Origin of the sequence: Nonomuraea deserti (assembly GCF_004348685.1) — a bacterium.
GTDB classification, from domain to species: Bacteria; Actinomycetota; Actinomycetes; order Streptosporangiales; family Streptosporangiaceae; genus Nonomuraea; species Nonomuraea deserti.
This window is the reverse complement of the sequence record NZ_SMKO01000018.1, coordinates 1-55,735: the sequence shown is the minus strand read 5'-3', so window position 1 is coordinate 55,735 and position 55,735 is coordinate 1. Positions and strand designations below refer to the sequence as shown.

The 55,735-nt window shown below is 70.9% G+C and carries 55 protein-coding genes and 3 tRNA genes; 20 read left to right on the top strand and 38 right to left on the bottom strand.

The genetic code is table 11. From position 1 onward, the window contains the following. Positions 1-188: 188 nt before the first annotated feature. The 5 genes from ftsY to E1292_RS10480 form a co-directional block, all read right to left on the bottom strand. Complete coding sequence (gene ftsY, locus E1292_RS10500; RefSeq protein ID WP_132594488.1) at positions 189-1,361, bottom strand: signal recognition particle-docking protein FtsY; 1,173 nt, start codon at positions 1,359-1,361, stop codon at positions 189-191. Positions 1,362-1,413: 52 nt separating this feature from the next. Continuing rightward, positions 1,414-5,253 carry an SMC hinge domain-related protein gene (locus tag E1292_RS10495; RefSeq protein WP_132594486.1) on the bottom strand — a complete coding sequence of 1,280 codons (3,840 nt, stop codon included), beginning with the start codon at positions 5,251-5,253 and terminating at the stop codon, positions 1,414-1,416. Between the two features lie 174 nt (positions 5,254-5,427). Continuing rightward, positions 5,428-5,622, bottom strand: a complete 195-nt coding sequence (locus E1292_RS53585; protein ID WP_090938435.1) for a hypothetical protein — start codon at positions 5,620-5,622, stop codon at positions 5,428-5,430. A 190-nt stretch (positions 5,623-5,812) separates the two neighbouring features. After that, complete coding sequence (locus tag E1292_RS10485; protein WP_132594484.1) at positions 5,813-6,118, bottom strand: acylphosphatase; 306 nt, start codon at positions 6,116-6,118, stop codon at positions 5,813-5,815. Between the two features lie 18 nt (positions 6,119-6,136). Continuing rightward, positions 6,137-7,039: a LysR family transcriptional regulator gene (locus E1292_RS10480; RefSeq protein ID WP_132594482.1), complete on the bottom strand. Its 903-nt coding sequence runs from the start codon at positions 7,037-7,039 to the stop codon at positions 6,137-6,139. Positions 7,040-7,129: 90 nt separating this feature from the next. On the opposite strand from E1292_RS10480, the gene E1292_RS10475 reads away from it, so the two are divergent. Then, entirely contained in the window at positions 7,130-8,542 is a 1,413-nt protein-coding gene (locus E1292_RS10475) for an MFS transporter (protein ID WP_246090038.1), read from the top strand. On the opposite strand, the gene mutM is transcribed toward E1292_RS10475, so the two are convergent. The 8 genes from mutM to E1292_RS10435 form a co-directional block, all read right to left on the bottom strand. Then, the gene (mutM, locus tag E1292_RS10470; RefSeq protein ID WP_132594539.1) at positions 8,451-9,335 is read right to left on the bottom strand and encodes a bifunctional DNA-formamidopyrimidine glycosylase/DNA-(apurinic or apyrimidinic site) lyase; all 885 of its coding nucleotides are present in this window, start codon (positions 9,333-9,335) and stop codon (positions 8,451-8,453) included. The two genes, E1292_RS10475 and mutM, sit on opposite strands and share 92 nt — an antisense overlap. A 65-nt stretch (positions 9,336-9,400) precedes the next feature. Beyond that, positions 9,401-10,120, bottom strand: a complete 720-nt coding sequence (rnc, locus tag E1292_RS10465) for a ribonuclease III (protein ID WP_132503635.1) — start codon at positions 10,118-10,120, stop codon at positions 9,401-9,403. Positions 10,121-10,324: 204 nt separating this feature from the next. Further along, positions 10,325-10,504 (bottom strand): 50S ribosomal protein L32, encoded by a 180-nt coding sequence (gene rpmF, locus E1292_RS10460; RefSeq protein ID WP_033409409.1) that lies wholly within the window; start codon positions 10,502-10,504, stop codon positions 10,325-10,327. 1 nt (position 10,505) lies between these two features. Beyond that, the gene (locus E1292_RS10455) at positions 10,506-11,075 is read right to left on the bottom strand and encodes a YceD family protein (protein ID WP_439331882.1); all 570 of its coding nucleotides are present in this window, start codon (positions 11,073-11,075) and stop codon (positions 10,506-10,508) included. A gap of 101 nt (positions 11,076-11,176) precedes the next feature. Next, positions 11,177-11,653 carry a pantetheine-phosphate adenylyltransferase gene (gene coaD, locus E1292_RS10450; protein ID WP_132503575.1) on the bottom strand — a complete coding sequence of 159 codons (477 nt, stop codon included), beginning with the start codon at positions 11,651-11,653 and terminating at the stop codon, positions 11,177-11,179. Between the two features lie 26 nt (positions 11,654-11,679). Continuing rightward, a complete protein-coding gene (gene rsmD, locus E1292_RS10445; protein ID WP_132594478.1) occupies positions 11,680-12,246 on the bottom strand; it encodes a 16S rRNA (guanine(966)-N(2))-methyltransferase RsmD in 567 nt (188 codons plus the stop codon). 290 nt (positions 12,247-12,536) lie between these two features. Further along, a complete protein-coding gene (gene recG, locus E1292_RS10440) occupies positions 12,537-14,711 on the bottom strand; it encodes an ATP-dependent DNA helicase RecG (RefSeq protein WP_132594475.1) in 2,175 nt (724 codons plus the stop codon). A 269-nt stretch (positions 14,712-14,980) separates the two neighbouring features. Continuing rightward, positions 14,981-16,528, bottom strand: coding sequence for a DAK2 domain-containing protein (locus E1292_RS10435; protein WP_132594473.1), 1,548 nt, complete (start codon positions 16,526-16,528; stop codon positions 14,981-14,983). A 198-nt stretch (positions 16,529-16,726) separates the two neighbouring features. Between E1292_RS10435 and rpmB the strand changes: the two genes are divergently transcribed. Then, positions 16,727-16,912, top strand: coding sequence for a 50S ribosomal protein L28 (gene rpmB, locus E1292_RS10430; protein WP_043618345.1), 186 nt, complete (start codon positions 16,727-16,729; stop codon positions 16,910-16,912). Positions 16,913-17,365: 453 nt separating this feature from the next. Here rpmB and thiD read toward each other — a convergent pair whose 3' ends face one another. The 3 genes from thiD to E1292_RS10415 all read right to left on the bottom strand — a co-directional run bounded on the left by thiD (position 17,366) and on the right by E1292_RS10415 (position 21,071). Beyond that, positions 17,366-18,193, bottom strand: coding sequence for a bifunctional hydroxymethylpyrimidine kinase/phosphomethylpyrimidine kinase (gene thiD, locus E1292_RS10425; protein ID WP_132594471.1), 828 nt, complete (start codon positions 18,191-18,193; stop codon positions 17,366-17,368). Positions 18,194-18,210: 17 nt separating this feature from the next. Beyond that, positions 18,211-19,851, bottom strand: a complete 1,641-nt coding sequence (locus E1292_RS10420; RefSeq protein ID WP_132594469.1) for a hypothetical protein — start codon at positions 19,849-19,851, stop codon at positions 18,211-18,213. 272 nt (positions 19,852-20,123) lie between these two features. After that, a complete protein-coding gene (locus E1292_RS10415; protein ID WP_132594537.1) occupies positions 20,124-21,071 on the bottom strand; it encodes a thiamine-phosphate kinase in 948 nt (315 codons plus the stop codon). A gap of 68 nt (positions 21,072-21,139) precedes the next feature. On the opposite strand from E1292_RS10415, the gene E1292_RS10410 reads away from it, so the two are divergent. Together E1292_RS10410 and E1292_RS10405 are read left to right on the top strand one after the other, a co-directional pair. Further along, positions 21,140-21,373, top strand: a complete 234-nt coding sequence (locus E1292_RS10410; protein ID WP_132503568.1) for an Lrp/AsnC family transcriptional regulator — start codon at positions 21,140-21,142, stop codon at positions 21,371-21,373. Between the two features lie 13 nt (positions 21,374-21,386). Then, on the top strand, positions 21,387-21,809 hold the full coding sequence (locus E1292_RS10405; RefSeq protein WP_132594467.1) for a DUF3515 family protein: 423 nt from the start codon (positions 21,387-21,389) through the stop codon (positions 21,807-21,809). Between the two features lie 12 nt (positions 21,810-21,821). Here E1292_RS10405 and E1292_RS10400 read toward each other — a convergent pair whose 3' ends face one another. The 3 genes from E1292_RS10400 to E1292_RS10390 all read right to left on the bottom strand — a co-directional run bounded on the left by E1292_RS10400 (position 21,822) and on the right by E1292_RS10390 (position 24,707). Next, positions 21,822-22,916: a D-alanine--D-alanine ligase family protein gene (locus tag E1292_RS10400; protein WP_132594465.1), complete on the bottom strand. Its 1,095-nt coding sequence runs from the start codon at positions 22,914-22,916 to the stop codon at positions 21,822-21,824. A gap of 65 nt (positions 22,917-22,981) precedes the next feature. Beyond that, a complete protein-coding gene (locus E1292_RS10395; protein ID WP_132594463.1) occupies positions 22,982-23,992 on the bottom strand; it encodes an NAD(P)H-dependent glycerol-3-phosphate dehydrogenase in 1,011 nt (336 codons plus the stop codon). Positions 23,993-23,996: 4 nt separating this feature from the next. Further along, positions 23,997-24,707 (bottom strand): lysophospholipid acyltransferase family protein, encoded by a 711-nt coding sequence (locus E1292_RS10390; protein WP_132594461.1) that lies wholly within the window; start codon positions 24,705-24,707, stop codon positions 23,997-23,999. Positions 24,708-24,787: 80 nt separating this feature from the next. Here E1292_RS10390 and cofC point away from each other — a divergent pair, with 80 nt between their 5' ends. Then, a complete protein-coding gene (gene cofC / locus E1292_RS10385) occupies positions 24,788-25,423 on the top strand; it encodes a 2-phospho-L-lactate guanylyltransferase (protein WP_132594459.1) in 636 nt (211 codons plus the stop codon). Between the two features lie 56 nt (positions 25,424-25,479). Here the strand turns inward: cofC and E1292_RS10380 are convergent, their stop codons facing one another. Next, positions 25,480-26,685, bottom strand: a complete 1,206-nt coding sequence (locus tag E1292_RS10380) for an MFS transporter (RefSeq protein WP_132594457.1) — start codon at positions 26,683-26,685, stop codon at positions 25,480-25,482. Between the two features lie 81 nt (positions 26,686-26,766). Between E1292_RS10380 and E1292_RS10375 the strand changes: the two genes are divergently transcribed. Beyond that, positions 26,767-26,973, top strand: a complete 207-nt coding sequence (locus tag E1292_RS10375; protein ID WP_132594455.1) for a hypothetical protein — start codon at positions 26,767-26,769, stop codon at positions 26,971-26,973. 44 nt (positions 26,974-27,017) lie between these two features. Here the strand turns inward: E1292_RS10375 and E1292_RS10370 are convergent, their stop codons facing one another. From E1292_RS10370 to leuC, 4 genes are all read right to left on the bottom strand, one after another. Beyond that, positions 27,018-27,317 (bottom strand): HU family DNA-binding protein, encoded by a 300-nt coding sequence (locus tag E1292_RS10370; protein WP_132334500.1) that lies wholly within the window; start codon positions 27,315-27,317, stop codon positions 27,018-27,020. A gap of 99 nt (positions 27,318-27,416) precedes the next feature. Continuing rightward, complete coding sequence (locus E1292_RS10365) at positions 27,417-27,656, bottom strand: SCO5555 family protein (RefSeq protein WP_132594453.1); 240 nt, start codon at positions 27,654-27,656, stop codon at positions 27,417-27,419. Further along, a complete protein-coding gene (gene leuD / locus E1292_RS10360) occupies positions 27,635-28,222 on the bottom strand; it encodes a 3-isopropylmalate dehydratase small subunit (RefSeq protein WP_132594451.1) in 588 nt (195 codons plus the stop codon). Before leuD ends, E1292_RS10365 begins: the two co-directional genes overlap by 22 nt. Before the next feature lie 183 nt (positions 28,223-28,405). Next, positions 28,406-29,791 (bottom strand): 3-isopropylmalate dehydratase large subunit, encoded by a 1,386-nt coding sequence (gene leuC, locus E1292_RS10355; protein WP_132594449.1) that lies wholly within the window; start codon positions 29,789-29,791, stop codon positions 28,406-28,408. Positions 29,792-29,971: 180 nt separating this feature from the next. On the opposite strand from leuC, the gene E1292_RS10350 reads away from it, so the two are divergent. Together E1292_RS10350 and E1292_RS10345 are read left to right on the top strand one after the other, a co-directional pair. Next, positions 29,972-30,688: an IclR family transcriptional regulator gene (locus tag E1292_RS10350; protein WP_020543978.1), complete on the top strand. Its 717-nt coding sequence runs from the start codon at positions 29,972-29,974 to the stop codon at positions 30,686-30,688. Between the two features lie 71 nt (positions 30,689-30,759). Further along, the gene (locus tag E1292_RS10345; RefSeq protein WP_132594447.1) at positions 30,760-32,469 is read left to right on the top strand and encodes a hypothetical protein; all 1,710 of its coding nucleotides are present in this window, start codon (positions 30,760-30,762) and stop codon (positions 32,467-32,469) included. 577 nt (positions 32,470-33,046) lie between these two features. On the opposite strand, the gene E1292_RS10340 is transcribed toward E1292_RS10345, so the two are convergent. The 5 genes from E1292_RS10340 to E1292_RS10320 form a co-directional block, all read right to left on the bottom strand. After that, positions 33,047-33,119, bottom strand: a tRNA-Glu gene (locus tag E1292_RS10340). Between the two features lie 18 nt (positions 33,120-33,137). Beyond that, positions 33,138-33,213 (bottom strand) — tRNA-Glu (locus tag E1292_RS10335). A gap of 79 nt (positions 33,214-33,292) precedes the next feature. Then, positions 33,293-33,874: a hypothetical protein gene (locus tag E1292_RS10330; protein ID WP_132594445.1), complete on the bottom strand. Its 582-nt coding sequence runs from the start codon at positions 33,872-33,874 to the stop codon at positions 33,293-33,295. 592 nt (positions 33,875-34,466) lie between these two features. Then, complete coding sequence (locus tag E1292_RS10325) at positions 34,467-35,081, bottom strand: response regulator (RefSeq protein WP_132594443.1); 615 nt, start codon at positions 35,079-35,081, stop codon at positions 34,467-34,469. A gap of 63 nt (positions 35,082-35,144) precedes the next feature. Beyond that, positions 35,145-36,335, bottom strand: coding sequence for a sensor histidine kinase (locus tag E1292_RS10320; RefSeq protein ID WP_132594441.1), 1,191 nt, complete (start codon positions 36,333-36,335; stop codon positions 35,145-35,147). 108 nt (positions 36,336-36,443) lie between these two features. Here E1292_RS10320 and E1292_RS10315 point away from each other — a divergent pair, with 108 nt between their 5' ends. Further along, the gene (locus tag E1292_RS10315; protein WP_220446755.1) at positions 36,444-37,382 is read left to right on the top strand and encodes an alpha/beta hydrolase; all 939 of its coding nucleotides are present in this window, start codon (positions 36,444-36,446) and stop codon (positions 37,380-37,382) included. A gap of 34 nt (positions 37,383-37,416) precedes the next feature. Here the strand turns inward: E1292_RS10315 and E1292_RS10310 are convergent. Next, positions 37,417-37,488, bottom strand: a tRNA-Gln gene (locus E1292_RS10310). A gap of 164 nt (positions 37,489-37,652) precedes the next feature. On the opposite strand from E1292_RS10310, the gene E1292_RS10305 reads away from it, so the two are divergent. Continuing rightward, on the top strand, positions 37,653-39,623 hold the full coding sequence (locus E1292_RS10305; protein WP_132594439.1) for a M3 family metallopeptidase: 1,971 nt from the start codon (positions 37,653-37,655) through the stop codon (positions 39,621-39,623). Between the two features lie 263 nt (positions 39,624-39,886). Here the strand turns inward: E1292_RS10305 and gltX are convergent, their stop codons facing one another. Continuing rightward, positions 39,887-41,260: a glutamate--tRNA ligase gene (gene gltX, locus E1292_RS10300; protein WP_132594437.1), complete on the bottom strand. Its 1,374-nt coding sequence runs from the start codon at positions 41,258-41,260 to the stop codon at positions 39,887-39,889. Further along, positions 41,253-42,029: a fumarylacetoacetate hydrolase family protein gene (locus E1292_RS10295; protein ID WP_132594435.1), complete on the bottom strand. Its 777-nt coding sequence runs from the start codon at positions 42,027-42,029 to the stop codon at positions 41,253-41,255. The genes gltX and E1292_RS10295 overlap by 8 nt, the downstream gene beginning before the upstream one ends. 174 nt (positions 42,030-42,203) lie before the next feature. On the opposite strand from E1292_RS10295, the gene E1292_RS10290 reads away from it, so the two are divergent. The 7 genes from E1292_RS10290 to E1292_RS10260 all read left to right on the top strand — a co-directional run bounded on the left by E1292_RS10290 (position 42,204) and on the right by E1292_RS10260 (position 45,718). Further along, the gene (locus E1292_RS10290; RefSeq protein WP_132594433.1) at positions 42,204-42,689 is read left to right on the top strand and encodes an Asp23/Gls24 family envelope stress response protein; all 486 of its coding nucleotides are present in this window, start codon (positions 42,204-42,206) and stop codon (positions 42,687-42,689) included. A gap of 473 nt (positions 42,690-43,162) precedes the next feature. Then, entirely contained in the window at positions 43,163-43,426 is a 264-nt protein-coding gene (locus tag E1292_RS10285) for a hypothetical protein (protein ID WP_181958210.1), read from the top strand. Next, positions 43,423-43,611 carry a DUF2273 domain-containing protein gene (locus E1292_RS10280; RefSeq protein ID WP_132334488.1) on the top strand — a complete coding sequence of 63 codons (189 nt, stop codon included), beginning with the start codon at positions 43,423-43,425 and terminating at the stop codon, positions 43,609-43,611. Before E1292_RS10285 ends, E1292_RS10280 begins: the two co-directional genes overlap by 4 nt. Next, positions 43,608-44,123, top strand: coding sequence for an Asp23/Gls24 family envelope stress response protein (locus E1292_RS10275; RefSeq protein ID WP_132594431.1), 516 nt, complete (start codon positions 43,608-43,610; stop codon positions 44,121-44,123). Before E1292_RS10280 ends, E1292_RS10275 begins: the two co-directional genes overlap by 4 nt. Next, a complete protein-coding gene (locus tag E1292_RS10270) occupies positions 44,120-44,788 on the top strand; it encodes a DUF6286 domain-containing protein (protein ID WP_132594429.1) in 669 nt (222 codons plus the stop codon). The genes E1292_RS10275 and E1292_RS10270 overlap by 4 nt, the downstream gene beginning before the upstream one ends. Beyond that, the gene (locus E1292_RS10265; protein ID WP_132594427.1) at positions 44,785-45,360 is read left to right on the top strand and encodes a hypothetical protein; all 576 of its coding nucleotides are present in this window, start codon (positions 44,785-44,787) and stop codon (positions 45,358-45,360) included. The genes E1292_RS10270 and E1292_RS10265 overlap by 4 nt, the downstream gene beginning before the upstream one ends. Before the next feature lie 16 nt (positions 45,361-45,376). After that, positions 45,377-45,718, top strand: coding sequence for an antibiotic biosynthesis monooxygenase family protein (locus E1292_RS10260; protein ID WP_132594425.1), 342 nt, complete (start codon positions 45,377-45,379; stop codon positions 45,716-45,718). Between the two features lie 6 nt (positions 45,719-45,724). On the opposite strand, the gene E1292_RS10255 is transcribed toward E1292_RS10260, so the two are convergent. Further along, positions 45,725-46,321 carry an HD domain-containing protein gene (locus E1292_RS10255; protein ID WP_132594423.1) on the bottom strand — a complete coding sequence of 199 codons (597 nt, stop codon included), beginning with the start codon at positions 46,319-46,321 and terminating at the stop codon, positions 45,725-45,727. A gap of 152 nt (positions 46,322-46,473) precedes the next feature. Between E1292_RS10255 and E1292_RS10250 the strand changes: the two genes are divergently transcribed. Further along, positions 46,474-48,126 carry a heparinase II/III family protein gene (locus E1292_RS10250; RefSeq protein ID WP_246090036.1) on the top strand — a complete coding sequence of 551 codons (1,653 nt, stop codon included), beginning with the start codon at positions 46,474-46,476 and terminating at the stop codon, positions 48,124-48,126. 75 nt (positions 48,127-48,201) lie between these two features. On the opposite strand, the gene cimA is transcribed toward E1292_RS10250, so the two are convergent. Together cimA and E1292_RS10240 are read right to left on the bottom strand one after the other, a co-directional pair. Then, positions 48,202-49,779: a citramalate synthase gene (cimA, locus tag E1292_RS10245; RefSeq protein WP_132594419.1), complete on the bottom strand. Its 1,578-nt coding sequence runs from the start codon at positions 49,777-49,779 to the stop codon at positions 48,202-48,204. 226 nt (positions 49,780-50,005) lie between these two features. Beyond that, positions 50,006-50,650: a DsbA family protein gene (locus E1292_RS10240; protein WP_132594417.1), complete on the bottom strand. Its 645-nt coding sequence runs from the start codon at positions 50,648-50,650 to the stop codon at positions 50,006-50,008. A 56-nt stretch (positions 50,651-50,706) separates the two neighbouring features. Here E1292_RS10240 and E1292_RS10235 point away from each other — a divergent pair, with 56 nt between their 5' ends. After that, the gene (locus tag E1292_RS10235; protein WP_132594415.1) at positions 50,707-51,351 is read left to right on the top strand and encodes an O-methyltransferase; all 645 of its coding nucleotides are present in this window, start codon (positions 50,707-50,709) and stop codon (positions 51,349-51,351) included. Positions 51,352-51,429: 78 nt separating this feature from the next. Next, positions 51,430-51,969: a Uma2 family endonuclease gene (locus E1292_RS10230; protein ID WP_132594413.1), complete on the top strand. Its 540-nt coding sequence runs from the start codon at positions 51,430-51,432 to the stop codon at positions 51,967-51,969. Positions 51,970-52,002: 33 nt separating this feature from the next. Here the strand turns inward: E1292_RS10230 and E1292_RS10225 are convergent, their stop codons facing one another. From E1292_RS10225 to E1292_RS10215, 3 genes are all read right to left on the bottom strand, one after another. Next, positions 52,003-53,100, bottom strand: coding sequence for a branched-chain amino acid aminotransferase (locus tag E1292_RS10225; RefSeq protein WP_132594411.1), 1,098 nt, complete (start codon positions 53,098-53,100; stop codon positions 52,003-52,005). Between the two features lie 209 nt (positions 53,101-53,309). Further along, a complete protein-coding gene (locus E1292_RS10220; RefSeq protein ID WP_132594409.1) occupies positions 53,310-54,347 on the bottom strand; it encodes a 3-isopropylmalate dehydrogenase in 1,038 nt (345 codons plus the stop codon). Between the two features lie 544 nt (positions 54,348-54,891). Continuing rightward, a partial coding sequence (locus E1292_RS10215) for an ACT domain-containing protein (protein WP_132594407.1) occupies positions 54,892-55,735 on the bottom strand: 844 nt, incomplete at its 5' end.

Below are 55,735 nucleotides of genomic sequence, written 5' to 3'. Positions count from 1 at the left end.
CGGCGGTCGGCTTCACAGTTCCTGGCCGGTGAACAACGATCTTCTTCATGGATGCCCCTTCGTCGTTGAATGGAACCGAGCACTCAGGTTGATGACCGGTACATGTCAGCACACAGAAAAGACATCGATCAATGCTTATCTGGTAAGGGGTATTTCAGGACCAATTACGGCCATGCCGGAAATTGTCCTCAGTCGCCGAGTATCGCGTCCACGAAGACCTCGGGGTCGAACGGCGCCAGATCGTCGGGCCCCTCGCCCAGCCCCACGAGCTTGACCGGCACCCCCAGCTCCCGCTGCACCGAGATCACGATGCCGCCCTTGGCGGTGCCGTCGAGCTTGGTCAGCGCGATGCCGGTGATGTTGACCACCTCGGCGAACACCTGGGCCTGGCGCATGCCGTTCTGGCCGGTGGTGGCGTCGAGGACGAGCAGCACCTCGTCGACCGTGGCCTTCTTCTCGATGACCCGCTTGACCTTGCCCAGCTCGTCCATGAGGCCGGTCTTGGTGTGCAGGCGGCCGGCGGTGTCGACGATGACGACGTCGACCTTCTCCTCCATGCCCCTGGCGACAGCGTCGAAGGCCACGGAGGCCGGGTCGCCACCCTCGGGACCGCGCACCGTGTCGGCGCCGACCCGCTCTCCCCAGGTCTGGAGCTGGTCGGCGGCGGCCGCGCGGAAGGTGTCGGCCGCGCCGAGCACGACCTTCTTGCCGTCGCCGACGAGGGAACGCGCGAGCTTGCCCGTGGTGGTGGTCTTGCCGGTGCCGTTGACGCCCACGACGAGCACCACCGCGGGCCGTTCGCCGTGTTTGCGCACGTGCAACGTGCGGTCGAGATCGGGGTCGACCTGCCCGAGCAACTGCTCGCGCAGCAGGCCGCGCACCTCCGCGGGCGTGCGGCTGCCCAGCACCTTGACCTTGGTGCGCAGCTCCTCGACCATGATCTGGGTCGGCGCGACGCCCACGTCGGCCGTGATCAGGCTCTCCTCGATCTCGTCCCACACCTCGTCGTCGAGCCGGTCGCGGGAGAGCAGCTCCAGCAGCCCGCGGCCGAGGGCGCTCTGCGAGCGCGCCAGCCGCGAGCGCAGCCGCACCATCCGGCCCGCGGACGGCGGCGGCACCTCGACCTCGGGCTCCACCACGACGGGCTCGGCCGGCTTGGCCGGCGGCGGCAGCGTGGTGGTCGCGCCCTCGCCCTCCTCGCCCGTGCCCGCGGGCCGCTTCTCCTCGGGAAGCACGGGAGCCTCGGGCGGCTTGACCGGCGGAGGCGCTTTCCGGCCAGGCCGGAAGAGCAGGAAAAGACCGCCGGCCGCCAGCAGGGCGACGACGGCCACGATCACGATGACGCCGAGGTAACCATCCACAGATGTCAGTTTTCCAGATCGACCGCCATGGTCATGCCCAAGGCCACGCCCATCAGGCCGACTCGCGCTCTCTCAGTCGCTGGCTGACCACCTGTGTCACGCCGTCGCCGCGCATCGACACGCCGTAGAGGGCGTCGGCGATCTCCATCGTACGCTTGTTGTGGGTAATCACGATGAGCTGCGAGCTCTGCCGCAACTCCTCGAACAACGTCAGCAGGCGCTGCGTGTTGGTGTCGTCGAGCGCGGCCTCGACCTCGTCCATCACGTAGAACGGCGACGGCCGCGCCTTGAAGATGGAGATCAGGAACGCCACCGCCGTCAGCGAGCGCTCGCCGCCCGACAGCAGCGACAGCCGCTTGACCTTCTTGCCCGGCGGCCTGGCCTCGACCTCGATGCCGGTGGTCAGCATGTCGGCCGGCTCGGTGAGCACCAGCCGGCCCTCGCCCCCAGGGAAGACCCTGGTGAAGATCTGCTCGAACTCCCTGGCCACGTCGTCGTACGCCGAGGCGAACATCTGCTCCACCCGGTCGTCGACCTCCTTGACCACCGTCAGCAGGTCGCGCCTGGTCTTCTTGAGGTCTTCGAGCTGCGAGGTCAGGAACGCGTGCCGCTCCTCCAGCGCCGCGAACTCCTCCAGCGCCAGCGGGTTGACCTTGCCGAGCTGGTTCATCTGCCGCTCGGCCGCCTTGGCGCGCCTCTCCTGCTCCTCGCGGACGTACGGCACGGGCGGGTCACCGGGCACCGGGGCGTCGGGGCCGTACTCGGAGATCAGCGACTCGACCTCGACGCCGAACTCCTCCAGCGCCCGCTGCTCCATCTGCTCCAGCCGCAGGCGCTGCTCGGTGCGGGCCACCTCGCTGCCGTGCACCCGGTTGACCAGCTTGTCCAGCTCCTGGCCGAGCTCGCGTACGCGCAGGCGCACCTGCTTGAGCTCGGCGTCGACCGCGACCCTGGTGAGGTCGGCCTCGTCGCGTTCCCCGGCGGCCAGCTGGATGGAGGTCGCCAGCGCCTCGAGCACCCGCCTGGCGCCCTTGCTGACGGCCTCGGCCACGGCGGCCTGCCGCCTGCGCCTGGCGCGCTGGGCGGCCGCCTGGGCGCGTTCCTGGCGCTCGCGCTGGGCGGCGCGCAGCAGGCCGTCGGCGCGGCCCTCGATGCCCTTGACGCGCTCTTCAGCGGTGCGCACCTGCAGGCGGGTGTCCATCTCGCGCTGCCTGGCGGCCTCGCAGGCGCTCGCCAGCTCGTCGCGGCCGTCGGTGGTGGGCTCCGACTCCAGCTCCTGGGCGTATTCGGCCTCGGCCAGCCGGATCTCCAGCTCGGCCAGCTCTTCCAGGCCCTCCGCGCGGGCCTCTTCCGCCTTGGTGACGCTCCTGGCCAGGCGCTCGGCCTCGGCCCGGGCGGCGCCGGCGGCGGCCTCGAGCTGGGCCAGCTGCCTGGCGGCCGCGGCGTTGCGCTGGTCGGCCTCCCGCTGGCGGCTCCTGACCTGGTCGAGCGTGCCCTGCGCGGCGCTCACGCCGGCCTGGGCGGTCGTGACGGCGGTCTGGGCCTCGCTGACGCGGGCCTGCGCGGCCTCCAGGGCCGTCTGGGCCGCCTGCTCCTGGCCGACCGCCTCGTCGAGGGCGCGGGCGGTCTCCTCCGCCCTGCCCTCGGCCTCCTCCAGGTCCTTGACCGCCTCGTCGAGGGCCGCGCGCACCTGGAGCACGGAGGTGCCGCCGTCGGACCCGCCATCGGCGACGTACGCGCCCACCAGGTCGCCGTGCGTGGTGACGGCCCGCAGGCCGGGATGGCGCTCGACCAGCTCGCGCGCGGCCGCCAGATCGTGGACGACCGCCACGCCGGCCAGCACGTGGTCGAGGGCCGGACGGAGATGGTCGGGCACCGTGACGAGGTCGGCCACCCAGCGGCTGCCGTCGGGAGCACTCCCCCGCCGCCGCGCCGCCACGCCCGCCACCCCGGATCCCTGACCGGACAGGACCGCCGTCCCGGACACGCCCGCGGACCCCTGGCCGGACGCGTCCGCCACCCCGGATCCCTGACCGGGCGCCTCCGGGGCTCCGGGGCCGGCTGCGGGCTCCAGGCCGGGCCGGGCCGGTGGGAGCTGGTCGGCGGCGCGGGCGACGAGGAGCGTGGCCTGGCCCTTGCCCTGGGCACGGAGCAGGTCGATGGCCTCGACGGCGGTGTCGAGGGTTTTCACGGTGATCGCCTCGGCGACGGGACCGAGCACGGCCGCCACGGCCGGCTCCGCCCCCGGCGTGACCTGCATGGCGGCCGCCAGCGGGCCGAGCACCCCGGCGAGGCCGGCGTCCAGCAGGGCCGCGCCGCCGTCGCCCTTGGCCAGCCCCAGCTCCAGCGCCTCCTTGCGCGCGGCCAGCGCGGCCACCGAACGCTGGGCCTCCTGGTCGGCGGCGCGGGCCGTGACCACGGCCGACTTCGCGGCCTGCAGGGCGGCCCGCGGCGCGTCGAGGCAGGACTTGGCCTCCTCGGCCGCCGCCCGCGCCTCGTCGGCGACCGCCGCGGCCTCCTCGACCACGGCCTGCGCCGTGGCCAGCTCCTCGGCCAGCGCGGGGTCGGCGGCGGGCTCCTCCAGCCGCCGCGCCTCCAGGTCTTCCGTGGCCTGGCTCTCGCGCTCGGTCGCGTCGGCCACCGCCGCCTGGAGCCTGCCGATCTCCTCCTCGGCGGCCCTGGCCCTGCTGCGTACGGAATCGACCTGGCCGCGCAGCTTGGCCAGCCCTTCTCGGCGGTCGGCGGCGGCCCTGGCGGCCATCGCGAGCCGCTGCTCCTCCGCGTTGAGCTCGGCCTCGGACTCGGAGCGCCGCTCGACGGCCGCCTCCAGGAGCTCGTGCGCGTGTTCGAGCTCGGCCCTGAGGATCAGCTCCTGCTCGCGGGCCCCGGCCGCCTCGCGCTCCAGCTCCTCCGGGTCGCGGCCCCTGCGCTCGATGGCGGCGGCGTCGAGCGCGTGCCGGTGGCGTTCGGCGGCGAGTTGTTCCAGGCCGGTGATGCGCTCGCGCAGGGACGAGAGCCTGAAGTAGGTCTCCTGAGCGGCGGCCAGCCGGGGCTGCGCCTCCGCCTCGGCGGCCTCCAGTGCGGCCTCGCGCTGCTGGCCTTCCGCCAGCTCGATCTCGACCTGGTGGCGCCTGGCCGTGATCGCGGCCTCGTCGGCGGCCTCGCGCTCCAGGGTGGCACGCAGCGTGCCGACGTCGTCGGCCAGCAGCCGGAGCCTGGCGTCACGCAGGTCGGCCTGGATGACGGCGGCCTTGCGGGCGATCTCCGCCTGGCGGCCCAGCGGCTTGAGCTGGCGGCGCAGCTCGGTGGTGAGGTCCTGCACGCGGGTCAGGTTGGCCTGCATGGCGTCGAGCTTGCGCAGCGCCTTTTCCTTGCGCTTGCGGTGTTTGAGCACGCCGGCGGCCTCTTCGATGAACGCCCGCCGATCCTCGGGCCCGGCGTGCAGCACGGCGTCGAGCTGGCCCTGCCCGACGATGACGTGCATCTCGCGGCCGATGCCCGAGTCGGACAGCAGCTCCTGGATGTCGAGCAGGCGGCAGGTGTCGCCGTTGATCGCGTATTCGCTCTGCCCCGACCTGAACATCAGCCGGCTGATCGTGACCTCGGTGTAGTCGATCGGCAGCGCGCCGTCGCTGTTGTCGATGGTCAGCGTCACCTCGGCGCGCCCGAGCGGGGGCCTGGAGGAGGTGCCGGCGAAGATGACGTCCTCCATCTTGCCGCCGCGCAGCGACTTGGCGCTGTGCTCGCCCATGACCCAGGCCAGGGCGTCGACGACGTTGGACTTGCCCGAGCCGTTGGGGCCGACGACGCAGGTGATGCCGGGCTCGAACCGCAGGGCGGTCGCAGAGGCGAAGGACTTGAAGCCGCGCAGGGTGAGGGTCTTCAAATACAAGCGCGGCCCCCTTCTCCCTAGACGACTGCGGAAAAGACTACTGGTCCCCGATGCGCCTCGCGGGCGCATGCCGTCGGAACCGGCGCGACCAGGGCAAAGGAAGCTTTCCGAGCAGGGGAAAATAACAAGGGACGCCTCTTCGAGACGTCCCTGGGTCTTGCGCTCCGATCACTCTCAGGTGAGTGCCGGCTCGCGCTCTTGCATGCGGCTTAGTGCCTCGTCGCGGGTTTGCGCCGCAAGAGCGTCATTCGTGGCCTGAAGTCGGATGAGTTCTGCCTCCAGATCCCGGATACGCTGCTGCAGGCGGCGCATTTCCGAGACCATTCGAGGGTCAGGACCGCCGACGTGGCCGAGTAGAGCCTTCGCCATGGTAAAGGGTCCTCCACGCTGAGTGACCAGACTGGTTCGCGCACTTCTATTCCGCGGGAGGGGTGCGCGTGGTACTTAACAAGAGTCGCACCGGCAGTGTGGGCGGTCAAGTCGATCGAACCGCTGAGCCCTACTGATGGGCACTCCCGACATACAACTATACCCCATTTGGGGGGTTTAAGGGAAGTCGCTATCGCTCCACAAAACCGCCCAAACTACCTCGTGGTTCGCTCCAACGTTCCACTACTCCATCGACCCTGCCCGGCGTGTCGCAACCTCTGAGCAGCTCCAGCAGCTTGACGCACGCCGACCGCGGCCCCTCGGCGACCACCTCCACCCGGCCGTCCTCGGTGTTGCGCGCCCATCCCGCCAGTCCGAGCTCGAGCGCCCTGGCCCGGGTCCACCAGCGGAACCCCACACCCTGGACCCTCCCCCGCACCCAGGCGGTCACCCGGACGCTCTCTGATTTTTCAGTATTTTTCGTGTTCTCCGACATCTGGTCTCCCGTGTGGTCTCACGCCACCAGGGCCTCCGACCCGAGCGCGTGCCGGGCCGCCGCGTCGCGGAACGCCCGGATCGCCGCCGTCTCGGCCGCCCGCGCCCAGGCCAGACCCAGGATCGACGGCGGCAGGCCGGCGACGGGGACGAAGCTCACGTCGGGGCGCCTGTGGTGGGCGGCCGTGGGGGCGCAGAACAGCATGCCGCCCCGGCCGAGCGCCACCTGGGTCAGGCCCTCCTGGCTCGTGGTCACCGTACCCGCCAGGGGAATCGGACGTCCGGAAGGGGTCACGGACGGTGCCACGCGTTCCCGCCAGGCACGCGGTGCGGGACCGTCCAGGCCGATCAGCGGCAGGCCCGCCAGTTCCTCCACGCCGATGCTCGCCCGGCCGGCCAGGGGGTGGCGGGCGGAGACGCCCAGCTCGTACGACACCCTGTTCAGGCCCCCGCTCACCGCCAGGTCGGGCTCGTCCACCGGCAGCAGCGTGAACGCGATGTCCACCTGTCCGGCCCGCAGCCTGCCGAACGGGTCGGACAGCGGGATCTCCACCAGCTCCACCTCGCACCCGGGGTGGCGGCTCTCGAAGGCGCGTACGCTGCCCGTGACCACATCCGTGGGCGTGGCCAGGAACCCCACCCTGAGCACACCCGTCACCTCGCGGGCGGCCGCCTTCGCCCGGCTCACGGCCGTGGCCAGCCCTGCGTACGCGGGAGTCAGGTCGGCCAGGAAACGTTCGCCGAGCGGCGTCAGGCGCACCCGCCTGCTGGTCCGCTGGAAGAGCCGGCCGCCGATCCTGGTCTCCAGCGAGCGCATGAGCTGGCTCACCCGGCCCGGCGACAGGTAGAGGCGCTCGGCCGTACGCGCGAAGTGCAGCTCCTCGCTGAGCACGACGAAGCACTCCAGCTCCCTGAACTCCATCTCCACCTCCACCGATTACTTAGCCTGCCTAAACCAAGCTTTCGGCCTTCGTCATTGTTCCCGCCCGCGGGCGCCAGGAGGCTGAGCGGCATGACAATGACCGATGTACGCGCCTCCACCCAGGCGCGATGGCTGGCCGTGACCTCGGTCGCGGTCGGCACCTTCACCATCGTGACCAGCGAGATGCTGCCCGTCGGGCTGCTGACCTCGATCGCCTCCGACCTCCGCGTCTCCGACGGCACGGCCGGGCTGATGATGACGGCCCCAGGGCTGGTCGCGGCGGTCGCCGCACCCCTGCTGGCGGTGACCACCCGGCGGGTCGACCGGCGGGTCACGCTGCTGGGGCTGATGGCGTTGCTGGCGGTGGCCAACCTGGCGGGCGCCTTCGCCCAGAGCCATGTCGTCATGATGGCCGCCCGGGTGCTCACCGGGGTGAGCATCGGCGGCTTCTGGGCGTTCGCGGCCGGCCTGGCACCCCGGCTGGTGCCCGGCCGGTCGGTCGGACGGGCCACGTCGATCATCTTGTCCGGGGTGTCGGTGGCGGCGGTGCTGGGGGTGCCGGCGGCCACGTTCGTGTCGTCGTTCGCGGGGTGGCGCAGCGCGTTCATCGCCATGGGCGCGGTGGCGCTGGTCCTGCTCGCCGTACTGGCCGCCACCCTGCCGCCGCTGCCCGGCGACCCGCCGCCGTCCGAGGACGGCCCCGCCGCCCCTGTCCGGCCGCGGAACGACCGCGCGCCCGCCCAGGACGCCCTCACGACCGCTCAGAGCCACCCTGCCGACCGGAACGCCCTCCAGGACACGCAGAGCCCTCTCGCCGGCCAGGACGTCCGCACGGCCGCACAGAGCCTTCCCGGCGGCCAGGACACCCGCACGGCCGCACAGAGCCTTCCCGGCGGCCAGGACACCCCCGCACCGGCGAGGGACGCCGCGGGCGCCCGCCGGCCGGACGCGCGGCCGGCGTGGCTCTCACGGCCGCTCAAGCTCGTGCTCGTGCTGACCGTCCTCCTCGTGTCCGGCCACTTCGCGGCCTACACCTACGTCCGGCCGTTCATGGAGCAGATCTCGCACGCCGGTCCGGCCCTCATCAGCACCGCGCTCCTCGTGTACGGCGCCGCCGGCGTGGCGGGCAACTTCGCCTCGGGCGCGCTGGCCGCCAGGAGCCCCAGGCCGGTGCTGATCGCGCTGGCCGCGCTCATGGCCCTGGCCACGGCGGCGCTGCCGGTGATCGGGCTGCCCCTGGCCGTGCTCGTGGTGTGGGGCCTGGGCTACGGCGGCGTGGGCGTCGCCCTCCAGCTGTGGATCATGCGGGAGGGCGGCGGCGAGCTCGGCACGGCGCTGTTCGTCAGCGCCTTCAACGTCTCCATCGCGATCGGCGCGTTCGCCGGCGGCCGGGTGGTCGACGGCGTCTCGATCACCGCGGTGATGTGGCTGGCGGCAGGCCTGGCCGCACTGGGCGCGGTCGTCGCTGGCATCTGGGGCAGGAGTAGGACGACCGGTTCATGAACGCCTCACGCCGGATCGGGGTGCCGCAGCGCGAGCACGGCAGATCGCGCCGGCCGTAGGCCTCCAGGGAACGCTCGAAGTAGCCGCTGTCGCCGTTGACGTCGACGTAGAGGCTGTCGAACGACGTGCCGCCCTGCTGGAGGGCGGCGGCCATCACCGTGCGGACGGCGGCGAGCAGTTCGGCGATCTTGGGCCTGGTGAGCGTCTCCGTGGGGCGGGCCCAGTGGAGCCGGGCGATCCACAGGGCCTCGTCGGCGTAGATGTTGCCGACGCCGCTGACCAGCGACTGGTCGAGCAGGGCCCGCTTGATCTCGGTGCGCCTGGCCCTGAGCCTGCGGGTGAACTCCTCCTCGTCGAACGCCGCCTCGAACGGGTCGGGCGCGATGTGGGCGATCGGCTCGGGCACGCCGCCGGCCAGGGCGGTGAGCATGACGTGGCCGAACGTACGCTGGTCGACGAAGCGCAGGTCGGGGCCGCCGTCCTCGAAGCGGAGGCGTACTCTGAGGTGTTTCTCCGGCGGCGCGTCACCGTCGACCACCAGCAGCTGGCCGCTCATCCCCAGGTGGGCCATGAGCGCCTCTTCGGCGCCCGACAGCGGCAACCACAGATATTTGCCGCGGCGCTCGGCCGACAGCAGCCTGCGGCCCTTCAGCCGCGCGGTGAACTCGTCAGGGCCGGGCATGTGACGCCTGATCGCGCGGGGGTGCAGCACCTCCGCCGAGGCGATCTCACGGCCGATGACCCATTGTGCGAGACCGCGCCTGACGACCTCGACCTCGGGCAGCTCGGGCATCATGTACCTCGCCCTCTGGACGCTGGACTGTCACCTTGTGGAAACCCCGGGCGCGGACACGGAGGTCAGCTCGCGGGCTGGCTCTCCCGCTGCTCCCTGCGGGCCCTGATGCGCGTCCACGCCGCCTCGGCCGCCTGCTGCTCGGCCTCCTTCTTGCTGCGCCCGGTGCCCGAGCCGTAGGACTCCCCGCCGACCCGCACCATCGCCGTGAACGACTTGGCGTGGTCGGGGCCGCTCTCCTCGACATGGTATTCGGGCACGCCGAGCGCCTCGGAGGCGGTCAGCTCCTGCAAGGACGTCTTCCAGTCGAGCCCCGCGCCCAGCGACGCCGAACGCACGATCAGCGGGTCGAACAGCAGGTGCACCACCCGGAACGCCTCGTCGAGGCCCTTGTCGACATAGACGGCGCCGATCAGCGCCTCGAGGGTGTCGGCCAGGATGGACGACTTGTCGCGCCCGCCCGTGCCCTCCTCGCCCCTGCCGAGCCGCAGGAAGCGGCCCAGCCCGAGCCCGCGGGCCACGTCGGCCAGCGCCCGCATGTTGACCACCGCGGCGCGCAGCTTCGCCAGCTGGCCCTCGGGCAGGTCAGGATGGTTGCGGTAGAGGGTGTCGGTGACCACCAGGCCCAGCACCGAGTCGCCCAGGAACTCCAGGCGCTCGTTGGTGGGCAGGCCGCCGTTCTCGTACGCGTAGGAGCGGTGCGTCAGCGCCCGCTCGAGAATTCCGGGGTCGAGGGCGACCGCCAGGACCCGCTCCAGCTCGTCTCTGGCGACCTCCACGGCCACCGGCTTAGGACCTGCGCCCACGTGCTTCCTCCTCGGACATCTTCACATGGCGCGCCGACTGCGGAAGATGCCCGAAAACGTGGTGGGCGTCGGGGTAACGCGTAGCCCCGGCGTCCACCACGGCCGCGGGCGAACCGCCGCCGCACGCATCTGAGACGGTAACGCCGACCGAGGCACAATGGCACCCGGTCGGCATCACGTCAATCAGGCGGACGGCTCGATGACCTGACGACGGTTGTAGGTGCCGCAGGTGGGGCACGCGATGTGCGGCTGCTTCGGCGAACGGCACTGCGGGCAGCTCACCAGGGCGACAGCAGTCGTCTTCCACTGGGAGCGACGGGCGCGGGTGTTGCTCCGCGACATCTTTCGCTTCGGGACGGCCACGTCACTTCTCCTGATCGTTATCGTTCTCGGAAATCAGACCTTGCAACGACGCCCAGCGGGCGTCGATCTTCTCGTGCCGGTGATCCGCGCCGGCCTCGGCCAGCTTGATCCCGCACTCCGCGCAGAGCCCTTCGCAGTCATCACCGCACACCGGGCTCAACGGCAGTGCGAGCACCACCGCGTCGCGGAAGGTCGGCTCGAGGTCGAGCAGCTCCCCGTCGAGCAGTGAATCCTCCTCCGAGGCGTCCTCGTCGGAGTAGAAGAACAGCTCCTGCAAGTTGACCTCGACATCCGAGGTGACAGGGTCGAGGCACCGCGCGCACTCCCCGGCGAGCGGGGCCTGCGCCGTGCCTGAGACGAGCACGCCTTCCATCACTGCTTCGAGCCGGAGATCCAGCTCGACTTCGGCGTCTTTGGGGACACCGATCATGTCGACGCCGAGATCTGCCGGTGCCGGGAGTGACAGGGTCATCTGCCTCATCGTGCCCGGCCGCTTTCCCAGGTCGTGAGTGGAGATCACCCATGGGGAGCGGGGGTCGAGGTGCTGAGTCATCCTGCTCTCGCTAGGCATGGCGAAAACCGTCGCCGTCGTACAAGGCCGAATAGAAAGAATAGCAGGCCTGCGGGGGCACGCCGCCCGCAGACCCTCCCAGAGGCACCTCGCTGCGGCGCTCAGCCCCTGAGACGCTCGATGAGCAGCTTGTGCACCAGATCCGGCACGAGGCCCGACACGTCTCCACCGTATCGGGCGATCTCCTTCACCCTGCTGGAGGAGAGGAACGAGTATTCGGGGTTGGTCGGCATGAACAGCGTCTCGACCCCCGACAGGCGGTAGTTGAGCTGCGCCATCTGCAGCTCGTAGTCGAAGTCGCTGACCACCCTGATGCCCTTGACGATGGCGGGGATGTCGTGCTGCCTGCAGAAGTCGACCAGCAGGCCATGGAACTTCTCGACTTTGACGTTCGGATAGTCCTTGGTCACGGTCTGCAGGATGTCGATCCGTTCGTCAACCGTGAACAGGCTGCTCTTCTCGACGTTGATGAGAACGGCCACGGTCACCTCGTCGTACAGCCGCGCGGACCGGCCGATGATGTCGAGGTGGCCATTGGTGATGGGGTCGAACGACCCCGGGCAGACTACGCGGCGCAAGACGCCTCCCAGGTCTACGGGCAGGTCTACGGGTTCCCGGCGGCGCGACCGTACCAAACGGACGCTTCACCATATCGACGGACCCTCTCCTCAACGTAGCCTTCCGGCCACATAAGGGCCTTTCCCCTGCTTTCCCGCTCGAACGCCACCAACGCCTCATCTGCCAGCCAGCCGTTGTCGCGCAGCGACTCCAGAACCCGCTCCACCTCGCCGTCGGACGTGGCGTAGGGCGGGTCGGCGAACACGATGTCATACGGCTCATCCGGCGCTTTCCCGAGCACCCGCGTCACCTTGTCGGCCACCACGTGGGCGCCGTCGAGGCCGAGCGACTCGACGTTGGCCCTGATCGTCCTGACAGCCCTGGCATCGGACTCGACGAGCAGGGCCACGGCCGCGCCCCTGGACAACGCCTCCAACCCGACCGCGCCCGAACCGGCGTACAGGTCGATCACCCGGGCGTCGCGGATCCCGTGAAGGGAGTCGAGCGTCAAGAGGATCCCTTCTCGCGCCCTGTCGCTGGTCGGTCTCGTCCCGCGCCCCGGCGGCACGGCCAGGCGCCTGCCACCTGCGATGCCTGCGATGATCCGCGTCATGTGACCCATTGTTCCGTATGTTCGCGCAGGTCAAGGATGCACAAGTGTCTGCCTCAAGTACGCAAGGGTGATTCACATCGGGGGGATCGGCCCGCATGATGAGTTCTGCGGCCTTCAAGGTGACCCACATGAAGGCCGACCGGCGTGATCGTGAGCCCTTCCGCACGCCGGTTCCCTCGGCACCTGACCCGAGGGTGGGCCCAGCCGGGGACGGCATTCGGGGGGAGGCCGTCCCCGCGGCTGGGCCTTTTACATGATCATCTGCACCGGCGACCGCCCGAGGCGGCGCGTCAGGTCTTCTCCAGGTATTCCGCCCGCTCGTCGGCCAGCAGCCGTTCGATCTCCGCACGCAAACCCTCGTGGGACGCGAGCTCAGGGTCGCGGGCCAGCAGCGCGCCGGCCTCCTCCCTGGCCGTGGCGATGACGTCCTCGTCGCGGAGCAGTTGCAGCAGTTTCAGCGAGGAGCGCTTGCCCGACTGCGCCGCGCCCAGGACGTCGCCCTCCCGCCGCTGCTCCAGGTCGACCCGTGACAGCTCGAACCCGTCGAGCGTCGCGGCCACCGCGTCGAGGCGGGCGCGGGCCGGCGTGCCCTCGGAGAAGTCGGAGACCAGGAGGCACAGGCCGGGCAGGCCGCCCCGGCCGACGCGGCCGCGCAGCTGGTGGAGCTGGGAGACGCCGAAGCGGTCGGCGTCCATGATGATCATGACGGAGGAGTTGGGCACATCGACTCCGACCTCGATGACCGTGGTGGCCACCAGGACGTCGAGCTCGCCCCGCGTGAAGGCGCGCATGAGCGCGTCCTTCTCCTCCGGGGGCAGCTTGCCGTGCAGCGTGCCGACCCGCAGGTCGTGGAAGGGTCCCTCGGACAGGAGCTTGGCCACGTCGAGCACCGCGAGCGGCGGGCGGCGCTCCTCGTCGGCGGGGGTCGCCAGATCGCCCTCGTCGCCCTCCAGGTCGCCGATGCGGGGGCACACGATGTAGGCCTGCCGCCCCAGCGCCACCTCCTCCCTGACCCGCTCCCAGGTGCGTTCGAGGTAGTGGGGCTTCTCGGCGGCCGGAACGACGTGGGTGGTGATGGGGGCACGACCCGACGGGAGCTGGGACAACGTCGAGACCTCCAGGTCGCCGAAGACCGTCATCGCGACCGTGCGCGGGATCGGCGTGGCCGTCATCACCAGGACGTGCGGGCGCGTCCCGCCCGCCTTCTCGCGCAGCGCGTCGCGCTGCTCCACCCCGAACCGGTGCTGCTCGTCGACCACGACCAGCCCGAGGTCGGCGAACTGGACGTGCTCCTGCAGCAGCGCGTGCGTGCCGACCACGATGCCCGCCGTGCCGGAGGCGGCGTCGAGCAGCGCGGAACGGCGGGCCGCGGCGCCCATCGAGCCGGTCAGCAGGGTGACGGCCGTCCCCCCGAACATGCCGCCCTGCGCCAGGTCGCCCAGCATGGTGGTGATCGAGCGGTGGTGCTGCTGGGCGAGCACCTCGGTGGGCGCGAGCAGCGCCGCCTGGCCGCCCGCGTCGACCACTTGGAGCATCGCGCGCAGCGCCACCACCGTCTTGCCCGCGCCGACCTCTCCCTGCAGGAGCCGGTGCATCGGATGCTCCAGCGCGAGGTCGGCGGCGATCTCCTCGCCGACCTTCGCCTGCCCCTCCGTCAGCGAGAACGGCAGCCGCGCGTCGAAGTCGTCGAGCATGCCGCCGGACCGCCTGGGCCTGGACCTGGCGGGCCAGGCGGTGGCCGCCTGCCGCCTCTGGAGCAGCACCGCCTGCAGCACGAACGCCTCGTCGAACTTGAGCCGCTTGCGGGCCCTGCCGACCTCGGCGAAGTCTCTCGGCCGGTGGATGGCCACGAGCGCCTCGCCCAGATCCTGCAGACCGTGGCGGGCCCGCAGCTCGGCGGGCAGCGGATCCTCGAGCGGGCCCAGCGTGTCGAGCACGACGCCCACCGCGCGCCTGATCGCCCACGGCGTCAGGTCCTTGCCCGCCGGGTAGATCGGCACCGGCGCTGCCGCGAACTCCTCCGCGCTCGCCTCACCCTCCTCGAACAGCTCGAACTCCGGGTGAGCGAGCTGCCAGCGCGGCTTGGCCCGCGCGCCGAACAACCCCACCTTGCCGGCGAACATCCCGCGCCGCCCCGGCTTGAGCCGCGACTCGGCCACGTGGGAGCCCTTGCCGAAGAACGACAGGTAGAGCCGGTTGCCGTTGCCGTCGACGATCTCGACCTCCAGCCAGGTGCCGCCCCGGTTGCGCATGGGCTTGCGCATCAGCCTGGTCACCTCGCCGACCACCGTGACGTGCTCGTCGACCGCGAGCGCGTCGAGCGAGGTCAGCTCGCCGCGCTCGGCATAGCGGCGCGGATAGTGGCGCAGCAGGTCACCGACCGTCTCCAGGCCGAGCACGCTGTGCAGCAGCTTGGCGGTCTTCGGGTCGAGGGCCTTCGTCAGAGGCTCGTCGAAACGGCTCACGGCACTTAGTTCTACCGCCTGAGGCCGACAGGAATCCCCTCCTGAGCCGCCCGCGTGCCGCTCGGACGGCCTTCACCGGGAATCCGGGCCCACACGGACCGCGCCCGCCGGGTCCTCCGGCCTCCGACCCGGCGAGCACTCCCGCGGGACGGCGCCCGCCGTCATTCCACGCCGACCAGGAGCGGGTAACTGCCTCGCTCGCCGTCATTCCACCCCGACGAGAAGCGGGCAACCGCCGTGCTCGCCGTCATTCCATGCCCTGCTCGCCGTCACTCCACCCCGATGAGGAGCGGGTAGCCGCCCTGCTCGCCGTCGTACACGACGAGGTCGACGTCGGGGCGCGTACGCCTGAGATGGTCCTCGACGCGGCCGGCGAGGCCGGCGGGCGCCTGCGCGCCCGTGACCAGGGTGACCAGCTCGCCGCCGCCCGCCACCATCCGGTCCACGACCGTGGTGGCCACGTGGTCGATCGTGTCGCCGATCACGGCCACGTCCCCGTCGATCAGGCCGAGCACGTCACCGGGGCGGCACAACCCCGCGCTGGTGAACGCCTCCCTGTCGGCCACCGTCACGTGACCGCGCCGCGTGTGGCCCGCCGCGTCCGTCATCGCGACCACGTCGTCGTCGAAACGGCGCAGCGGATCGTGTACGGCCAGCGCCGCCAGCCCCTGCACGGTGGCTTCCGTGGGCAGCACGCTGATCGTGGCGCCGTCCTCGCGGGCGATCTCCGCGGCCGCGGCGGCGACCGCCCTGACGCCCTCGTCGTTCGGCAGGACGGCCACCTCGCCGCCCGCCTGCCTGATCGCGGCCAGCATGGCGGGCAGCGTGGGCCTGGCGCCGGGGGCGCGCCGCACCACGACCGCGCCGCACTCCTCGAACAGCGCCGCGATCCCGTCACCCGCGGCCACCGCCACCACGCCCCTGCCCGCGCCGCCGCGGTGGGTGCGTTCGGCCAGGTACGTGATCCGGATCCGGTGCGGCCTGCCCGCCCGCAGCCCCGCCTCGACCGCCGGGCCCGCCTCGGCCACGTGGACGTGCACGTTCCACAGTCCCTCGCCGCCGACCACGACCAGCGAGTCGCCCATGGCGTCGAGCTCCTCGCGCAGCGTGCGCACCGCGCGGTCACCGGCGTCCAGCAGGTACATCACCTCGTATCCCGCCCCCACCTCCGCCATCGGTGCCACCCGCGCGGTCGGCGCGGGAACGTCGTAGTGGCCGGCGGACGAGCCGGTGATCACGGAGGCGAGCGTCTCGAGCACGATCGCCGCACCGGCGCCGCCCGCGTCCACGACGCCGCTGCGGGCCAGCACATCGAGCTGGCCGGTCGTCCGGCGCAGCGCGACCCTGGCCTCCTCCGCCGCCTGCCGCGCCACCGCCTCCAGGTCTCCGCCGTCGGTGTCCTGGACGGCTCTGGCGGCGGACTCCAGCACGCTCAGCACCGTGCCCTCGACCGGCCTGGCCACCGCCTCCCTGGCCAGCGTGGCGGCCCTGAGCAGCCCGGCGCGCAGGTCGGGACCGTCCTTCAGCACCTCGGCGAGACCGCGCAGCGCCTGGCTGACGATCACCCCGGAGTTGCCGCGCGCCCCGACGAGGGCGCCGTACGAGAGGGTCTGCCACACCACTGCCGCGTCCACGTCGTCGGGCAGCGACTCGACGGCCTCGGCCGCCGACAGCATGGTCAGGTGCAGGTTGGTGCCGGTGTCGCCGTCGGCGACGGGGAACACGTTGAGCGCGTCGATCTCCGTCCTGGCCTGGCCCAGCGCGTCGGCTGCCAGGCGGGCCCAGCGGCGCACGGCGGGCGGGTCGAGGATCTTCATGCCGGCCCTCCGACCTCCCCGATGCGCTACGGTTGTGCGAGGAGAATATCGCCGCATCGGACCCGGTCCAGTGCTCTGGTTCGCGCCCATCGGGGTGGATCGGATATTCTCGTCTGGCTGGCCGGTTGTCCCGGCATGCCCTCCGCCCGGAATTCATCCGCGGACAGGGCTACATCGACTGTTTTAAGGAGCGATACCGTGGCTTCCGTCTGCGATGTCTGCCGCAAGGGGCCGACGTTCGGCAACAACGTGTCACACTCCCACCGCCGCACCCGCCGTCGTTGGAACCCCAACATCCAGACGGTCCGCGCGGTCGTCGGCGGCACGCCGAAGAAGCTGAACGTGTGCACCTCGTGCATCAAGGCGGGCAAGGTCACCCGCTAGTCCGCACGTCTCACGAAGCCCGTCCGTTCCCGAGGGAACCGGCGGGCTTTCGTCATCCCCGCCCTCGTGACGCTCGTCGCCTGCCGCCTCACCTCCGAAGCGCCTCACCGGGGCCCGAGGAACGCTTGGGCGGGTCGGTAAGGCGCGGGCCACGGCGAAGCCCTTGAGGGCCGGTCAGGACGCGACGCACGCCTCTGGGAGCCGGTGGGGGCGTGACGTGCGGCGTCAGGAGAGCCCGGCGCGGAACGCGACACGGCCCGAGAAGAGCCCGACGCACGCCCCGAGGGAAGCCCCGTGAGGGACGCGATGCACGCCTCAGGAGAGCCGGTGCGGGGCGCGGGCGGCGCTTCGGTCCCCTGGCGCGCCCGGCGAGCTGAGGGCGGTTCAGCGTCCCGGCGAGCGGCGTGCGGTCTTCCCTCGCTCGAACGGGTGGCTGAGGGTCTGGCGAGACGGTCAGCGCCAGCGCCAGGCGTGGTCGACGGGGCCGATGCCGCCGCCCAGGGGGAAACCCCTGGCGATCGCTCCCGTCACGTACTCCTTTGCCTTGCCCACCGCTGACGGCACGTCGTCGCCAACCGCCAGGCGGGAGGCGATGGCCGAGGCGAGCGTGCAGCCCGTGCCGTGGGTGTGGCGGTTGTCGAGGCGTTCCGCGGCGAAGCGGAACTCCTCTGTGCCGTCGGTGAGCAGGTCGACCGGGTCGCCGGGCAGGTGGCCGCCCTTGATCAGCGCCCAGGCGGGCCCCAGCTCCAGTACGGCGTCGGCGGCCCTGCGCAGGCCGTCCTCGTCCTCGACCTTGACCGAGGTGAGCTGCTCCACCTCCCACAGGTTCGGCGTCACCACGGTGGCCACGGGCAGCAGGCGCGTCCTCATCGTCTCGACGGCTTCGGGAGCGAGCAACGAGTTGCCGTGCTTCGACACCCCGACGGGGTCCACGACCAGCGGCGCGTCGTATGGGCCGAGCGCGTCGGCCACCGTCTCCACCAGCACCGGCGAGGCGAGCATGCCGGTCTTCACCGCCTGCGCGCCGATGTCGCCGAGCACCGAGTCGAGCTGCGCGCGCACGGCCTCGGGCGGCAGCTCCCAGTAACCCTGGACGCCCAGCGAGTTCTGGGCGGTCACGGCGGCGATGACGCTCATGCCGTGGACGCCCATGGCCATCATGGTCTTCAGGTCGGCCTGGATGCCCGCGCCGCCCCCTGAGTCGGAGCCGGCGACGGTCAGCACGCGTGGCGGGGTGAGAACCGCAGTGGAAGGGGCGCTTTGCGGGGATCGCTCCGTCATGTCCCCTATCCAACCACTCAGCTGACGACGCACTCCCCGGTGACCATCCCGCAGTTGGCCGCCGGCGCTCCCCTGCCCGTCGCGGTGAACGACACCTCGACCGTCGCCCCTGCGGCCAGCTGCGCCGACACGTCGAGGATCAGCAGGTCGCCGTCCTGCGTCCAGTCGGCGCCCCGTACGTCCACGACCCTGCCCTCGACCGGGACGGAGACCGTGGGGTTCTGCAGCGTCTCCGTCGAGGTGTTGGAGAGGCGCAGGTTGACCGCGTACGTGGTCATCCGCTGTCTGATGGTCTGCTGGACGTTCACCGAGCCGGTGCCGGGCGGCGACCCGAAGGATCCGCTGTCCGTGGGCTCAGGGACGCTGGTGGTGGTCGGGGCGGCGCCGATGTCGGCGTCCACGGAGGAGGGCTGGTCCATCGGCGTGTCCTGAGGCACGCTCTCCTCGTCCGGCTCCTGCGCCGGCTCCTGCGCGGGCTCCTTGGCCGGCTCCTTCGACTTCTTCACCCTGGTCTTGGTGGGCGTCGGCCTGGCCTGCTCCGTGTGGCGCGGGCGCGGATTATACGTGACGGTGGGCGTCGGGGTCTCGGCCGGTCCGGTGTCCTTCACCGGCTCGTCCGAGGGCTCCTCTTCCGGCTCGGTCTCCTCCACGGGAGGCTGGGAGACCTCCGGTCCCGGCCGGTTGGTGGCGCCCTGCACGGCCGCGCACGTGGTGCCGGCGCACTTGTCCGTGCCGCCGGAGGTGCTCATGAACTTGACGCCCGCCACGGTGCCGCCGAGCACGACGGCCACGGCGGCGACGGACAGCAGCGCGACCCGGCCCTTGCCGCCGCTCGGCGAGGCGCCGGGGAGCAGCTCGTCGTCACGGCGGCCCTTGCGGCGGCCGCGACGGTCGCGGGGCTCCTCAGGCTCGCCGGGGCCGGAGTCGGACGACCAGCCGGAGCCCAGGAACCCGGTCTCCGTATTGGCCCAGGCCGGCGCGTGCGCGGCGGTCGGCGCTCCGGCCACCTTGACGTCGCCGGGCTCGGGCGGGCCGCTGCTGTGGACAGGGCCCGGGGGTACGTCGAATCTGGCGGTACGGTCATCGGGCTCGTCGAAGAACCCGGAACGATCCGCGGCACCGTCGAAGAACGCGGTCCGGTCGTCCGGCCCCCCGAACGGCCCGGACCTGTCGTCCGATGCGAACGGATCAGAACGTTCTCCGGGTGCGCCGAACGGACCAGGCTGGTTCGCAGGGCCGCCGAACGGCTGGTGGGCGGGGTCGCCGAACGGCTGGTGGGCCGGGTCGCCGAACTGCCCGTCGTCCGCGGGACGGCTGAAGGCGCTCGCATGGCCCGAACCCGGGGCCCCGGGAGCCGGCATGCCGGCGGGTCCGCCGAACACAGCCGTCTGGTCGGCGGGATCACCCGTAGGGCCTGCGCCGGGTCGGTTGAAGGGTCGGTCGGCGGGCGGGCCCCACTCGGGCGGGCGGGCGAACGCGCCCGTCGTCTCCATCGGCCCGGCCTCCTCGCCCCTCTGAGGCGGCTGGAACGGGCTCCTGGAGTCGCTGGCCGGTGGGAATCCGCTGGCGGCGTCGGCGGGCAGCGCGAAGGCTCCGGTGGTCTCGAACGGCTCGGACTGCGGCGCGCGCGGCGGCGGTGCGTCCGTACGCCGTGGCATGGGAGCCCACTGGCCCGTCACCTCGGGCTGGTCCGGCAGGGAAGGCCAGCCTGGCTGCTGCTCGACCTCCTCGTCAGGACCCCAGAATGCGCTGCCGTTCCCCCGTTCGTCCCCGTCTTCGGATCCACCTGTGCCGTGGCGGCCCATGGCTGCCCTTTCTCCCGGTTACAGTGGCCGCCAATCTTCATAACACCTTCACTACGCCGCTGTCACAACAATCCCGCTAGTCACGCCCCAAATCCGGAAACTTTCACGCAAATCGGGACAAGTAGTCACTCAAAGTGATCCCAGCCGCGACGTCCGATCTCCCGGCCATACACCACGACGCCGGCACCTTCGACCACGCGGCCCACGACCTGCCACGATTCCGGCAGGCGTACCTCTGGAGGGAAAACCGCCGCGAGCGCGTGATCCTCACCCCCCGTGAGCACCCACTCCAGCGGATCGGCACCCACCTCCTTCGCCGCCACCGCGACCGGCTCCGCCACGGCGAACGACTGGGGATCCAGCTCGATCCGCACCCCGCTGGCCTCGGCGACGTGGCCGAGGTCCTGCAGCAGCCCGTCACTGACATCGAGCATCGCGCGGGCGCCCAGCTCGGCCGCCCGCGGCCCCATCGCGTACGGAGGGGACGGCCTGCGATGCCCGGCCACGACCTCCTCCAGGGCCGACGAGCCGGCCGGCAGGCCCTCCTCCAGCAGCGCCCATCCGGCGGCCGCGTACCCGAGCCGGCCCGTCACCGCCACCACGTGCCCCGGCCGGGCTCCCGAGCGGAGCACGGGAGCACGCCCCTCCAGATCGCCCAGCGCGGTCACCCCGATGACGACCTGGTCACACCGGGTGACGTCGCCGCCGGCCACACTGGCGCCGACCACGGCACACTCGTCGCGGAACCCGTCGGTCAGCTCGTCGAGCCAGGTCAGGGGCAGGTCGGCGGGGATGCCGAGCCCCACCACGATCGAGGTGGGGACAGCGCCCATGGCGGCCACGTCGGCGAGGTTCTGGGCCGCGGCCTTGCGCCCCACGTCATAGCCGCCGGACCAGTCGCGGCGGAAGTGCCGGCCCTCCAGCAGCAGGTCGGTCGAGACCACGACACGCCTGTCGGGCGCGGCCACCACGGCGGCGTCGTCACCCGGCCCGAGTATCACCGCCGCACCCTGGGGAAGGCGTCCGGTAATACGATTTACCACACCGAATTCGCCGAGATCTCCGACTGTGATGACGCACCTCCTGACGCACACAGGGTACGGTTACCCATCGGCGTGATCCAATCGCCCAGGAGGACGTAATGGTGCAGGCCTACATCCTTATTCAGACCGAGGTAGGCAAGGCCGCTGCCGTGGCCCACGAGATTTCCGGCATTCCCGGGGTCACTCAGGCGGAAGACGTGACAGGGCCGTACGACGTGATCGTGCGCGCGGAGGCCAACAACGTCGACGAGCTGGGCAAGCTCGTCGTCGCGCAGATTCAGGCGGTGGAGGGGATCACGCGTACCCTGACGTGTCCGATCGTCCACATCTGAGGGTAGTCGTCGCATGCGTGCCGCCGCCGTCCTGCTCGTTCTGCTGACGCTCGCCGGGTGCGGCACGGTGCGGGTCGATCCGCCCACCCCGCAGGGGGAAGCGGTGGCCGCGTGCGACAAGCTGGCCGGGCTGCTGCCCGCGACCCTCGACGGTGACCCGCGCGGCACGTCCACGCCGGAGTCACCATACGTCGGCGTCTGGGGCGAAGGAGCCATCGCGCTGCGCTGCGGGGTGGGCCGCCCGGTCAGGATGGCGCCCACCGACCAGCTCCAGGAGATCGGCGGCGTGGGCTGGTTCGCCGATCCCGAAAGGCCCACGTTGTTCACCGCGGTGACCGGCACCGCGTACGTGGAGGTCACCGTCGGAGGCGAGCACGTGGCCGCCGAGGTGCTCGCGGACCTGTCGAAACCGATCGCCCAGATGTCGGCCCGCTGATCGGGTGATCGTTCAGCGGAGCCCCGCCGACCGGGCCAGCGCGAGCTGGATGAGCCGGTCGACCAGCGCCGGATAGGGCAGGCCCGAGGCCGCCCAGAGCTGCGGCGCCACCGACAACGACGTGAACCCCGGCATGGTGTTGATCTCGTTGAAGACGAGCCCGCCGTCGGGCGTGTAGAAGAAGTCGACCCGCGCGAGCCCCTCGCAGTCGAGCGCCTCGAACGCGCGCACCGCCATCGCCCGAAGCTCCTCGACCGTCTCGGCCGGGATGTCGGCGGGCACGGTGAGCGACATCTGGTCGGGGTAGTACTTCGCCTCGAAGTCGAAGAACTCCTGCCCGCCCTCGACCCTGACCTCGCCCGGGATCGACGCCGCGGCCGGCTCGTCGCCGGGCGACTCCAGCACCGCGCACTCGATCTCGCGGCCGGCGATGGCGGCCTCGATGAGCACCTTCGGGTCGTGCTGCCTGGCGGCCTCCACCGCCGCCTCCAGCTGGGACCGGTCGGACGCCTTGGAGATGCCCTGCGAGGAACCGGCCCTGGCGGGCTTGACGAACACCGGGAAACCGAGCTCCTCGGCCTCCTTGACCACGCGCTCCCGGTCGAGCCGCCAGTCGCGGTCGCGGACGACGACGTAGCGGCCGATGGGCAGCCCCGCGGCGGCCATCACGGTCTTCATGTGAGCCTTGTCCATGCCGACGGCGCTGGCCAGCACACCCGAGCCGACGTAACGCACGCCGGCCATCTCCAGCAGGCCCTGGATCGTGCCGTCCTCCGCGAACGGCCCGTGCATCACCGGGAACACCACGTCGACCGAGCCGAGCTCCACGGGAATGCTGCCCGAGTCGTACGCCACCAGCGAACTGCCGCCCGACGGCAGCGCCAGCGCCGCGCCCGCGCCGTCGACGACCGGCAGCTCGCCCGACTCGATGGCGAACCGCTGGTCGGACGTCGCCAGCACCCACCTGCCGTCCTGGGCGATCCCGATGGGGATCACCTCGTATCTGCTCCTGTCGATCGCATCCAGAACGCTGCCCGCGCCCATCAGGGACACGGCGTGCTCAGAATTGCGACCTCCGAAAACGACGGCGACGCGTGGCTTGCTCATGGTGTCCGAATCTACCGGGGTGTCCCTGTCACAGCGAGCCGAGCACGCCGTATTCAGGCCTTCTCTTATACGCCGTAACGCTCGGGTTTGGGCGAGCGCGACATCAGCAACATGCCCGCCTCCGCCGGCGACATGCCGTCGTGCACCACCCCGACGACGACCTCGGTGATCGGCATCTCCACGTCGTGCTTCCTGGCCAGCTCCAGCACGGACTCGCAGGACTTCACGCCCTCCGCCGTCTGCTTGGTGGCGGCGACGACCTCGTCGAGCGTCATGCCCCTGCCGAGGTTCTCGCCGAACGTGCGGTTACGCGACAGCGGCGACGTGCACGTGGCCACGAGATCGCCCATTCCGGCCAGCCCCGCGAACGTGTGCGCGTCGGCGCCGAGCGCCGCGCCCAGCCGGGAGATCTCGGCCAGCCCTCTGGTGATGAGCATGGCGCTGACGTTGTCGCCCATGCCCATGCCCGCCGAGACGCCGACGGCCAGCGCGATCACGTTCTTCACCGCGCCGCCCAGCTCCACGCCGACGACGTCGGGATTGGTGTACGGGCGGAACCACGGCGGCAGGTGGCAGGCCGACTGGAGACGGGCGGCGACGGACTCGTCGGCACAGGCGACGACGGTGGCGGCGGGCTGGCGCATGGCGATCTCCTTGGCCAGGTTGGGCCCCGAGACGACCGCGACGCGCTCTTCCGGTACCTCTGCGACCTCGCGGATCACCTCGCTCATCCGCTTGGTGGTGCCCAGCTCGATGCCCTTCATCAGGCTGACCAGCACCGCGCGGGGCGGGAGGTGCTCGCGCCACCGGGCCAAGTTGGGCCGCAGCTGCTGCGACGGCACGGCCAGCACCACGAAGTCGGCCCCGTCGAGCGCCCGCGCGGCGTCGGTCGTGGCGCGCAGCGTGGCCGGCAACTCGATGCCCGGCAGGTAGTCGGGGTTGCCGTGATCGCGGTCGATCGCCTCGACCAGCTCCTCCCTGCGCCCCCACAGCGTGACCTTGTTACCGGCCTCCGCCAGGATCATGGCGAACGTCGTGCCCCACGAGCCCGTGCCGAAAACGGCCACCTTCGTCATGCCATCACCGTCCGGCGGGATCGTAGGGGGTTTCCGGCGCCTTCTCGCCGCGCAGCTCCGCCAGCTGCACGGTGATCGCCGCCATGATGTCGGCCGTCGCCTCGCGCAGCACGGCCGCGTGCGGTGGCCGGCCCGCGTATTTCGACAGATCGACCGGCGGCCCCACGCTCACGCGGAACGTCTTGCGCGGGAACAACCTGGGCTTCTTCTCCCCATAGGGGAGCAGCTCATGCGCGCCCCAATGGGCGACCGGGATGACCGGCGCGCCGCTCTGCAACGCCAGCCGGGCCGCGCCCGTCTTGCCCACCATGGGCCACAGGCCGGGGTCGCGGGTGCAGGTGCCCTCCGGGTAGAACATGATCGCGCACCCGTCGGCGAGCCGCTCGGCCGAGATCTGCAGGGACCTGGCCGCCTCGTTGCTGCCGCGGTCGACCGGGATGGCCAGCAACGCCGCCACGGCCCGGCCCAGGAACGGCACCCTGAAGAGCGCGGACTTGGCGAGGATTACCGGCCAGCGCCCGTTGTCGTAGAGGAAGTGCGACAGCAGAACAGGGTCGGCCCAGGAGAGATGGTTGGTCGCGATGATCACGCCGCCGGTGCGGGGTATGCGCTCCCCGCCGCGCCAGTCCTTTTTGACCAGGAGCCGGGAGAGCGGTTTCACCACGACTACTGCCAGGGTCTCCCAGAAACGCGACGGTCGCGTGGGGCGGCTCATGGTCTCCTCCAACACCTGCGGGATGCGCCCCAAGTCTCCCGGTTGGCCGCTCGGGATGTCGAGGCGCGATGCTTAAGCGTATGAGCATCCGGTGGTCACTGGTGATTCCGGTGAAGACGCTGGTCGCGGCGAAGACCCGGCTCGCCGCGGCGACAGGGCCGCACCGCACCAGGCTGGCCGTGGCCGTCGCCTGCGACACCGTGGCGGCGGCGCTTTCGTGCCCGCGGGTGGCGCGGGTGATCGTGGTGACCGCCGACCCGGCCGCCGCGGGCCCCCTCGCCGGGCTCGGGGCCGAGGTGGTGCACGACCCCGATCGCGGGCTGAACACCGCGCTCCGCACCGGAGCCGCCCATGCCGTACGCGTCGCGCCCGGCGACGCGGTGGGCGCGCTCCAGGCCGACCTGCCCGCCCTGCGGCCGGCCGAACTCGGCCTGGCGCTGGAGGCGGCCGCCGAGTTCGACCAGGCGTTCGTGCCCGACGCGCTCGACGTGGGGACGACCTTCTACGGAGTGCTTCCGGGAACGCCGTTCACACCTGGGTTCGGCGGGGAGTCGCGGGCCAGGCACCTGGCCGCCGGGGCCAAAGAGCTGGCCGTGCCGGGGATCGACTCGGTGCGCCGCGACGTCGACACACCCGACGACCTGCGCGCGGCCGTCGCCCTCGGGCTCGGCCGGCACACTGCGGCGGTCGTCAGGGAGTTGTGGCCGGACGCCTGACCCCGGCGCGGTCAGGCGTTGCGGCCGAGCGCGGGTCAGGGCCGTACCGGCGGCGGTCAGGAAGCGGCGGCCGTCTTCATGATGGCGGGCGCGGTGACCACCGCCAGGTGTGACAGGCCCAGCAGGGCGATGCCGGCGGCGAAGACCGCGTACCCGCCGAACCACTCCCCCAGCGCGCCGCCGGCCAGCCCGCCCAGCGGCACGACACCCCACATGAGGAAGCGCATGCTGGCGTTGACCCGGCCGAGCAGGTGTCCCGGAGTGATGCGCTGGCGGTAGCTGAGCTGGGCGATGCCGAAGATCGCGCTGGCCACGCCGAACAACGACGCGGCCACGGGGAAGACCAGCAGCCGCCAGCCGGGGCCGGTCGCCAGCGCGGGCAGGTAGAGCACGGTGGCCAGGGCCGCGGAGCCGTACAGGGTGCGGCCCGTGCCGAGGCGGGCCGTGACGCGGGCCACCAGCGCGGCGCCCGCAAGCGAGCCCACGGCGGCGGCCGACAGCAGCAGGCCGTACTGCGCGGAGCCGACGCCGAGCTCCTTGACCAGGTAGAGGGGCAGGCCGACGAGGCAGACAGAGTTGGCGGTCATGGCCACCGCGCCGCCTACCGCGATCCTGCGCAGCACCGGCTCCACCGCGACGAATCTCAGGCCCTCCGCGACCTCGTGGCGCAGGGACCGTTCGCTGCGCCGCGCCGTCTCCCTCGCCCTTACGCCCGCCAGCAGGAGCGCGGAGACGAGATAGCTCACGGCGTCCGCGAGCAGGGCGATCGGGGCGGTGAGCGCCGCCACCGCCCAGCCGCCGACCCCGGGCCCGGCGAGCAGGGAGACGTTCTTGGTGATCTCCAGTACGCCGTTGCCGCGTTCGAGCCGCTCCTTGGGCACGATGGCGGGCAGCAGGCTCATGTGAGCGACGTCGAAGAACACCGTGCCGGCGCCGACCACCAGCGCGACGGCGTAGAGCTGGGGCAGCGTGAGCACGCCCAGCCAGGCGGCCACGGGGACCGACAGGAGCGCCACGCCGCGTACGACGTCGGCCCAGATGATGATCGGGCGGCGTCGCGACCGGTCCACCCACACGCCGGCGGGCAGCCCGATCAGGAGGAACGCCAGCATCTGGGCGGCCGACAGCAGGCCGAGATCGAAGGCGCCGGCGTCGAGCGTGAGCAGCGCGGTCAGCGGCAGGGCCACCACGCTGATCTGGGTGCCCATCTGGGTGATGCCATTCGCCCAGGCGAACAGCGCGAAGTCGCTGCTGCGTTCCACGATGGGCGATCCTTGCGACCTGGGCGGGCGGTGACAAACGATTATTGGACCGCCCGGCGTGGCCGCCCTACGCTGGTCCTCGTGCAGGCGACGGTGCGTAGTTTCGACGAGGCCACTCGCTCGGGCACGGTGTTCCTCGACGACGGGACCGTGCTGGAGTTCGGCGCGCCCGCCTTCGACGCGGGGCCGCTGCGGCTGCTGCGCACGGGGCAGCGGGTCAATCTCGCGACGTCCGGCGGCGAGATCACTTACATCACGCTCTCCACTTTCCCGGTGCCCGGCGCTTAAATGCGGACGCCCGGGCCGGCCGGCCCGGGCGTGGTCCGCTCAGTTTACTTTTTCTTGCCGATTTTCTTGCCGCCCTCGTTCACCAGCTCTTTGAAATCGGAGCCTGGACGGAACTTCGGTGCCCAGCTCTCCGCGACGTTGATTTCCGCGCCGGTCGACGGATTGCGCGCCGTGCGGGCGGGCTTGTTCACCATCTCGAACGCGCCGAAGCCCGTGATCGAGACCTTGTCGCCGCTGGCCACGGCCTTCTGGATGGCGTCGACGACCGCGTTCACGGCCTCGGTGGCCGTCTTCCTGTCGCCCACCCGATCCGCGATGGCCTCGACGAGTTCACGCTTGTTCATGAAAGTCCTGCTCCCCCAGTTACGGCTCGGGGCTCCAGTTTACGTGTTCGACGGAGAAACCCCTTACGGGCTCGAAAGTAGGCGGGATCGCAGGGGAACTCAATCACCGGGCGCGTTTTCCGCACTTCGTGGCGTGTCGGGAGGCTCGTCAAGGGCGGCCAGAAACACGTCGAGGCGGAGCGCGGCCCTTTTCGGATCGTGCTTCGCAAGGTCACAAATCGACAGATAGCGGCGCGCTATCCGTTCCTTGTCGGCGGCGGGGAGCATGCGGACGCGGCGGTGCGCCTCGCGCAACCGCCGCGCCAGTTCGTCGTCTTCTAGACGGTCGTCGGCAGCCATGGCTGCCGACCATTCTCGTATACCGCCACATCGTCGGCGTGACGCAGGGTCAGTCCGATGTCGTCGAGGCCCTCCATGAGCCGCCAGCGGGTGTAGTCGTCGATCTCGAAAGCGACGACCTCGTCCGCCCAGCGGACCTGGCGTTCCCGCAGGTCGACGGTGATCTCGAGCTTCGGGTTGGCCTCGACGGCCGACTGCAGGTCCGCCGCCTTGTCGCCGGGCAGGACGACCGGCAGCAGGCCCATCTTGGTGGAGTTGTTGCGGAAGATGTCGCCGAACCTGGCGGCGATCACGACGCGGAACCCGTACTGCTGGAGCGCCCAGACAGCGTGTTCGCGCGAGGAGCCGGTGCCGAAGTCGGGGCCGGAGACCAGGATCGAGGCGCCCTCGTAGGTGGCGTCGTTGAGGACGAACTCCGGGTCCTCACGCCAGGCCGCGAACAGGCCGTTCTCGAAGCCGGTGCGGCTGACCTGCTTGAGCCAGACGGCCGGGATGATCTGGTCGGTGTCGACGTTGCTGCGGCGCAGCGGCACCGCCGTACCGGTGTGGGTGATGAAGGCTTCCATCGATTTTCCTTACGGGTCTACAGGTCTGAAGGTCTGCGCAGGAAGTGCGTCGGCGTGACCGCGTCAGAGGTCCGCACGGGAAGTGCGTCGGTGAGGCGGCCTGGCCGCATCGCCGTGACCGCGTCAGAGGTCTGCACGGGAAGTGCGTCGGTGAGGCGGCCTGGCCGCATCGCCGTGACCGCGTCAGAGGTCTGCGGGAGCGGTGAGGCGGCCGGTCACCGCGGTCGCGGCGGCGACCTGCGGCGACACCAGGTGAGTGCGGCCACCCTTGCCCTGGCGGCCCTCGAAGTTGCGGTTGGAGGTCGAGGCGCTGCGCTCGCCCGGCTTGAGCGTGTCGGGGTTCATGCCCAGGCACATCGAGCAGCCGGCCTCGCGCCACTCGGCGCCCGCGGCCTTGAACACCTCGTGCAGGCCCTCCTCCTCGGCCTGCAGCTTGACCTGCATCGAGCCGGGGACGATCAGCGTGCGGGTCCGCACCTGGCGGCCGCGCAGGATCTCGGCGGCCGAGCGCAGGTCCTCGATGCGGCCGTTGGTGCACGAGCCGACGAACACCGTGTCGACCTCGATCTCGCGCAGCGGCGTGCCCGCGTTGAGGCCCATGTAGTCGAGCGCCCGTTCGGCCGCCGAGCGGGCGACCGGGTCGGCGAAGGAGTCGGGGCTCGGCACGGACTCGGCGAGCGGCAGGCCCTGGCCCGGGTTGGTGCCCCACGTGACGTAGGGGGTCAGCGTCGAGGCGTCGATCTCCACGACCTTGTCGAACACGGCGTCGTCGTCGGTGCGCAGCGACTTCCAGTATTCGACGGCCTGGTCCCACGCCTCGCCCTGCGGCGCGTGCGGGCGCCCCTTGAGGTAGGCGAACGTGGTCTCGTCCGGCGCGATCATGCCGGCGCGGGCGCCCGCCTCGATCGACATGTTGCACACCGTCATGCGGCCCTCCATGGAGAGCTCGCGCACCGCCTCGCCGCGGTATTCGACGATGTAGCCCTGGCCCCCACCGGTGCCGATCTTGGCGATGATCGCCAGGATCAGGTCCTTGGCCGTGACGCCGGGAGGCAGCTCGCCCGAGACCTCGATGGCCATCGTCTTCGGCCGGTAGGCGGGCAGCGTCTGGGTGGCCAGCACGTGCTCGACCTCGGAGGTGCCGATGCCGAACGCGATGCCGCCGAACGCGCCGTGGGTCGAGGTGTGGGAGTCGCCACAGACGATCGTCATACCTGGCTGCGTCAGGCCGAACTGCGGCCCGATGATGTGCACCACGCCCTGCCCGGCGTCGCCCATCGGGTGGAGTCTGATGCCGAACTCGGCGGCGTTCTTGCGCAGCGTCTCGACCTGTTTCTTGGACACCGGGTCGGCGATCGGGCCGAGCACGGTCGGCACGTTGTGGTCTTCGGTGGCGATCGTGAGATCGGGACGCCGCACCTTCCGGCCGGCGAGACGGAGCCCGTCGAACGCCTGCGGGCTGGTCACCTCATGGATGAGGTGCAGGTCGATGTAGAGCAGGTCGGGCTCGCCGTCGGCGCGCCTGACGACGTGCTGCTCCCAGACCTTCTCGGCCAGTGTGCGGCCCATGTGATCTCCTCCTGCATAGAGCGATGCGACGCATCGCGGCTCAGTCGCTCGGATCCGGTCTCTTCCCTCGTCGCTGCGGTCGCCCCGTTCCCTGCGCTCCTCAGTCCAGAGACCGGTGCTCCCTCGCGGGAGAACCTTTGTGACTTGCCTTCTCATATGTCGAGACGGCAGTATCGTCCTATGGACAACTCTAGCGGAGTCGGAGTACTCGACAAGGCAGTTCTTGTACTCAATGCCCTCGAAGCGGGACCCGCTTCACTGGCGCAGCTCGTCCAGGCCACCGGTCTGGCCCGTCCCACAGCCCATCGGCTGGCCGTCGCACTTGAGCACCACCGCATCGTGAGCCGCGACACGCAGGGCCGTTTCGTTCTGGGCCCGCGGCTCTCCGAGTTGTCCACAGCGGCCGGCGAGGACCGGCTGCTCGCGGTGGCCTCCCCCGTGCTGATGCAGCTCAGGGACCTGACCGGGGAGAGCGCGCAACTCTATCGCCGCCAGGGCGACGAACGCGTCTGCGTCGCGGCGGCGGAGCGCGCCAGCGGCCTGCGCGACACGGTTCCCGTGGGCTCGGCGCTGCCCATGACGGCGGGCTCGGCGGCGCAGATCCTGCTCGCCTGGGAGGAGCCCGACCGGCTGCACCGCGGGCTGCGCGGCGCCAAGTTCACCGCCGCCACGCTCGCCTCCGTACGCCGCAGGGGCTGGGCCCACAGCGTCGGCGAGCGCGAGCAGGGGGTGGCCAGCGTGTCCGCTCCCATAAGGGGCAGCGGAGGCAAGGTGATCGCGGCCGTGTCGGTCTCCGGGCCCATCGAACGGCTCACGCGAGCCCCCGGGCGGTTGCACGCCGTACCCGTCATGGCGGCGGCCGAACGCATCACCGAGGCGATGCGCCGCACGTCATGATCGGCTGCCATGATCGGCGAAACCAGGTATTTCTGGGGCCGACAGCCTCGCGGGCGCACTAGCCTGAGTGCGTGACAGATCGCATCGAGGTAGCCGCCACTGAGCTGCGACCCCTGCTCGAAGAGTTCATCATGTGGGCGCGTGCGAACGCGCCCGGAAGCGACCCCGAGCTCGTGGGGCCTGCCGCACTCTGGCACCGTCTCGCCTTCTCGCAGGACCTCGGCACGTGGAAGCGTGCCGACCTGCGTAACCTGCTGCTCGACCGCATGCCCAAGGTCGTGGAGGATCCCGACGCCGCCGCCGACGGGATGCTCCCGGCCGTGGACGCGTACCTCACCTTCCTCTCGCAGACCGGCAGGCTCACCGAGGGCTCCGACTCCCTCGCCGATCTGCAGGCCGAGCTCGACGACGTCGAAGACGAGTTCGTCGACCTGATGGAGGAGCTGATCGACGACGCCGAGGGCGAGGAGGACGAGGAGGAGACCGGCGATCTCGGCGACTTCGAGTTGTTCGCCGACGAGCTGGCCGAGCTCGACACGATCAGGCTGCGGCCCGACTCCGAGCTGGCCGCGGCCGCCCGCGAGGCGCCGCTCATCGCCAAGGCCCGTGACCTGGCCGTGTGGGTGGGCTCGGGGCGCCGCGTGGGCGAGGACACCCTGCTCAGCGACGCCGAAGTGGAGGAGGCGCTGGCGGCCGTCGGGCTGCCCAGGCCGGAGACCGAAGGCCCGGTCGCCGAGGCCGTCCCCTACCTGTGGAACATCTGGAACCTGGCCGTCGACCTGGAGTTCCTCGAGCCGGGCGACGCCAACACGGTGGCGGTCCAGGACGACACGTCGGAGTGGCCGTTCGACGACGACGAGGACGTGCTCGACGCCTGGATGCTCGGGCTGCACTCGGTCGACTACGGCGACCCCGAGCTCGACGACGACGACCTCACGATGGCACTGGCGGGCCTGACCCGCGGCGTGCTGGTCAGGCTCCTGCTGGCCGGCGGCTCACGTGACCTCGACGAGCTGAGCCAGGAGCTGGCCGAGGCCGCCGCCGACCTCGACGAGCTCGGATCGGACGCGTGGGAGGCGGCGGGCGACCCGCTGGCGCCCGCGATCGACTGGCTGATCGGCTACGGCATGGTCGAAGTCGACGGCAAGACCCTCAGGCTGACACCGCTCGGCACCGAGGGCGTCGTCCACCTGGTCGACGACGCCGACATCGAGGTCGACGCCAGACCGGCGATCGAGTCCATGAGCGCCCACGAACTGCTGGCGCTCAGCGCCGAGCTGCCCGAGGACGAGGCCGACGCCGAGTTCGCCGCCTGGATGCGGCTGCGCGAGCCAGGAAAGGCCGCCGAGGAGCTGCTGGAGGCGGCGGGCGAGGACGAGAGCGACGCGCTGATCAGGGTGCAGGCGGCCAGCGTGGTCGGCACCCTGGGCGAGGCCGCCATCCCGGCCTGGCGGGAGGCGCTCAAGCAGCCCACGCTGCGCCCCTACGCGGCCACCCACCTCAGCCAGCTGGAGGTCGAGGGGGCGCCCGAGCCGACGCAGGACGACACGCACTGGCTGATCCTCGACATGTGGACCATCTCGGCCGGGCTCGGCCGGTCGGAGTTCGTGAGCAGCCTGCAGGACATCGGCCCCGACATGGTCGGCAACCTGCTGGAGGTGATCTGGAAGATCCCGCACGCGCACGTGGAGGAACTGCTGGATCTGATCTCGCAGGTGCATCCCGACAAGCAGGTGGCCAAGGCCGCCCGGCGCGCGCTCTTCAAGGCCCGCTCCTTGTGATCCGTCCGCCCGCCGAAGGCCCTCACCATCCACGGTGAGGGCCTCCCCACCCGGGCGCGCCCCCACCCGGGCGCGCCTTACGTCAGCAAGCCCTCTACCCGTCCGCGGCAGGCCCTCGGCATCCGCGGCGGGCCCTTCCCGTCCGCGACACCCGTCCAGCGGGCCCTCCCCGTCCGCGGCACGCGTTCTCTCCGTCCGGCGAGCCCTTCCCGTCCGCAGCAGGCCCCGAGCGTCCGCGGTGGGCCTTCACTTCGATGCGGCACACGTGGTTGGGCGATCGCTTCCGGCACAGCACCGCACATCATCTCCCGAAGCGCACCTGGCCGGGCGATCAGGCGGCGCCGCACGTCGCTAGCTCCTCCCAGCCTTTACGCTGACGGCGACCGGCCCCACCCGCCGCACAGAGCCGGCCCCTGTCCAGGGGAACGCTCCTGCGGTTCGCGGGGTCGGGCGCCGTGACGTGCGCGCTGTGGGCCGATCGCGTGAAAACCGGCGACCGGAGGAAAACCCCGGGGGCGAGAACTGGCGGAAAAAGAAAACTCCGGAGCGGAATCGCGCCGGAGCGGTGATGCAGACGTAGTCCCGACCGGATTCGAACCGGCGCTACCGCCTTGAGAGGGCGGCGTCCTGGGCCACTAGACGACGGGACCTTCGCTGACTTGTGACAGTGGTAGTCCCGACCGGATTCGAACCGGCGCTACCGCCTTGAGAGGGCGGCGTCCTGGGCCACTAGACGACGGGACCCTGTCCACAAGCTGATGTGCCGGGCTTCCCCGGCAACGCGGGTAACTCTACCGCACCCCGGAGACCACAACCAAACCACTTAGCGGCCCATCAGATCGGGCCTGTAGTGGCGGACCCAGTCGCCCATCCGGCCGCGCTGCCACTGCGCGTCGAACTCGCCGAGCGGGACCGTCACCTCCGGACGGCCCGTCGCCGGGTCAACGGGGACGCGGGCCAGCCGGTCGCGCATCCAGCCGGGGAGCCGGGGCGGGACCGTGCGCTCGCCCCAGCCGATGAGTCCCACCGAACGCAGCGCCTGGGCGCGCACCCGCACCCCACCCGGCCGGCCGACGCTCCGCGGGTTGGCGAGCTGGGTGTCGACGACGTCGATCCTGGTGATGTCGGGCCAGCGAAGGTGCACGCGGAAGCCGAGCGAGTCGGTCAGTTCGACGCCTTCCGCCGTGAAGCGGACGACGGTGCCCGAGCTCATGCGGCGGTGTTTGGCGGCGAGGACGGCGAACAGCGCGCCTGTGCCGAGCGCGCCGATGGCGATGCCCAGCAGGGTGCTGCCGGTGAAGATGGCGCCGAGCAGCAGGATGACGGCGAAGAAGAGCACGAGGGGCGCGACGAACGGGACGACGAAGCGGGGGAAACTGCCTGCGCGAATCCGAAATTCCTCCATAAGCCGGGCGACTTTACCGCACCGGCTTGGTGCCTTATTGGTCCCTCATCGCCCCCTCAACCGCTGCACCGATATCACCAACGGCTCAGCCCGATCTCCACCATCGCACTACATCAACGCCAAACCGGGCTGATCCCCCATGTGGCACCACACCACCACAAACCGCACGCTGGCCCGTCAACCGCTGCACGCTTCACCACACAGGCCGGCCCTCGCCACCGCACGCTGGTCCGTAACCGTCGCACCGCATCACTACCAATCCGGCTGGCCCGCACCACACCACACCACCCACCGAACCGCGCGCTGATCCGTCAACCGTCGCACCACGTCACTACCAACCCCGGGCTGGTCACCACCCACCGGAGCACACCGCCACCAACCCCGGGCTGGTCACCACCCACCGGACCACCCGCCGCCAACCCGACTGATCACCACCCACCGGACCACATCACCACTGACACCAGCTGATTCCCACCCACCGAAGCACACACCACAGAACCGCGCGCTGGCCCGTCGGGCGTCGCCTGCATCACCACCGGCCCTGGCCGGTCACCCGCCGGTACGCCGCATCGCGATCACAACGGCGGATCCGTCAGCCGTTGAGCAGGCCGCGGCGGTAGGCCTCGGCGACGGCGGAGGCGCGGTCGCGGACGTCGAGCTTGGCGTAGACGTGCAGCAGGTGTGTCTTGACGCTGGCCTCGCTGATGAACAGGTCGGCCGCCGCCTCCTTGTTCGTGGCTCCCCCGGCCACCAGGCGCAGCACCTCGAGTTCGCGCTTGCTCAGCCTGCCCCGGGTGGGCCTGCGCAGGTCGCTGGCCAGACGCCCGGCCACGGAGGGCGCGAGCACGGTCTCGCCCTCGTGGGTGGCGCGGACGGCTCGGGCCAGTTCGTCGGGCGAGGCGTCCTTCAGCAGGTAGCCGCTGGCTCCGGCTTCAAGGGCGGGCAGGACGTCGGTGTCGAACGTGGTGAGCACCAGCACCCGCGGCCCGGTGCCGGCGAGCTCGCGGATGGCGCTGACGCCGTCCATGCCGGGCATGCGCAGGTCCATGAGGACGACGTCCGGCCGGAGCTCGGCGGCCAGGCGCACGGCCTGTTCCCCGTCGGCCGCCTCTCCGACGACCTCCATGTCGGGCTCGCCGCCGAGGGCCGCGCGCAGGCCGTCGCGCACGATCGGATGGTCGTCGGCTATGAGCAGCCTCAGCCGCATCGCGTTCCCCTCGTGAGGTGGTCGTCCGCCGTCAACGTGGATCATCCTGCCCCGCCGGCGCCGTCAACGTGGATCATCGTGCCCCGCCGGCGGGATGGCGGGCACGGACACGGCGACGGCCGTGCCCCGGCCAGGCTCGGACTCGATCGCCAGCGTGCCGCCCACGCCGCGCACCCGCTGACGCATGCCGTCGAGTCCGAACCCGTCAGCGGGCGTCTGCGGGTCGAAGCCGGCTCCATCGTCCCTGATGTCGAGAAGCACGGATTCGTCGGTGTACGAGAGCGTGAGGGCCGTTCTGGTGGCGTTTGCGTGCTTGGCGACGTTGGCCAGCGCCTCCTGGGCGACGCGGAACAGCGCCGCCTCCACGTCGGCGGCCAGCGCGACCGGGGTGCCGGTGATCTCCAGGGCGAGGCCGACGCCCGACGACTCGGACCAGGATCGGGCCATGCGGTCGACGGCTTCGGGCAGCCGGGAGTCCTCCAGCGCCTGGGGGCGAAGCGCGCGTACGGACCTGCGGGCCTCGGACAGGCTGCGGCGGGCCAGCTCGGCGGCCTGGTCGAGGTGGCGGCGGGCCGGGCCGTCGGAGACGCGGGCGGCGGCGTGGAGCTGGCCGATCAGCGCGACGAGGTCCTGGGCGACCGTGTCGTGGATCTCGCCGGCCATGCGGTGCCGCTCGTCCAGCACGCCGGCGCTCCTGGCCTGGTCGAGCAGGCGGGCGTTCAGGTCGGCGTTCTCCTCCATGGCGGCGCGCAGCCGCTCGACCAGGCGGCGGCGTTTGTCGTGCTCGGCGGAGACGTACCAGCCCGCCAGGGCCAGCGGCAGCGCCATGGCGGCGATCACGCCGAGCAGGGAGGCACGGGCGCCCGGGCTCGCCTGGGCGGCCAGGCTGACCACGGCGGTCACCGTCACGCCCAGCATGACCAGCCGGGCGGGCAGCATCCCGATGGCGAGCGGGTAGCCGACCGAGGCGAAGACCGTGAAGGCGGCGTGCTCGGCGGCCAGCGCCCCGGCGAGGGCGATGAGCATCAGGAAGTAGCCCACGACGAGCGCGCGGTGCGTGTCGCGGCGCGAATGGAGCCAGGCGATCGGCGCCAGCCACACCGCGGTCACCGGCACGAGCACGGGCCAGCCCGGCCACCGCGCCGAGGCGGGGCCGTCGCCGCCCATGACAGCGGCGGCGATCGCGGAGACCGCGAGCAGTGCGTAGGCGAGCGCCAGATAGACCCAGCGCTCACGCCCGTCGAGCCGGCTCATGGGTCAAGCCTGGCACGACATCAACCGATCGGTGGATGCCGGGCATCGGCCGCACGTCGAGCCCGGCGGGCGATGTGCGGGCCCGGCGCGCTCAGGGAGCATCGCCTCATGAGCAATCCGAGCAGACGAAAGATGATCCAGTACGCCGCGGTCGCGGGTGCGAGCGCCGCCACCGCAACGGCCGGCGCCACGGTCGCGCCCAAGCATAAGGAGGTGACCACGTTCGTCTTCGTGACCGGCGCGAACGGCACGGCCGCGGCCGATGCCGAGCTGACGATGCGCGGCCACCGTTCCGTGGGCGTGAACCTGCCCGGCCACGGCCCCGCCGAGCAGTTCACCCGCGCCTACCAGACGCCGCAGGACCTGAACAAGCTGGCCACGATGCCGTCGCCGGTGGCGGGCGTGACGCTGGACGACTACGTCGAGGCGACGGTGAACACCGTGCGCAGGGTCTCCCGGCACGGGCCGGTGATCCTGGTCGGCGGCAGCCTGGGCGGCGCGGCGATCACGAAGGCCGCCGACGAGGTGCCCGACCTGATCGACCGGCTCGTCTACGACACGGCCTACTGCTGCACCGACCTGAAGTCGCCGGCCGAGTATCTGGAGACGCCCGAGGGCAAGCCGAGCCTGTCGGGCAACATCGTGCCGGGCGTGATCGCCGACCCCCGGGTGATCAAGGCGATCCGCGTCAACTGGCGCTCGAACGACAAGAAGTTCCTGGACGGCGTCAAGGCGGCGTTCATGGCCGAGGCGAGCGACGGCGAGTTTCTCGCGATGCTGAACTCGTTGCTGCCCGACGAGTCCTTGCAGGTGCCGAACGCCGACAGCCGGGGGCACAAGGACAAGTGGGGGCGGGTGCCCCGTGTCTACATCAGGCACTCGCGTGACCGGGTGATCCCGATCGCCCTGCAGGACCGGATGATCCGGGAGGCGGACGCCGCGACGCCGAAGAACAGGTTCAAGGTCTTCACGGTGAACACCTCGCACGCGCCGACCGCCAAGGCGTATCAGCAGATCAGCGAAATTCTGCACCGGCTGGCGAAATAAAAAGGACGCCTCACCGGGAGGCGTCCGTCAAATGCTGGGGTACCAGGACTCGAACCTAGACTAACTGAACCAGAATCAGTCGTGCTGCCAATTACACCATACCCCACCGCGGCGAACCCTCTCAGGCCCGCTTCGGCGATGTCCGAAAGAATAGCCCAGCCAGAGGGGTAAGACCAAAACGAACGGCCAACCCGCCCTCCGCCGCCTGCGGCACCGGCCCGGTCATGCCAAGCTGAAGGGGACAAAACACCACGTGGAGGAGCCCGAGCGTTGGCCGAGAATCCGTTCTTCGCCCCTAGTGATCTGCCCTACCAGCTGCCGCCGTTCGCGGACATCCGCGAGGAGCACTACGTGCCCGCCTTCGAGCGCGGCATGGCCGAGCAGCTGGCCGAGGTCGGCGCGATCGCAGACAACCCAGAGCCGCCGACCTTCGACAACACGATCGCCGCACTCGAACGGTCGGGGCGGATCCTCGATCGTACGGCCACGAGCTTCTCCAGCATTGCCTCCTCCAACTCCACCGACGGCATCATGGAGATCGAGAAGCAGATCTCCCCCCAGCTGACCAGGCACAGCGACGCGATCCGGCTCAACCGGGCGTTGTGGGCGCGCATGAAGCAGGTGGCCACGGACGACCCGGAGGAGTCCTGGCTGCTGGAGAAATACCGCGACGACTTCATCAGGGCCGGCGCCGACCTGTCGGAGACCGAGCAGGACCGGCTGCGCGAGCTCAACGAGGAGCTGTCGAAGCTCTCCACGGAGTTCGCGCAGAGCCTGCTGAAGGCGTCGACCGAGTCGGCGCTGGTGGTGACGGACCGCAAGGAGCTCGACGGCCTCGACGAGGCCAGGATCGAGTCGCTGCGCAAGGACGACGGCACGTACGCCCTGCCGCTGCTGAACTACACCAGCCAGCCGGGCCTCGCCCAGCTCACCAACCGTGACGTACGCCGCAGGCTGTACGACCTGAGCGTGGGCCGGGCGCCGGCCAACTTCGACCTGGCCGCCAAAATGGCGGCGCTGCGCGCCGAGCGGGCGGCGCTGCTCGGCTTCCCCGACCACGCCTCCTACACGGTGGCCGACCAGACCGCCAAGACCGTCGAGGCGGTCGAGGAGATGCTCGGCCAGCTCGTCGGCCCGGCCGTGCGCAACGCGTACAAGGAGGCGGAGGCGCTGGCCGAGCAGGCCGGGTTCGCGATCGAGCCGTGGGACTGGTCGTACTACTCGGAGAAGGTCCGACAGGCCCGCTACGACTTCGACGGCGCCGCGATGCGGCCCTACTTCGAGCTCAGCCGGGTCTATCGCGACGGCATCTTCTTCGCCGCCGGCAAGCTGTACGGGATTACCTTCACCGAGCGGCCCGACCTGAGCGGCTACCACCCCGACGTGACCGTCTTCGAGGTGTTCGACGAGGACGGGAGCGGGCTGGGGCTGTTCGTGCTCGACCCGTACGCCAGGGCGGGCAAGCGCGGCGGCGCGTGGATGAACAACCTGGTCGACCAGTCGTTCCTGTTCGGGCAGCTGCCCGTGGTGATGAACAACCTCAACGTCACCAAGCCCTCCTCGGGACCGACGCTGCTGACGTACGAGGAGGTCAACACGGCCTTCCACGAGTTCGGCCACGCGCTGCACGGGCTGTTCTCCCACGTGCGCTACCCGCGCGTGTCCGGCACCAGCGTGCCCCGCGACTTCGTGGAATATCCGTCGCAGGTCAACGAGATGTGGGTGACCTGGCCCGAGGTCCTCGCCAACTACGCCAAGCATCACGAGACGGGCGAGCCCATGCCGGCGGAGCTGGTGCAGAAGCTGACGGCGGCGGAGAAGTTCAACCAGGGCTTCAAGACCGTCGAATATCTGGCCGCCACGCTGCTCGACTGGGCCTGGCACAGGCTGTCGCAGGGACAGACGGTCGACGACCCCGAGGCGTTCGAGGCCGCCGCCCTGGAGGCCGCTCAGGTCGCCATGCCGCTGATCAGGCCGCGTTACCGTACGAACTACTTCGCGCACATCTTCACCGGCGGCTACAGCGCCGGCTACTACTCCTACATCTGGAGCGAGGTGCTCGACGCGGAGAGCGTGGAGTGGTTCAAGGACAACGGCGGGCTCACCAGGGCGAACGGCGACCACTTCCGCCGTGAGCTGCTCTCCAGGGGCGGGAGCATCGACCCGCTGACCGCGTTCCGCAACTTCCGCGGCCGCGAGCCGAGCATCCAGCCGCTGCTCGCCCGCCGCGGGCTCGTCTAGCCGCGGCGCGCAGTGGGCCTGACCGTCCCGGCGGCCCGCTGCGCGCCCCTAGGCGCCCCACGTTCCGGCTCCGTGAGGCGGCCGGCTCCGTGAGCGCGCCCTGGGCCGCGCGGCGGTGTCGGGGGCTGTCGCCGCTGCTTCAGCTCCTCGATCCGCTCGGGCGCACGGGGCAGCCGGCTGCTCGCCGCCTCACCGGCGAGCTTCGCCGTACAGCTGCCCCTCGCCTCAGCGCGTGGCCCGGCGTCACCAAGGTGCGGCCGCCGTCAGCCCCGCAGGCGCGCCAGCGCGGCGCGCAGGCGCTCCTGGCTGCGCGCGCGGCCGAGCACCTCGATCGACTCGAACAGCGGCAGGCCCACCGTCCGGCCCGTGATCGCCACGCGCACAGGGGCCTGGGCCTTGCCCAGCTTGAGCCCCTGGGCCGCGCCCACCTCCTCCAGCGCCTGCTTCAGCGACTCAGGGTCCCAGCTCACCGACTCAAGGCGGTCGAGGTAGCCGGTGAGGATCTCCAGCGGGGAGTTCTTCATCGCTTTGTCCCAGGACGCCTGGTCGAAGACCGGCTCTCCGAGGAAGAGGAAGTCGACGTTCTGCCGGATCTCCGACAGCACCGCGATGCGGGTCTGCGCCAGCGCGGCGACCTTGCTGAACAGCTCGCGGTCCCACGACGGGTCGAGGAAGGGCTCGCAGCGCTCCTCGAAGATCTCCAGCGGCAGCGCCCGGATGTATTCGCCGTTGAACGCCCGCAGCTTCTTCTCGTCGAAGAACGCGTTGGACGGGTTGACGTCCTCCAGTTTGAACAGCTGCACCATCTCCGACCACGGCATGATCTCGCGGTCGTCTCCCGGGCCCCAGCCGAGCAGCATGAGGTAGTTGACCATGGCCTCGGCGAGGTAGCCCTCCTGGCGGTAGTCCTCCAGGGCCACCTTGTCGCGGCGCTTGGAGAGCTTCTTCCGCTGCTCGTTGACGATGACCGGCAGGTGCGCCCAGACCGGCGGCGTCGCGCCGAGCGCGGGCCACAGCAGCTCCTGCCGGGCCGCGTTGGGCAGGTGCTCCTCGCCGCGGGCGACGTGGGTGATGGACTGCGTGATGTCGTCGACGGCGTTGGCCAGCACGTAGAGAGGCGAACCGTCGCTGCGCGCGATCACGAAGTCTTCCTGGGCCTTGTTGGGGAACTCGACCCTGCCCCTGACGAGGTCGTCGACCACCGTGACGCCCTCGTCGGGGGTGCGGAAGCGGACCGCGCCGGCGGAGAGCCCGCGCTCGCGGCAGTGGCCGTCATAGCCCTTGTCTTTCGAGCCGGTGCGCTCCTGCACCTGCTCGCGGGTGCAGTCGCAGTAGTAGGCCTTGCCGTCGGCCAGCAGCTTGGCCACCGCCTCGCGGTGCTGCGGCTCGTTGGCCGACTGGAAGTAGGGGCCCTCGAACACCGGGTTGGTGCCGTTGATGCCGATCCAGTCGAGCGCCGCGATGATGCCCTCGGTCCACTCGGGCCGGTTGCGGGAGGCGTCGGTGTCCTCGATGCGCAGGATGAACCGCCCCTGGGCGCGTTCGGCGACCGCCCAGTTGAACAGCGCGGCGCGGGCGCTGCCCACATGGAACATGCCGGTAGGGGAAGGGGCGAACCGCACCCGTACGTCAGTCACGGGAGACCACCTTGTTCGTGAGTGTGCCGATGCCTTCGATGCCGACGCTGACCTCGTCGCCGATCTCGAGCGGGCCGACGCCGGCCGGGGTGCCGGTCAGGATGACGTCGCCGGGGATGAGTGTCATGACCGCGCTGACGTAGGCCACCAGCGCGGGGATGTCGTGGATGAGCTGGCTGGTGCGCCCGCTCTGCCGGATCTCGCCGTTGACCGTGGTCGTCAGCGCGAGATCGGCCGCGTCGAGGTCGGTCTGGATCCACGGCCCGAGCGGGCAGAACGTGTCGAAGCCCTTGGCCCTGGTGAACTGCACGTCCTTCTTCTGCAGGTCACGGGCGGTGACGTCGTTGGCGCACGTGTAGCCGAAGATGACGTCCTTGACCCGCTCGACCGGCACCTCGCGGCAGAGCCGGCCGATCACCACGGCCAGCTCGCCTTCGTAGTCGACGCGGTCGGACAGCGTCGTCGGGTAGGCGATGTCCTCGCCGTGGCCGATCACGGAGGTGGACGGCTTCATGAAGATGAGCGGCTCATCGGGCACCTGGTTGCCCAGCTCAGCCGCGTGCTCGGCGTAGTTTCTGCCGATGGCGACCACCTTGCTCGGCAGCATCGGGGACAGCAGCTTCACCTGGGACAGCGGGAACCTCTCGCCGGTGAACTGCACCTGGCCGAACGGGTGGCCGGCGACCATGGAGACGAACTCCTCGCCCGGACCGCCTTCGACCACGCCGAACGACACGCCTTCGCCTGTGGAGAACCTCGCAATACGCACCCGACAAGGCTATCGCCGCAGCCGATGGAGTCCGCCCATCTCGGCCGTCCGCCACCAGGCACAGGCCACGATTCGCCGTTAAATAAGCCAAAAGTCCGTTTTGGCAGGCATCGGTCGTGTGCTGTGGGTTAGCTGCCCCTAATAGCGACACATCGGGGGCGACAGATGGACACGATGTCAAACACAGGAACGGGTGCCGTACCACGGGCGCGGACTCATGAGGGCGGCTCGGCCACCTCATTGGTCACCGACAAGGGCACCACGAGCATCGACGACGGGGTGGTCGCCAAGATCGCCGGACTCGCGGCGCGCGAGGTCTCCGGCGTGCACGCCATGGGCGCGGGCGCGGCGCGGGCGTTCGGCAGCATGAAGGGGATCGTCGGCGGTGACGCCAGCGTGTCCCAGGGCGTGTCGGTCGAGGTCGGCGAACGGCAGGCCGCGGTGGACCTGGACCTGGTCGCCGAGTACGGCACCGCGATCCCGGACCTGGCCGCAGCCGTGCGGCGCAACGTGATCGCGGCGATCGAGCGGATGTGCGGGCTGGAGGTGACCGAGGTCAACATCCGCGTCGACGACGTCCACCTGCCCGGCCAGGAGCGGGGCAGGGACCGGGACACCGGCGACCAGCGGGACGCGGAGCAGGAACCCAGGGTCCAATGACCACTCCGGAGGACGGCCCCGCGCGCGGCCCCGACGACGGCCCGAGACCCGGCCGACCGGAGGAACCGGACACGGAGCCGGCCCCTGGCCCCGCCGCCGCAGCCGGTTCGGGTGCCCGGCACCGGGCACCCGGTGGCCGGGACCAGGACCCGGAACAACCCGGCACGAAATTCAACCCTGGCCCCGCCACCGCACCCGGCCCCGATCCCGGCAAGGGCGCCGGTGGAGGGCCAGCCGGTACAGGGCCGACCGGTCCTGGATCAGCCGGTGCCGGGTCGTCAGGTCCTGGGTTGGGCGGTTCTGGGTCGACCGGTGCGGGGTCTACCGATCCCGGGTCGGCCGGTGCGGGGTCCGCCGGTGCCGGGTCGGCCGGTGCCGGGTCGGGCGGGGCTGAATCGGCCGGTGCCGGGTCGGCTCGTACTGGGCCGGGCGGTGGCGGGTCCGGTGAGGGAGTTCGAGATGGCGTCGGCGAGGTGCGGGTGATCGCTCAGCGGGTGCGGGCCTGTTCGGGGGTGATCAGGCTGTCCGGGGGACCGTTCGGGACGGTGGCCACGTACATGCCGGGCGAGCGGCTCCTGGGCGTGTCGGTCAACGACCGTGAGGTGGAGATCGCCATCGTCGCCAGGATGGACCGCCCGCTGCCGGAGACCGCCGACGAGGTACGGCAGGCCGTGACGGATCTGGCCGACGGCCGCCGGGTGAACGTGCGTATCGACGACATCGTGGAGGAACCATGAACAACGCCCACTGGCCGACGCTGATCGGCCTGGCCGTCGGCATCATCCTCGGCCTGACGGCGGCGTTCGGCGGGCTGACCGCGTTCCTGCTCGTCCTCGTGCTCGGCGCGGCCGGCTTCGTCGTCGGCCGGGTCGTCGAGACCGGCGAGGTGAACCTGTCGAGCCTGTCCACGAGGCGGAGATGACCGACGTCACGCCGGCGGAGAGCACGGCCACCGTGACGGTGCCGGCGCAGCGCCGCCCTCCGCAGCCGCCGCCGGAGGGGCGGGGCCGCACCGAGGTCGCCGACCAGGTGGTGCTCAAGATCGCGTGTCTCGCGGCCGCGGAGGTTGCGGAAGTGCGCGAGGTGCACTGCAGGACGGCGCCCTGGGGCCGCTCCCCGGGCGCCGGTGCGGCGCCCGGACGGGGTCGTCAGCCGGGCGGGAAGGCCGCTCCATGGAGGCGTGGCGGGAAGGGCGCGACTTGGGGTGGTTCGGCGGGTGGGAAGGCCGCGCCTTGGGGGCGTTCGTCGAGCGCCGAGGTGCGGCGCGGCCGGGCCGGCATCCGCCTGCACGTGAGTGTCGCCTACCCGGCGCCGCTGCGCGTCGTGGCCGCCCGGCTGCGGGAGCACGTGAGCCGCCGCGTCGCCGTCCAGACCGGCCTGGAGGTCAGCCGCCTCGACGTGATCGTGACCGACCTGGACGGTGAACCGCGATGACCACGCAGGAGATGTGCACCGTACCTCCCGACGACGAGGGAGGCGCGCACCGGGCCGAGCCGCCGCGGCGGGGCCGGACAGCGGGCAAGACAGCCGACCGGGGGGCCGGCAGGGCCGCCGACAGGGCGGCCGTGCGGGCGTTCCGGCCGCGGCGCAGGGTCCCCGCCATCGTGGTGAGCGTCCTGCTCACGCTTCTCGGCCTGCTCGTCGCCGCCGAGACGATCTCGGGGCTCGTCGGCCGGCCGCTGCGCCTGGTGCCCTACGACGGGATGCTCTCGTGGGCGTCCGCGACGTTGTGGTCGAGTCCGCTGTTCCTGCTCTCCTCGGCCGTGGTGACGCTGCTCGGGCTGGCCCTGCTGGCGGTCGCGCTGGTGCCGGGGCGGCCCAGCATGGTGCCCGCGCGCAGCGGCGATCCCGGCCTGATCATCGGCCTGCGGACCAGGACCGTCACCAAAGCCCTCGCCCACGCGGCTGAGGAGGTGCCCGGCGTGCACGCGGCGCGGGCCAGGATGCGCGGGCACACGGTCGTCGTCACGGCGGCCACGTCCGGGTGGGACAGGGAACGCTTCGGCGAGGAGGTGCGCGGCGCCGTGCTGACCCGGCTCGCGGCGCTGGAGCCCGTGGAGCCGTACCGGGTGGTCGTCAACGTCAAGGAGCCCAGGTGAGCGGGAAGATGGGCCGGGTCAACCGGTGGGGGCTGGCGCTGGTCGGGCTGGTGCTGACGGTGCTGGGCGGCCTCGCGCTGGCCCGCGGCCTGGGCGCGTTCGGCACGGCGGGCACTCCGGTCGTGGACGGCGGCGTGCGCGGGTTCTTCGCGCGTACCAGCCCGTGGAGCTGGTGGGTCGTCGCGGTCGTGGCGCTCGCCGTCGCGCTGCTGGCGTTGTGGTGGCTGCTCGCGCAGGCGCGCGCGGAGCCGCGCGGCCCGCTGCGCGTCGAGTCGGGGCCGACCGGGGTGACCGAGGTGTCGCCCGGTGGCATGGCGCAGGCGGTGGCTGACGACGTCGTGTCGGGCCCTTCTGTGCTGAGCGCCCACGCCGACCTCGTGAACGCGCGCGGCAGCCCCTCCGTACGGCTGCGCGTGGTCGCCGACGAGTCGGCCCCGCTGCACGAGCTCAGCGGGCACCTGTCCACGGTGGTGCTGCGGCACGTACGCGACGCGCTGGAGCGGGATCAGGTGCCGGCGATCGCCCGCGTTAGCCTGGAGCCCTCACCTTCGCCGCACCGGGTGGTGCGCTGACGAGAGGGGTTCTCTGGTGTCCGTCGTGAAGATCAACGTGCTGACCGTGCCCGCCGACATGCGTACGGAGCTGGAACAACGGTTCTCGAAGCGGGCCGGGATGGTGGAGTCGGCCGACGGGTTCGAGTGGTTCGAGTTGCTCAGGCCGGTGGAGGGCACCGAGCGCTATCTCGTCTACACCCGCTGGCGCAGCGAGGAGGACTTCCAGAACTGGCAGCAGGGCCAGGCGTTCCAGCGCGGGCACGCCCAGGCCGCGCAGGCGCAGGGACAGGGGCACGGTCACGGTCAGGGCCCCGCGGCGACCGGCTCGGAGGTGTGGTCGTTCGAGGTGGCGGAGAGCGCCGGCCCGAAGGGCTGAGCGCTCTCACGCGTCGAGCGGGTTGCGCGCGATGCGGTCGACGATGCCGTCGCGGACGAACCCGCCGGCGAAGCTCGACGGCTTGCGCGCGCCCTGGTCGGCGATGCACGCGCTGAACTCCTTGGCGATCTCCAGCCGCGGATGGCGCGCCAGCACCTCGGCGCGCACTCCTTCGGGGATCTCGTCGGTGTGCCGGCCCGAGATGTCCATGCCGGTCGAGAGCTCCAGCAGGTGGCCCTCCGGGTCGTCCTCCACCGGCACCTCGGCCCACATGTGCCGGATGATCACTTCGGCGGCGCGTTCCCTGCGCTCCGGCGACCAGCCGGCGCCGGCGCAGAAGGCCCAGGCCACGTGCCCGCCCGCCTCCTCGTACGGCACCGTGTGGCTGTCGTACTCGGCGACCAGGCCGATGTCGTGCAGCATGGCCGCCACGTACAGCAACTCGGCGTCGAAGGCGATGGAGTGCGCCTGCCCGTGAGCGGCGGCGAACAGGTAGGCGCGGATCGAGTGGTTGAGCAGCGAGGGCGTGTGGTAGCGCGTGGCCACTTCGAGCGCGCCGCGGCAGGCGGGCGTGTCGGGGAGCACCAGGTCGTCGAATCTCACGGCACCAGCATCTCTTCCCCCGCACGGGCTCCGCCAGCCGGGGCACCGGCGCCACATCGAGCGGCTAACGAATCGGACACTCGGCTTGACCCGGTGATCGCGGGAGCGAAAGCATGTGCCGCCCTCATTGTTCTGTCCCGGAAGGAACTGGCGTGCGCCGGTTTGCGTTACCTCTTGCCCTCACGCTCACCCTCGGCGGGTTGGCCGGCCCCGCTCAGGCCCGCGATCAGGGCGGCGCCCAGGCCGACAGGGTGGCCCGCACCGCGGAGTGCCAGGGCGACTGGCTGCCCGGCACGCCCACGGCCACCGACGTCATGAAAGGTGAGATCTCGCTGGTCGGGTTGCCGGCGTACAAGCTCGGCAAGAAGATCAACTGGTCGGCCAGCCCGTACAAGAACCGCTCGTGGGAGTACGTGTTCCAGTCGCTGCGCTGGATGGGCACGCTGGTCGTCGAGTACGAGAACACCGGCGAGCAACGCTACCTGGATCGTGCCACCGAGATCACCAAGGACTGGGTGACGAAGAACAAGCGAGGGGCGCGCGGCACGAAGCCGTACGTGTGGAAGGACCACCCGGTCTCGCTGCGCACGCAGCCGCTGCTCTGCCTGAGCCGGCACGTCGACGCCGGCTGGCTGAAGGACAGCCTGGCCGACCACGCCAAGCTCCTGTCGGACCCCCGGCTGTACAAGAAGGGCCACAACCACGGCATCGACCAGGACATCGCGCTGCTGGGGATCGGCTGCAGATACGGCCGCACGGACTGGGCGAACCTGGCCTCCCGCCGGCTGACCGGCACCGTGAAGCTGGACGTCGACAGCCAGGGCGCGCTCATGGAGCAGGCCCCGCGCTACGCGGTCTACGTGTACGGCCGGCTCCAGGTCGCGACGGCCGGCATGAAGGCGTGCAAGCGGAAGGTGCCCGGCGAGATCACCAAGCGGGCCGAGGCGCTGAAGGACTTCATCGCCCACTCGACCATGCCCAACGGGTACATGGTGCCCATCGGCGACGGCAGCGCCGACACCGAGCCGAAGATGGACGCGGGGACGCCGAAGCAGGAGGTCAGGACCTACCGCGCCGGTTACGTCTTCGGGCGCACGGCCTGGGGCGAGCCGGATTCGGCGTACTACTCGATCCGGTTCGGGCCCGGCATGAAGTACCACGGCCACGAGGACCACCTGGGCGTGACGTACTACGCGGAGGGGCGCGACATCCTGGTGGACGGCGGGTTCCACTCGTACGAGAAGAGCGCCTACCGCTACTGGACGCTCTCCCCCGAGGCGCACAACGTGCCCACGGTGGTGGGCGGCAAGTTCCGGCCCCGCACGCCGAGCAAGCTGGTCAAGACGTCCTACGGCAAGGACCGGCAGGCGTTCAGGCTGACGGACAAGGCGTACGGCGCGAGCCGTACCAGGTCGGTGCTGGTGAACCACGGCGACGACCTGATGGCGGTGCTGGACACCGCCTCCGGCGGCAAGAAGGTCAGGAACGTGTGGCGTTTCGACCCGTCGCTGAAGCTGGTCTCGAAGGGCGGCGGCAAGGTGGTGCTGGGCGACGGGAACTTCAAGGTCACGCTGCTGCAGCTGTCGTCGTGCGACCGGGTCGGCGGGCAGAAGGTGGAGCGCGGCGGCAAGCTGGGATGGGCGTCGCCGACGTACCTGTCGAAGAAGCGCACGAACGTCGTGGTGTCGCCGTCGGCCAGGTCGTTGCTGACGGTGATCGTGCCGGGCACCGACTCGCCGAAGGTGTCGTGTTCCGGCGGGAAGGTCACGGTCGAGGGCGTGTCGTTCCCCTCCGGCCTGCTCTAGCGACGGGCGCAGGGGGCCCGTGCCCCCTGCGCCGGTCAAGCCGTCAAGCCGTCAAGCCGTCAAGCCGTCAAGCCGTCAGGATACCTCCCTGCCCGCGCGGAGCAGGCCGTACGTCACCGCCTGCTCCAGAGCCTGCCACGAGGCGTCGATGATGTTCTCCGCCACCCCGACCGTGGCCCATTCGGAGGTCTCGTCGCTGGAGGTGATGAGGACCCGCGTGATGGCGTCGGTGCCGTGGGTGCCTTCGAGGATGCGGACCTTGTAGTCGACCAGCTCCAGCTTCGCCAGCTCGGGGTAGAGCTGCTCCAGGCCCAGGCGCACCGCCTTGTCGAGGGCGTTGACGGGGCCGTTGCCCTCGCCGGTGGCGACGATGCGCTCGCCCTTGGCGTGCAGCTTGACGGTGGCCTCGCTGACCAGCTCGCCGCCCTTCGTGCGCTCGACGATGACGCGCCAGGACTCGACCTCGAAGTGCCGCCTGCGGGAGCCGTGCAGGGTGTCGCGCAGCAGCAGCTCGAACGACGCGTCGGCGGCCTCGAACGTGAAGCCCCGGGACTCGAGGTCCTTGACCCGCTCGACGAGGGTCTTGGTGGTGTCGGGGGTCAGCTCGTAGCCCAGCTCCCTGCCCTTGAGCTCGACCGAGGCCCGGCCCGCCATGTCGGAGACGAGCATGCGCATGTCGTTGCCGACGGCGGCGGGGTCGATGTGCTGGTAGAGGTTGGGGTCGACCTTGATGGCGCTGGCGTGCAGGCCGGCCTTGTGGGCGAAGGCGGACATGCCGACGTAGGGGGCGTGGGAGTTGGGCGTGACGTTGGTGACCTCGGTGATCGCGTGGGCGATGCGGGTCATGTCGGCCAGCGCCTCCCGCGGCACCAGGTCGAAGCCGCGTTTGAGCTGGAGGTTGGCCACGACGGTGAAGAGGTTGGCGTTGCCGGAGCGCTCGCCGTAGCCGTTGGCGCAGCCCTGCACGTGGGTGGCGCCGGCCTTGACCGCGGCCAGGGTGTTGGCGACGGCGCAGCCCGTGTCGTCGTGGCAGTGGATGCCGACGCGGGCGCTGGTCTGGACGGCCTCCTGGACGATCTCGGCGAGCTCGTCGGGGAGCATGCCGCCGTTGGTGTCACACAGGGCGATGACGTCGGCCCCGGCCTCGGCGGCGGTCCTGAGGACCTCCAGCGCGTAGGCTGGGTTGGACTTGTAGCCGTCGAAGAAGTGCTCGGCGTCGAGGAAGACTCGCTGTCCCTCCGCACGAAGGTGAGAGACCGTGTCGCGGATCATCGCGAGGTTCTCCTGGAGAGTCGTGCGGAGGGCCAGCTCCACGTGCCGGTCGTGGCTCTTGGCGACAAGGGTCACGACCGGCGCGGCGGATTCGCGCAAAGCGGCCACCAAGGGGTCGTCGGCTGCCTTCACACCGGCCCGGCGGGTCGCGCCGAACGCGGCTAGTTGCGCGTGTTTCAGGTCGAGCTCTGTTCGAGCCTGCCTGAAGAACTCTGTGTCCTTGGGATTGGCGCCCGGCCAGCCCCCTTCGATGAAACCCACGCCCAGGCCGTCCAGATGCCGCGCGATGGCGATCTTGTCGGCGACGGTGAGGTTGAGCCCCTCCTGTTGCGCGCCGTCACGCAGCGTCGTGTCGTACACGTGGAAGCGGTCGTCGGCCATGGGTGTTCTCTTCTCTCCGGAAGGCTCGCGCTGGGTGTGGTCTTTTCGGAAAACAAAAAGACCCCTCACGGACGTGAGAGGTCTGCGCGCTGGCGGTGTCCTTTGTCAGCCAGCGCGCCTGCCGATAATGAGCAGACCGTAGAACATGATGCTCACCAGTCTGCCATACGCATTCACCATCTGGCACGCGGGTCTCACCGAGTGGACATCCGTGTCGTGCGGGGCGTCACACGACGACGCCGTCGCCACCGGTGATGGCGCGTTCGAGCGCCGCCGCGTCGAACACCTCGTTGCCGAGCATCCGCCCGTCGAGCAGCACGGTGGGCGTGCCTTCGATGCGCACCTTCGCCGTCTGCTCAAGGTGTTCCTTCGCGTACGACTGCGACCTGACGCACTCGTCCACCGCCGCCCCCGCCTTCCTGGCCGCCCCGGCGAGTTCCTCGACGGTGAACCCCGAGGCCACGCCGTGCGGCGCGGGCTGCATGGCGTACAGCTGGTCCCTGAAGGCCAGCCAGTTGTCCTCGGGAACGCAGCGGGCGGCCGCGGCGGCGCGGATGGAGTTGGAGCGCATGGGCTCGTGTCTGAAGATCGTCACCGGATGGAAGACGATCTTGACCTTGCCCTCCTTCGCCAGGCGTTGCAGCGTGTCGTCCACGGTGTCGTGCATCTGCTTGCACACGGGGCAGTCGAAGTCCTCGTACAGGTCCAGCACGGGAGCCTGGCTCGACCGGTCCGCCAGGACCATGGACCCGTCCACCTGCCGGGTCAGCCGCACCTCACCGGACGACGCGCCCGGCTCCGCGAACGCCAGCACCCCGATAACGGCGATCACCGCGCACGCGACCGCCACCGCCACCAACCGCTTCACCATGCCACTCTCATCTCGTTGATCGCGCAGACCCTACCGGAAACAGAAACAATGGCGGCATGAAGGCATACCTCCTTGACCCTGTCATCGCGCGCTACGTATCCGAGCACAGCACGCCGCCCGATCCCCTGCTGGAGAGGCTGGAGAAGGAGTCGGCAGAGGCGACCGGAGAGAACGCGGTCAAGCAGATCTCACCCGACCAGGGCGGCTTCCTCACTATGATCACCCAGATCATGGCGCCCGAGGTGGCCGTGGAGGTGGGGACGTTCACCGGCTACTCGTCCGTGTGCATCGCCCGCGGGTTGTCCGGCGGGCGGCTGCACTGCTTCGACGTGAGCGAGGAGTGGACGTCCATGGCGCGCCGCTACTGGCAGGAGGCCGGCGTCGCCGACCGGGTGACGCTCACCCTCGGACCCGCCCTGGAGACGCTCGCCGCGTTCGACGAGACGATCGACCTGGCCTTCCTCGACGCCGACAAGGAGAACTACCCCGGCTACTACGAGCTGCTCATCAGCCGCATGCGGCCCGGCGGGCTGCTGGTCGTGGACAACACGCTGCGCCGGGGGCACGTCGCCGATCCCGCGCGCGACGAGGCCACGACCGTGGACATCCGCCGGTTCAACGACCTGGTGATCAGGGATCCGCGGGTGACGGTGTACATGCTGCCCGTCGCGGACGGGATGACCATGATCAGAAAGAGATAGCCGTACCACGGAATCGCCGCCCCGCGGGGGCGCCAGGCCCTACGCTTGGTGATCTCGTGACTACAAGAGGACGGCGGCATGGTCAGGCCACTCGAAGAGCGTTTCCGTACGGCCCGCGACTTGTTTCCCGAATATCGGGTGGAGACGGTCAAGGGCCGCATCGTGGTGAACGAGTCCGGCACCTGGCAGCACAACACGATCCTCTTCCGGCTGCTGCTGCAGCTGGTCGGCACGGCGGCCGGGCGGGGCTGGGAGATCTGGCCCAACATCACCGTCTATCTCGGCGAACACGCCGACCGGTACGTCCCCGACCTGACCGTGGTGCCGGCCTCTCCGAGGATGCACGAGGAGCACGCCGTGCACGGCGACGCGACGTTGCTGCTGGCCGACGTCGTCTCGGCCGGCAGCGGCTACGACGACTATTACGTCAAGCCGTGCGGCTACGCCCCCGCCGGGGTGCCGCTCTACCTGGTGATCGACCCGTTCCAGCGGTCGGTCAAGCTCTTCTGCGACCCCTCCGGCGGGTCCTACGCCACGGAGGTCGTGGTGGCCGCGGGCGAGCCGCTGCCGCTGCCCGATCCGTGGGGGCTCGCCGTCGACACGGCGCGGCTGATGTGACCCCGGGAGCGCCGCTCCCGGGGGATCACCCGGCTAGACGATCTTGTGCACCCAGTGGTGGGAGTCGGGACGGGAGCCGTACTGGATGCCGACCAGTTCGTCGCGCACCCGCATGGTGACCGGCCCGGGGGCGCCGTCGGCCACCGTCCAGGAACGGTCGGCGCCCTTGACGGTGCCGACCGGCGTCACCACGGCCGCCGTCCCGCACGCGAACACCTCCGTGAGCTCGCCCGACTCGCAGCCCGCCTGCCACTCCTCGACCGAGATGAGCCGCTCCTCGGTCTCCAGGCCGAGGTCGCCGGCCAGTTGCAGGATCGAGTCCCGGGTGATGCCGGGCAGCAGGGTGCCGGTCAGCGCGGGGGTGACGAGCTTGTCGCCGAAGACGAAGAAGAGGTTCATCCCGCCCATCTCCTCGACGTACCGGTGCTCGTGGGCGTCCAGCCACACCACCTGGTCGCAGCCGTTCTCCACCGCCTGCCGCTGCGCCACGAACGCCGCCGCGTAGTTGCCGCCGCACTTGGCGAAGCCGGTGCCCCCGGGGGCGGCGCGGGTGTACTCGGTCGACAGCCAGACCGAGACGGGCTTGAGCCCGCCGGTGAAGTAGGAGGCCGCGGGAGAGGCGATCACCATGTACTTGTAGGACTTGGACGGGTAGTTGACGCCGAGCCCAGCCTGCGTGGCGATCATGAAGGGCCGCAGGTAGAGGCTGTGACCCTCGGTCGTCGGCACCCACTCCCTGTCGGTCTGCACGAGAAGCTCCAGCGATTCGACGAACGTCTCCTCGGGCAGCCCGGGCATGGCCATGCGGGCCGCGGAGCGGTTGAAGCGGCCCGCGTTCGCGTACGGGCGGAAGGTCACGATCGAGCCCGTGGTCTGCCGGTAGGCCTTGAGCCCCTCGAACAACTCCTGGGCGTAGTGGAAGACCGACGTGGCCGGGTCGAGGGAGAGCGGCCCGTACGGCATGAGCCGGGCGTCGTGCCAGCCCTCGCCCTCGGTGTAGTCGATCGAGATCATGTGGTCGGTGAAGGTCTGCCCGAAACCGGGGTTCGCCAGTACCTGCTCCCGCTCGGCCGCGGTGCGAGCGTGGTCGGATAGCTGCACGTCGAAGCTGAGCTTCTGAGCGATGGTCATGACGGCGGTCCTTCTCTCTGCGAATCAACGAACGGGGGCCGCTGAGGTGCGGTGTCGAGCAGCGCCGCCCCGGAAAAGGGCAGCCCGTACTTCCTATTGTCTCGCTATATGGGATGGCAAGCGGCCGTTGGGGTGGTCAGGCCGTTGGCACACCAAAAAGCGCCTGGCGTCCGTGTCGGATCGCCAGGCGCTCGCGGGGCTAGGCGGTCCTAGCCGGATACTCGCGCGGTGATGTCGTCACCGATCTCGTGGGTGGAGCGGCCGGGACGCCGCTCGACGATGTCGGCGGCGACCGCCTGCTCGACCCTGGCCGCCTCCGCGCGCAGGCCGAGGTGGTCGAGGAGCATGGCGACGGACAGGATGGTCGCGGTCGGGTCGGCCTTGCCCTGCCCGGCGATGTCGGGTGCGCTGCCGTGCACCGGCTCGAACATGCTGGGCGCGGTGCGCTCGGGGTTGATGTTGCCGCTGGCCGCCATGCCGATGCCGCCGGCGATGGCCGCGCCGAGGTCGGTGATGATGTCGCCGAACAGGTTGTCGGTGACGACCACGTCGAACCGCTCGGGCTGGCTCACGAAGAACATCGAGGCCGCGTCGATGTGGGTGTAGTCGGTGGCGACGTCGGGGTATTCGCCGGCCACGCGGTCGACCGTGCGCTGCCACAGGTCGCCGGCGTAGGTGAGGACGTTGGTCTTGTGGACCAGGGTGAGCTTCTTGCGCGGCCGTGACCGCGCCTTCTCGAACGCGTAGCGCACCACGCGCTCGACGCCGTGGGCGGTGTTGAGCGACTCCTGCGTGGCGATCTCGTGGGGCGTGCCGCGCCGCATGACGCCGCCGGTGCCGGCGTAGAGGCCTTCGGTGCCCTCCCGGACGACGATCATGTCGATGTCGTCGGCCGACGAGCCGGCCAGCGGGGTCGGCACGCCCGGGAACAGCTTGACCGGGCGGAGGTTGACGTAGTGGTCGAACGCGAAGCGGAGCCGCAGCAGCAGGTCGCGCTCGAGGACGCCGGGCGGCACGCTGGGGTCGCCGACCGCGCCGAGCAGGATCGCGTCGTAGCCGCGCAGCTCCTCGAGCACCGCGTCGGGCAGCGTCTCGCCGGTGCGGTGATAGCGGGCTGCCCCCAGGTCGTAGTGGGTGGGCTCGATCTTGGTGCCCACGGCCTCCAGGACCTTGAGTCCTTCGGCCACGACCTCGGCGCCGATGCCGTCACCCGGGATGACGGCCAAGCGGATGTTACGCGACTCCATGGGTGGTTACCTTACCGGCTCGTCTCGTCTGACGAACACATCATCTCAGCTTTCGGACGTTTCGGGCGGCCAGGGGCACGCGCGGGTCGCGCCCCGGCCACATCCGGCGCTAGTGGCCGGAACCCTGCGGAGCACCGCCGTTGTCCCTGCGGTCCAGCGCGGTCTGCACGGCCTCGGCGGCCTCGTCGTCGTGCTCTTCTGCACGGTTCCAGGCATACATCTCGTACATGTGACTCATCTCATTTCGCGGATGCGTTCCGATGGAAAGCCGGACTCCGGTCACGAATCCGGGCGAGTCTGCTCTCGTGGTCCGGGGTCACGGACTGGAGGAAGGGTCTTAACGGCCGACGCAGCGCCACTCACCGCGGCGAGTCGTCGACCTGCCCTAACAGGCCCCGCCGCGGCAGGTAATAAGTACGAGCACCTGGCGCATCTCCGCTACAGTACCTCAGCCGTCTCGTTGGACGTCCTACTATCTTGCATGCTGAGACGCGAAAGGCCGCCGCCCCAGGCGGGACGGCGGCCTCGTACGGACCGGGGAGGGTCAGTCCTCCAGGTCGACCGAGCGGCCGCTCTCGGCGCCGATCTCGGCCACGATCTGGTCGACCACGTCGGCCGGGATCGCGGTGTCGACGGTCAGCGCGATGAGCGCCTTGCCCCCCTTGACCGACCTGGCCACCTGCATCGAGGCGATGTTGATGCCGTGCTCGCCGAGGAGGCGGCCGACCACGCCCACGATGCCGGGACGGTCGGTGTAGGTGAAGAAGGACAGGTGGGCCGTCGGCTCGATCTCCATCTCGTAGCCGTTGACCTCGACGATCTTCGTGATCTGGCGAGGGCCGGAGAGCGTGCCCGACACCGAGACGTGGCGGCCATCGGCCAGCACACCCCGCACGGTCACCACGTTGCGCCAGTCGGGGCTCTCCGAGCTGGTCACCAGCTCGACGTTCATGCCGCGGTCCTTGGCCAGCAGCGGCGCGTTGACGTACGTGACCTGCTCCTCGATCACGTCGGCGAATATGCCCTTCAGCGCGGCCAGCTCGATGACCCGCACGTCCTGCGCGGCGATCTCGCCGCGCACCTCGATGTCGAGCTTGGTGGCGACCTCGCCGGCCAGCGCGGTGAACACCCGGCCCAGCTTCTCGGCCAGCGGCAGGCCCGGCTTGACGTCCTCGGCCACCACGCCGCCCTGGACGTTGACGGCGTCGGGCACGAACTCGCCCGCCAGCGCCAGCTTCACGCTCCGCGCGACCTGGGTGCCGGCCTTCTCCTGGGCCTCGTGCGTGGAGGCGCCCAGGTGCGGCGTGGCCACGACCTGGTCGAGCTCGAACAGCGGGCTGTCGGTGCACGGCTCCTTGGCGTACACGTCGAGGCCCGCCCCCGCGACC

Excerpts from the sequence above, each read along its gene's own strand:
- cofC (WP_132594459.1), top strand. The coding sequence starts at position 24,788 with ATGAGCATCCGGTGGTCACTGGTGATTCCGGTGAAGACGCTGGTCGCG.
- E1292_RS10350 (WP_020543978.1), top strand. The coding sequence starts at position 29,972 with ATGGACAACTCTAGCGGAGTCGGAGTACTCGACAAGGCAGTTCTTGTA.
- E1292_RS10225 (WP_132594411.1), bottom strand. The coding sequence starts at position 53,100 with ATGACCATCGCTCAGAAGCTCAGCTTCGACGTGCAGCTATCCGACCAC.
- E1292_RS10420 (WP_132594469.1), bottom strand. The coding sequence starts at position 19,851 with ATGCCACGGCGTACGGACGCACCGCCGCCGCGCGCGCCGCAGTCCGAG.
- E1292_RS10220 (WP_132594409.1), bottom strand. The coding sequence starts at position 54,347 with ATGGAGTCGCGTAACATCCGCTTGGCCGTCATCCCGGGTGACGGCATC.
- E1292_RS10280 (WP_132334488.1), top strand. The coding sequence starts at position 43,423 with ATGAACAACGCCCACTGGCCGACGCTGATCGGCCTGGCCGTCGGCATC.
- E1292_RS10290 (WP_132594433.1), top strand. The coding sequence starts at position 42,204 with ATGTCAAACACAGGAACGGGTGCCGTACCACGGGCGCGGACTCATGAG.
- rsmD (WP_132594478.1), bottom strand. The coding sequence starts at position 12,246 with ATGACGCGGATCATCGCAGGCATCGCAGGTGGCAGGCGCCTGGCCGTG.
- E1292_RS10315 (WP_220446755.1), top strand. The coding sequence starts at position 36,444 with ATGAGCAATCCGAGCAGACGAAAGATGATCCAGTACGCCGCGGTCGCG.
- E1292_RS10485 (WP_132594484.1), bottom strand. The coding sequence starts at position 6,118 with ATGTCGGAGAACACGAAAAATACTGAAAAATCAGAGAGCGTCCGGGTG.
- E1292_RS53585 (WP_090938435.1), bottom strand. The coding sequence starts at position 5,622 with ATGGCGAAGGCTCTACTCGGCCACGTCGGCGGTCCTGACCCTCGAATG.
- E1292_RS10270 (WP_132594429.1), top strand. The coding sequence starts at position 44,120 with ATGACCACGCAGGAGATGTGCACCGTACCTCCCGACGACGAGGGAGGC.
- E1292_RS10370 (WP_132334500.1), bottom strand. The coding sequence starts at position 27,317 with ATGAACAAGCGTGAACTCGTCGAGGCCATCGCGGATCGGGTGGGCGAC.
- E1292_RS10475 (WP_246090038.1), top strand. The coding sequence starts at position 7,130 with ATGACAATGACCGATGTACGCGCCTCCACCCAGGCGCGATGGCTGGCC.
- E1292_RS10320 (WP_132594441.1), bottom strand. The coding sequence starts at position 36,335 with ATGAGCCGGCTCGACGGGCGTGAGCGCTGGGTCTATCTGGCGCTCGCC.
- E1292_RS10230 (WP_132594413.1), top strand. The coding sequence starts at position 51,430 with ATGGTCAGGCCACTCGAAGAGCGTTTCCGTACGGCCCGCGACTTGTTT.
- thiD (WP_132594471.1), bottom strand. The coding sequence starts at position 18,193 with ATGACGGAGCGATCCCCGCAAAGCGCCCCTTCCACTGCGGTTCTCACC.
- E1292_RS10365 (WP_132594453.1), bottom strand. The coding sequence starts at position 27,656 with ATGGCTGCCGACGACCGTCTAGAAGACGACGAACTGGCGCGGCGGTTG.
- E1292_RS10325 (WP_132594443.1), bottom strand. The coding sequence starts at position 35,081 with ATGCGGCTGAGGCTGCTCATAGCCGACGACCATCCGATCGTGCGCGAC.
- leuD (WP_132594451.1), bottom strand. The coding sequence starts at position 28,222 with ATGGAAGCCTTCATCACCCACACCGGTACGGCGGTGCCGCTGCGCCGC.
- E1292_RS10240 (WP_132594417.1), bottom strand. The coding sequence starts at position 50,650 with ATGGTGAAGCGGTTGGTGGCGGTGGCGGTCGCGTGCGCGGTGATCGCC.
- E1292_RS10390 (WP_132594461.1), bottom strand. The coding sequence starts at position 24,707 with ATGAGCCGCCCCACGCGACCGTCGCGTTTCTGGGAGACCCTGGCAGTA.
- E1292_RS10480 (WP_132594482.1), bottom strand. The coding sequence starts at position 7,039 with ATGGAGTTCAGGGAGCTGGAGTGCTTCGTCGTGCTCAGCGAGGAGCTG.
- E1292_RS10455 (WP_439331882.1), bottom strand. The coding sequence starts at position 11,075 with ATGCCTAGCGAGAGCAGGATGACTCAGCACCTCGACCCCCGCTCCCCA.
- E1292_RS10235 (WP_132594415.1), top strand. The coding sequence starts at position 50,707 with ATGAAGGCATACCTCCTTGACCCTGTCATCGCGCGCTACGTATCCGAG.
- E1292_RS10410 (WP_132503568.1), top strand. The coding sequence starts at position 21,140 with ATGGTGCAGGCCTACATCCTTATTCAGACCGAGGTAGGCAAGGCCGCT.
- E1292_RS10400 (WP_132594465.1), bottom strand. The coding sequence starts at position 22,916 with ATGAGCAAGCCACGCGTCGCCGTCGTTTTCGGAGGTCGCAATTCTGAG.
- E1292_RS10435 (WP_132594473.1), bottom strand. The coding sequence starts at position 16,528 with ATGAAGATCCTCGACCCGCCCGCCGTGCGCCGCTGGGCCCGCCTGGCA.
- cimA (WP_132594419.1), bottom strand. The coding sequence starts at position 49,779 with ATGGCCGACGACCGCTTCCACGTGTACGACACGACGCTGCGTGACGGC.
- E1292_RS10395 (WP_132594463.1), bottom strand. The coding sequence starts at position 23,992 with ATGACGAAGGTGGCCGTTTTCGGCACGGGCTCGTGGGGCACGACGTTC.
- leuC (WP_132594449.1), bottom strand. The coding sequence starts at position 29,791 with ATGGGCCGCACACTGGCCGAGAAGGTCTGGGAGCAGCACGTCGTCAGG.
- mutM (WP_132594539.1), bottom strand. The coding sequence starts at position 9,335 with ATGCCCGAGCTGCCCGAGGTCGAGGTCGTCAGGCGCGGTCTCGCACAA.
- E1292_RS10275 (WP_132594431.1), top strand. The coding sequence starts at position 43,608 with ATGACCGACGTCACGCCGGCGGAGAGCACGGCCACCGTGACGGTGCCG.
- E1292_RS10330 (WP_132594445.1), bottom strand. The coding sequence starts at position 33,874 with ATGGAGGAATTTCGGATTCGCGCAGGCAGTTTCCCCCGCTTCGTCGTC.
- E1292_RS10405 (WP_132594467.1), top strand. The coding sequence starts at position 21,387 with ATGCGTGCCGCCGCCGTCCTGCTCGTTCTGCTGACGCTCGCCGGGTGC.